This window comes from Thermodesulfatator autotrophicus, from assembly GCF_001642325.1.
GTDB classification, from domain to species: Bacteria; Desulfobacterota; Thermodesulfobacteria; order Thermodesulfobacteriales; family Thermodesulfatatoraceae; genus Thermodesulfatator; species Thermodesulfatator autotrophicus.
This window is the reverse complement of sequence record NZ_LSFI01000018.1, coordinates 1-48,732: the sequence shown is the minus strand read 5'-3', so window position 1 is coordinate 48,732 and position 48,732 is coordinate 1. Positions and strand designations below refer to the sequence as shown.

Sequence of the window (48,732 nt, the reverse complement as noted above, 5' to 3'; positions counted from 1 at the left end):
TTATCAACGTAATAGTAGTTTTCTGTGCGTATGACTTCAAAACTCTGGATACCAACCGGAAGCTTCTTTTTCATAAAAGTATTATAACAGGACTTTTCATAAATTATCCAGAAATTGCTTCACCCGAGATTGCTTGCCATTTCGTGGCCCGCAATGACGAGGTGGGGAACGTGGTTCGCAATAACTCCTTTCCCTGTCACTGCGAAGAGCCGGAGGCGACGAAGCAGCCTCTGTCCCGAGCGGTAGCGAAGGGATCTGGATTGCTTCGCTCCGCTCGCAATGACAGTGAAAGGACTCGTAAGATACTGAACCGCCCCGGGTTTGCTGGAGGCGACGAAGCAGTCTCTGAGATTGCTTCGTCCCTAACGGGGCCCGCAATGACATTGTAGGCGAAGGTTTGCAATGACAAGCCCAAAATTGTATAGGTTTTGTGCTCCCATTAATGTTTATCTGGTGATAGCTTGAAACAATTAATATTTGAAAGTGAAGCCTATCAAGGAATTACATCGGTGTAGCGGGCCAGAAATCCAGAATGGTCGTAAAGGTCTTGATAAGATATAGACAACCTTTCTAAGTGTCTTTTTATTTCAGGAAGACGTTCAATCACCATGCCCACGTGGAGGCGCAATAGCTGACAATAGGCAAGAGTCCTTTCAACAGAGCCTGTAAGGGCCTGTACGGGGCATCTCCCACCGCAATAGGGTTCAATGCCACAGATGTCACAACTTAGATAGTTTTTATAAGCCACCAGAGAAGGAAGACTTTCAAGAGATAAGGACACCTGACCATCTGGTGTTATTTGACCTAAAGCCAACTCAGGAGGTAAATCGGCACAGGCGAGAATTTTTCCTCCTACCAGGTCAAAATTAGTTGCTAGCTCTACGCCACAGGCCGTGTGGCCTCTTTTGTGCCCGCTTAAAAGAAAGGCTATAAGTTCGTTTAAATGTGTAATGGGAAGAACAATATTCTTTTTTAGATAGTCTAAGTAAGTGTCTAATAGGTAATTAAAGTCTTTTTCATATTGCTTGATATAAGCATTAAAATTTTTAAAAGGCTCTTCGGTTTCGGCAAAGTGGTAAAAGAAAAAGTCAACAAGTTTTTCCTGATAAAGATAGAGAAATTCTAAAAAGCAATCTTTTAAAGATTGCTCTTCTCTTAAGGTGGACCACATTAAAATCTTGCTTCTAGTACTTTTACGTAAAATAGATAGATTCTGCTGAATCTTTTCAAGAGATGTCCCTATTCTTATCGATTCATGTTGTTCTTTTTGCCCATCAATAGAAATGGAAAATAGCCAAACATCTTGAATAATTTCGGGGAAATTTTTATATACTCGGTCAATTAGCATGCCATTTGTTATAACCATAAAACGTATTTCTTTATGAGGGAGTTCTTTCCTTAAAATAGTTTGTATTTTCCTAATTTTTTGAGGCGCTAAGAGTGGCTCTCCACCATAAAAAACTACAGTTACCTTTTTATTAGGAAATTCATCTGACAGGCGTTTTATGCCTAAAACTTCTCGTTTAGGTTCAGCTTCAAATATGGTTAAAAGTTCTTCTCTCTGGCCACAGGTTATTGAAACATTAATACATCCTTTGCAGCGCGCATTACAGCGGCCGGTTACCGTAACATGAATGATAAGAGAATCGTCTATTAATAATTTCCTTTTGGGAAAGGGACTCTTTATGGATACAGAACTTGGTGAGGATAGGTCTCTAAATTTAGGATGTGTAAAACCATTTGAGACTCTGTAATGATAAAATTCTTTTTCAAAGCGATTTAGAAGCTTTTCTATATATTGATTCATTAGAAATATTTTGATTAACTTCATCTGCTAATTCAATAAGATGGTATCTAATTCTTTTTGTTTTAACTGAGGTGTTACATATCTTTTATTTTAGCTAAAAGTGTATATACTTTTGCTGTTAATAGTATATTTTTGCATTACAGAGCCTTATCGCCAGGCAAACTAATCGCCGAGAGAACTAGCTTCTTTTTTTATTATTACGGGAAGGCCCGCAGGGCGCCGACTAAGTGACCCAACGGGTCATACGAGGAGCATGAAGTGCGACGAGGTAATCCTTGTCCCGAGTGGTAGCGAAGGGATCTGAATTGCTTCGCTCCTCCCGCTGTGACAAAAAGAGAACTTACAATGACATCTCCAAAATTGTCATCTATTAATAAAATGGTCCAACTGGCTAGTGACCTTTTACAGGAGGATTTTTATGAAGAAGTTTTGGTTTTTTTTGTGTCTTTTTATCTTTTGGTCGCCTATTGGGTGTGATGCTTATAAAGAGGTTCATTATGTTCGCTGGGTAATTGATGGGGATACAATCATTTTAGAAAACGGCCAAAAGGTAAGATACGCCGGGATAAATGCCCCTGAAATTGCTCATGAAGATAGTCCTGGAGAACCTTTTGGACGGGAAGCCTTAAGGTTTAATATCAAACTGGTAAAGGGCAAAAAGGTTGTCCTTGAACTGGCTGAAGAGGAACGAGATCGTTTTGGCCGGCTTTTAGCCTATGTTTTTTTGCTTGATGGTACTTTTGTCCAGGAAGCCCTGGTGCGCGAAGGGCTTGCTTTTTCCTGTTATATGCCACCTAACGTGAAGTATTTTGAGAGGCTTTTGGCGGCACAACGCCAAGCTATGCACCAAAAAAGGGGTTTGTGGAGTGATGAAGCTCTTTTTAAGGGAGAACCTTATTACATTGGTAATAAGCGTTCACGACGATTCCATCGGCCCAGTTGTGGTTTTGGCCGCAAAACCAGTTTGCGTAATAAAGTCATCTTTCATTCTATGAAAGAGGCCTTTTATGAAGGCTTTTGTCCTTGCCGTAAATGCCAACCATGGCCAGGGAAAAGATAACCTTCTTTGCCTGGCTCTTTTTATTTTGGTAAGTTTATTTATTAATGAGAGCAACTTTTATATTACAAAATGTCATGGCGAGGCGACACAGTCGCCGTGGCGATTTATTAGATTGCTTTGTACTCGCAATGTCCCTCCCTGTTTGTCACTGCGAGGAGCTAGAGGCGACGAAGCAGTCCCTGTCCCGCACGCTAGCGAAGGGATCTAGATTGCTTCGCTCCGCTCGCAATGACGTAGGAGTGAGGGCTCGCAATGACGTAGTAGGGAGGGTTGCAATAACAGTCCTAAAATTCTCATCTGTCTTGTGCTCTCATTAATAAACCTTAAAATCAATTAAGAAAATAAAATCAATGGCGGACACTATGAAAAACAAAAAAGAAATAGAGGCACGTCTTAAGGATTTGCGCGAGGAGATAGATAAAATTGACCGCACTATTCTTGACTGTTTAAAACGCCGTTACGCCGTTGTTAAGGAAGTAGGCGAACTGAAAAGGGCTTTAGGAGTGAAAGTTCTTGACCTAAGCCGAGAGCGAGCGGTCATAAATAAAATCTTAGAGGAAAACCAGGGAGAGTTTCCTGAAAAATCTTTAAAAGCTATATTTTTAGAGATCGTACATACCTGCCGTACGGCCCAGGAGTTACAGAAAGTAGCCTATCTTGGGCCAGAGGCCACTTTTAGCCACATGGCGGCTTTAAAATTTTTCGGCCGGGCAGCTAACTTTCTTCCTCAAGAGTCTGTTCTTGATGTATTTGAAGAAACTGAAGCTGAAAGGGCTAAATTTGGTGTTGTCCCGGTGGAAAATTCTATAGAGGGAACAGTTTCCGCTACTCTTGATGCCTTTTCCGACTACAAAGTTAAAGTTTGCGGCGAAGTGTTTATCCCCATCACCCATGACCTCTTAAATCAATCTGGTCGCAAAGAAGATATAAAAAAGGTGCTTTCTCATCCTCATGCTCTGGCCCAGTGTCGTAAGTGGTTGAGGAAAAATTTACCCTCGGTGCCAGTAGAAGAAGTTTCCTCTACTGCCTTTGCTGCTAGATGGGCGGCCGTGGACCCTTCGGTAGCAGCCATTGCCAGCCCCCTTGCGGCGCGCACTTACCATCTTCAGGTAGTAGCCAGCCGCATAGAAGATTTTCACGGGAACGTTACCCGTTTTTGGGTTATAGGGAAAGAAAACCCTGGGCCTACAGGGAAAGACAAGACTTCTCTTTTCTTTAGTATTTCTGATCGTCCTGGAGCCCTTTTTGAAGTACTTAGCTCTTTTGCTAAGCGTCAAATTAATCTTTCAAAAATAGAAAGCCGCCCTGCTAAAAAAGAACCCTGGCGTTATCATTTCTTCCTGGATTGTGAAGGTCATATAGAAGACGGGAAGGTAAAAGAGTGTATTGATGAAATTTCAAGGATTTGCATGCATCTAGAATGGCTTGGTTCATACCCAGCTGGAGAAGAGGAATAAAAAAGCCAAAAGATAGGCTTGATAAAAATATCCTGGGCGAGGCTTCTTCTTTAGCCGAAGCCTTGGTAGGGGACTTCTTTAATCTTTCGGATAAAGACTGGCGCCGATTACAATATGAAGTCCTATTGAATGAGAATCATTCCCTTGGTTTGCCTCAAAATGCCCTTGCTGGCCTTTTCCTTTTAGAAACCTCAGATTGCCTGCCCAGGCGCAGACGAAGTTTCTACAAATTAGTTCTGGCTGAAGAACAAATCCTTTCTTTAGAGTTAGCAACCTCTTCTCTTAAAGCTCTTTTGCTTTATATTTTTACTCATGAGTTGGTACACATGATCAGGTTTGTAAAATTTATAGCCAGTTTTTGGATGCCTGAAGAAAAGCGCTGGGAAGAAGAAAAGAAAGTCCACCTGCTTAGCAAAAAAGTTTTAGCTTTATACAAAAACCAGGAAGTTGAAAATATTCTCAAACATTTTGACAAAACATATTTGAAAGAGGAGGTGTAAGAAATGCCTATTTATGAGTATGAGTGCGAGAACTGTGGCCGCCATTATGAAGTGTGGCAAAAAATTACCGATGACCCTCTCACCACCTGCGAAGCCTGTCAGGGTAAATTGCGCAAGCTTGTAAGCCAGAGCTCTTTCATATTAAAAGGTTCTGGCTGGTATGTAACCGACTATGCTCGTAAGGAAAAGAAAAGTAGCCAAAGCTTAAAGGAATCAAAAAAATCTGAAAGCTCTTCTAAATAATTATCAAAGAGCGGCCTTTAGGGCCGCTTTCTCTTTTTTATTAGTAGAATCAAACATATAACAATTTTGTGGTAGTCATTGCGAACCCCTTCTTTGTTATTTGCGAGCGAAGCGAAGCAATCCCGGAAATCGCCACGGTGACTATGTCGCCTCGCGATGACACGATGTAAGGTAAAAAAACGCTCCCATTAATGACCTTTCATTTCTCTAAGAGACACAACGAAAACATGAAAATGGTTATGACCTCCTCCTATAAGGGGGAAGCTTTCTCCCCTCGGAGGGGAGGGTTAGGGAGGGGTTATTTTCACAGGAAAAATCTAGCTTTTTGTTTAAAGTTCTTGAAGAGGTAAAGGGCCTGTGGTTTATCTTTAAAAGACTAACTAAAGAGAGGTAAAAAATGTTAGCCCGCATAGAAGTTGCCTTAAAACCTGAACTAAAAGACGCCCTGGGAGAAAAACTTGCTCGGCGCATGCGTGAAGACTTGAGCCTTTCTGTAGAGGCCTGCCGCACGGTGAGAATCTATCTCGTTGAAGCCAATATTTCCCGGGAAGACCTTTTGGCCTTTGCTTCAGGCCCCCTTTGCGACCCGGTAACTGAAATCTATTCCGTGGAAAAGCCCCTTGCGCCGAGGTTTGGTTTTGACTGGCTAATCCAGGTGGGTTTTCGCCCTGGCGTCACGGATAACGAAGGAAAAGTGGCGAAAGAGGCTTTAGAGCTTCTTCTCGGCCGCTCCCTTGCTACTGACGAAAACGTTTATTCTCTAACCCAGTATTTGATAAAGGGCAATCTAACTCAAGAAGACGCCGAACGTATTGCCAGGGAGCTTCTCGCCAATGTCCTTATAGAACGTTTCTGGGTGGTTTCTGAAAAAGACTTTAACCCTGAGAAGGGGCTTATAATAACTCCTCCCAAAGTTACAGAAACCCACGAGATAAAAGTAGAATTCTTTGACTTATCAAGGCTCTCCGATGATGAACTTTTGAAGCTCTCTAAAGAAAGACTTCTCGCTTTAAACCTTAGAGAAATGAAAACCATAAAAGAGTTTTTCACTTCTAATAAGGATTTTTTGAGCCTTCGCCAAAAATATGGCCTTGATCATCGTATAACTGATGTGGAGCTTGAAAGCCTGGCTCAAACCTGGTCTGAGCACTGTAAGCATAAGATTTTTAACGCCAGGATTACTTATACGGACAAAGTTTCTGGGAAGACCGAAGTCATTGATAGCCTTTTTAAGACCTACATTCGGCGTTCTACCGAGGAAATACGTAAGGCCAAGGGGGAAAGAGACTTTTGCCTTTCGGTGTTTGTGGATAATGCCGGTGTCATCAAGCTTAATGATAAGTGGAACGTGGCCATGAAGGTTGAAACTCACAACAGCCCTTCAGCCCTTGATCCTTACGGTGGTGCTTTAACCGGCATTGTGGGAGTAAACCGCGATCCTTTTGGCACGGGTAAAGGAGCCCTCTTGGTATTTAATACCGATGTGTTTTGTTTTGCTCCCCCTGATTGGGACAGGCCCCTTCCGCCAAGGCTCCTTCATCCCAAGCGTATCTTTGAGGGAGTGAGAGAAGGGGTAGAGCATGGTGGAAATAAAAGTGGTATCCCTACGGTTAACGGTTCCATTGTTTTTGACCCTAGATACCTGGGTAAGCCTTTGGTGTATTGTGGTACCGGAGGCATAATGCCCGCCGAGGTTTGTGGTGAGCCGAGCTGGAAAAAGGGTGCCCGTCCGGGAGATCTGGTGGTCATGGTAGGTGGCCGTATCGGTAAAGACGGCATTCACGGGGCAACCTTTTCTTCAGAGGAACTTCATGAAGGAAGTCCGGCCACTGCGGTGCAAATAGGTGACCCCATTACCCAGAAAAAGATGTTTGATTTCCTTTTAAAGGCCCGTGATGAATGCCTTTATACTTCTATTACTGACAACGGAGCCGGTGGCCTTTCTTCTTCTGTAGGCGAGATGGCCAGGGAGTCCGGTGGAGCTGAACTTGACCTGGAAAAGGCTCCCCTTAAGTATCATGGTTTACAGCCCTGGGAAATTTTGGTTTCAGAAAGCCAGGAACGCATGACCGTAGCGGTGCCCCCTGAGCATATTGACCGCTTTCTTGAGCTTGCCCAAAAGATGGATGTTGAAGCCACTGTCCTTGGTAAGTTTACTGACTCGGGGTTTTTCCATATCCTCTACCAGGGGAAAACAGTAGGGCTCCTGCCCCTTGAATTTTTGCATGAAGGAGTGCCTCAGCTTGAACTTGAGGCGGTATGGGTTCCTCCCCGGCTTGAGGAGCCAGTTTTAGCTGAGCCTGAAGACTGCGGGGGTATCCTTAAAGAACTCCTTTCTTCTTATAACATTTGTTCCAAGGAATACGTGGTGCGGCAGTATGACCATGAAGTCCAAGGAGGAAGCGTAATAAAACCCCTGACCGGCGTAAAAGATGACGGCCCAAGTGACGCGGCGGTGTTAAGGCCTGAATTAAAAGAAAATGATGGCCTGGTGGTGGCTCACGGTATTTGTCCTAAATACTCTGACATAGATACGTACTGGATGGTAGCCAACGCCATTGACGAGGCTATTCGCAATGCGGTTTGCGTAGGGGCTGACATTGAACACATGGCCGGCCTTGACAACTTCTGCTGGTGTGACCCTATTCAAAGCGAAAAAACACCTGATGGCCATTACAAACTGGCTCAACTGGTAAGGGCCAACCAGGCCCTTTACGACTTTACCACCGCCTATGGTGTGCCCTGTATTTCCGGCAAAGATTCCATGAAAAACGACTATCTGGCCTCTGGCCTGGGGCTTGCTCCTGAAAACAATCCTTTTGGCGTAGGGGTGGTACTGCCTGACGGAAGCCTTAAAATTTCCGTTCCGCCAACCCTTCTCTTTTCAGTGCTGGCGAGGATACCAGATGTCAACAGGGCCATGACTCTTGACGCTAAAAAGCCAGGGGAGCTGGTTTATATCCTGGGGCTTACTCGTGATGAACTGGGCGGCTCAGAGTACTTCAGGCTCAAGGGATTTGTTGGGAAAAATATGCCAAAAGTTAAAGCCTCTTCTGCTTATGACCGATATTTAAGGTTAAGAGATGCTATTTATTATGGCCTTATTTCTGCGGCTCATGACTGTTCTGACGGAGGGCTGGCGGTAGCTCTTGCGGAGATGGCTTTTTCCGGAGAAGTGGGTATGGTGGTGGATCTTACTGCCTTACCTTATGAAGGGGAAAAGCGGCCGGATTATATTCTTTTTTCAGAGTCAGCCAGCCGCATAGTGGTAACTGTGCCGCGAGAAAGACAGAAGGATTTTGAAAAACTTTTTTCTGGTACGGTTTACGCGCTGATTGGCGAGACAGTGGCCGAGCCTGTTTTGATCTGTCGCGACGAGAAGGGAAAGGCCGTTATTGAAGAAAACATTTTTGAACTTAAAAAGGCCTGGCAGGCACCCCTGAATTGGTAGAAAGATGTTTTTGTAGGGTGAGGCTTCACAGAAAATAGGATTTGAAGATTTGCAATCAAAAAATTCTGCGTAAGAGGTAAATTATAGCCGGTAAAAGAAGGACATCTGCTAAGAGGGCCAGGCCTATTACCAGGGCGCTCAGCATACCAAATTGAACTGTAGGAATAAACTTAGACACCCCGAGAACCAGAAAGGCCGCAATTAAAGATAACGAGGTAGTAAAAACAGCGTTTCCCTTTTCTCTTAAAGTATTTTTTACGGCCGAAATAGGTTCGCGGTTTTTTCTATTTCTCCTATAACGAATTAGAAAATGAATGGTGTCATCTACGGCTATACCGATGGCCACGGCTGAAATAGTAGCGGTAGAGGTGTTTAAAGGAATACCCATAATGCCCATAAAACCGAAATTCACTACCAGAGGAAAAGCGTTTGAAGGGATAGATAAGAGCCCGAGCTTAAGGGAACGCAGGACAAGAAACATTATACCAAAAATAAGAAAAGCGGCGGTTGCCAGGCTTTCAACCTGACTTTTTACGATATCATCAGCGGTCCTGTTAACCAGATAGGTTTTTCCGGTAACGTTAAATTTAACTCCTGTACCTTTAAAAACTTCTTCAAGTTTTTTATTCAATTCTCTGATAGCTTCATTGATTTTTTCCGAGCTGTGCTCAGGGGTGCGGGCAGAAATACGGGCCCAGTTTTGGTCTTCATTTAAAAAGTGGGCTAACTCATCTCCTCCGTAAAGGAGCAGGTATTGAGAAATCAATTCGCGGCTGTCTGGTATTTTGAAATATTTATCGTTTTCCTGGTGAAAAGCCCGGTTCATCAACTTAAAGAATTCAGCTGGTGATATAGCCTGGTAAAAAAGGGGATGCTTCTCAAGCCAGCGGGCTACTTCGTCTATTTTTTTTAGCAACTTGGGATCTAGAAAATCTCCCCGAGGATTCTCTAGAGAAATTTCTATAGTTTGAGCGCCACCAAGGTGTTTATCTACAAAAACTACATCTTGATATACCGGAGTTGAATGGTGGAAGAAATCAATGACATTGGTGTCAACTTTTATTTTGCTTATTTGGGATATGCTAATTCCTGCCACCAGGATAAAAAGAATTAAAGCTTTGTAAGACCACCAGGGATAACTCTTAGCCAGAGGCTCAACCAGGGTTTTATTAAAACCGATTTTAAATTTTCCCCTTCTTATCCAGGGTAAGAGAAAAGCAAAAAGGGTAAAGGTCAAAAAGTATTCAATAAACATAGCCAGAGCAGCTGCCCCGCCAAACTCGCGAATAGAAGGCACTCGTGAAATCATTAGAGAGCCAAAACCTATGGCCGTGGTAAGGCTGGTTAAAAAGCAGGGAGCCCAGGTAATAGCTACTGCCCTTGAGACAGCTCTCTCTTTAGGGGATAACTTGAAATAGGTCATAGTCAAATGAATCACATCCGCTAAGGCCAGGGCCATGGTTAGAGGAGCCAGTACCGAAGTCATGGGACTAAGAGCCCCGCCTACTAATTTAAGAGAAGCCATAGCCGCAACCAGAGAAAGGTTGATGATAATGGCTGCCCCCAAGACTGCCCGCCAGGAATGTAAAAAAACGTAAATCAAAAGACAGAGCAAAAAGAAACAGCCAGGAATAAAGACCATGAGGTCTTTGTTCATATAGGCGGCCATGTTTACGTTTACTACTGGCCAGCCAGCCAGGTGTATTTCTACTGAAGTAGGAGGGGGATTTTTTTGTAAAATATGTTTCACTTTGTGAACAAGACGGTTTTCAAAATCAAGATCTTCGCCGCGATAATTTGTCCTTAAAAGAAGAAGGGTGGTTTTAAAGTCTTCTGAGACCAGATTACGGAAAATAAGAGGATTACGACGGGCTCTCTCTTTCAAATAAGAAAGGCTTTTGGTGTCAGCAGGAATTTCTTCTCCTATCAGAGGTTCAACTTCAAAGATTTCTTCACCACCCCTAATGTCTTCTACGTTGGTGACAGAGAGTACACTTTCTACTTCTTCTATGTCTTCAAATATAGACGTTAACTTTTGGATATAGGCCAGTGTTTCAGGGGTAAAAATTCCAGAAGGACTATGGAGTACCACTGCTACGCCATCATCGGCACCGAACTGTTCCCGAAAGTTTTCATAATAATGCCAGAGGCTATCCCTGGGAATGATGGCGTCAGTAGAGGTAACTACTGGCAGGTGAGCCACCTGCCAGCCACAAAAAATAGTGAAAGCCAAGACCACCGCTAGCCAAAACTTTTGGTACTGCCAGACAAAGCGGCGATAAAATTCCTGAGAGTTCAATCTAGACTCCTTCTATGCGAAACTAAAAGAAACCTTTGCAAAATATTTTCCTGAGACTGCTTTGTCGCACTTACGCGCTCCTCGCAGTGACAAAATGGGGCTTCATTGCAAGCTACAGTTTCCACTCTGTCATTGTGAGCCACGAAGTGGCGAAGCAATTTCTGTCCACCACCCTGAAACTGCTCTGTCCGCCTTTCGTCCTCCTCGTCGTGACAAAGAGAAAGTCTCTAAAAATTTATCTCTAAACCTAGATATACCTGGTCATTGGCGTCATACACATCAAAAAAGCTCCCCTGAGGACCATCAATTAAATGAAGGCCAGCGAAAAATTCAACATCGTCGCTAATTTTATAAGCTATTTCAGGGTTTAAGAAATAACCCCTGGTAGTAATGCCGTAGGTTCCATCAAGACGAACTTCAAGATAGTCCTCAAGGAAACTTTTGGAAAGTCTCATGAAGATGTAAGAGTCAAGTTTGGGGTCAAAAAGTATATCTTCTGACCAGCCAAGTACCCTTTGTTGCAGAAACTGAAGGTTAAGATAAAAGCCATTTTCAAAGCGATAATCAAGCCCAATAACGTAACGCCAATAGGCTTTTCGGGTGGCTTCAAGGTTCTTTTTTAGGAATACCCGGTCTGTATGATAGGCAAACTCACCTCTTATGCCGATATCGTTGTAGGTAGTTTCAAAGGCAAAGCCCAAAATATTGTCACGTGGATAACTTATATAAGCTGTATCGCCAGTAATAGATAAGTTGGAGAACTGGGCCTTTAGGTCTTTGATGGGGTCTGAGGGGGTATTGAGGCGGAAACCTTTGATCGGGAAAGATTTAACATAATAGTAAAACGAGCGGTCGTGGGCATAGAGATAGGATACCTCCCAATCTATTTCACCTAACGTGCCGCTTATGCGAAAGCCCCACTCAGCGTTTCTTAAAGAAGGTGAAGGTTCACTCTTGTCCACTTTTAAGGAGAGGCTACTAAAGACAGGGTCAGCCGCAAGTTTTTTGCGCAAATGGTCAAAAACAGCCCAGTCTGAATCAAAGTCATCGCGTTTGGGCCAGAGAGGCCATAGGGTAAAAACTCCTTCTAAGTTTACATTTTCTCCAAAATACTGAATCCTAAACCAGGGCCAGGGGTGTTGTCTTTCTTCCAGGCGAAGGGTGAAGAGTTCCCGCAAGTCCTGCCAGGTGAGGTTATCAAGGATGGTAAGCTCATCTACTTTGCCCCAACGGATGAGCTGGTTACCTACGGTGATTTCCCAGGCGTCTTTTACCAGGCGCAAGTATGTTTCCCATAAAAACACACGGGTTTCTTCGCGGCCGTTGTCATTTCCATAATAGGCCAGGCGGTCAAGTTCTATTGAAGCTTTTAGGTCAAGGTATTCCCTGGGGCTAGCTTTAGCCTCAAGTCGTAGTTTTTCATGGTCTATGCGCTGGTCTTCAAAAGGGTTGTCATGGTGAAGGTCAATGGCTCCGCGGCCCCAAAAACGCCCATTTAATTCTATCTCGCTGGCGTAAGTTAGCCCACCAAAACAAAGCCAAGCTAAAAAAAGCAGGGCGAGTCTTTTTACCATCGTTCAAGTCTCCTTTTGGTAAAGATTTCGGGGGCAAGGCCCTGGTCATAAACAATTTTTTCAATTTTTATAATGGTTTCCCGTTTTTTCTTTAAATTTTCCATCTTAGACTCAAAAATAGTCCAGTACCCTTGAATTTTTTCCCACTTTTGAGCGGTAAATCTTTTAAAGAGTTTGCCTTTGCGGTCATAAATGTCTATTCGGATAGGTAAAAATCCATCTTTCGTTACCCACTGTATCCAATAACCATAAGAAGAATATTTTTTCTTTTTGGGTTTAGTTTTAACCACGTAACAGGGAGTGCCATTATAGATTTCTTCTTTTAGCAATTCGTGGTGATATTTTGGTGGGTAGCGCCTATCCAGGTCTTCGTAAAGAAACTCTGAGTTTACAAAACGGTGAAATTTAAAGGAGCCTGCAATGCGGCGGGTGCGTTTTAAAGCCGGAAGATAAAGAAACTGCTTTTCTTTGCCGTTATGGTAGGAGATAGAAAGAAAAGCCGTGCCAGCAATATCTTTAGGGGAAAGAAAGCGCATGAGGGTGTAACGGGCCTTTTTGTCTTCGCGGGTAAAGATTCTCATTTCGCGAACTTTTTCTTTCCCCCTGGCCTTTTTTAGAATCATTATGCTTTCAGCTTGCGAATCCTTTCCCTGCGGGCGGTTATATACTTTCCAGGCGATATCTTCACCGGTAAGTGCCAGGGCCTTGGTAGCAATAATTATTGAAAGCACCAAAAATATGATAATTTTGGGGCTGTCATTGCGAGCTTCTTTCCTGTCATTGCGAGCTTCTTTCCTGTCATTGCGAGCGGAGCGAAGCAATCCCATGAGATTAATTCGTCGCACGTAATAACCCGTTGGGTCACTTCGTCGGTCCTGCGGGCCTCCTCGTAATGATAAAAAAGTAATTGAGCTACGGCGACTACGTTGCCTGGCGATGAGGCTCTGTAATGTAAGATGTGCTTTTATTAAAAATAAGAGAAATGTTGTTTTCCGCATAAGGCCTCCTCTCTGTCTTATCGGAAATCTTCTTTTAAGGCAAAATTATGCCTGTAAAAGCGTCTTTAAAATATGAAGATAAGCCTGCTAAGTGTCTCCACCCTCCTATGTGAACCAAAGGCCTTCTTTTAGCGAGTATTTTAATTTTTTGGGCCATATAAGCTTCGCGTTTCCTATCGTAAAAATTTATTGATGGCTGGTAAAGCTTTTTCAAAAATAAACGGGCTAGGGCCTTTTCTTTCTGAGGACTTAACGGCATAGTTGCTAATTTTTTTAAGTTTTCAGGGTTAAGGGCGCTTTCAAGCTCTTTTAGATATTTCTTAGCCGGCTTGTTCAAGTCTATCGGTATCACCGGAGCTATATTTAAATCCCGGGCTATTTTGTATTCATAAGGCATTGCAAGGGCCATCTTTAGGCTTTCCAGAGCCGGTGTTAGTGGCAATTTTTCTTGAATCAAGGTTTCTTCAAACTTATTAAGCCAAAGTTTTTCCCTTTTTCGGCGCCATGAAAGCGAATAAGGGCTAATCTCAACAGTAATAACGGCGGGATTTGTCAAAAGTAAAAAATCTTTCAATATATCTTGAGCTTCTTTTAGACGGTGGATGGTCCCCAGGAGAAAAATATCTTTTCTAGAAATCAATTGCTTTAATTGGTAATCGCTGTCAAAATTAGCGTTAATTTCAACGATATCCATCAAGATTGTATTATATAGGAGGCCTTGTGGAAGTAAAACGGCGCTTAATTTTTCCTCTTGATGTTTCCTCTTTAAAGGAAGCCCAAAAATGGGTTAGCCAGCTAAAAGACGCAGTAGGAGTTTTTAAAATAGGCCTTGAACTTTTTGTAGCTCATGGTCCTCAGGCCATTGAAAAAGTGAGAGAAGCCGGTGCTGAAGATATCTTTTTAGATTTAAAATTACATGACATTCCCGCTACTATGGAGCAGGCGGCGCGAGCAGCCAGCCGCCACGGAGTAGATATTCTAACGGTGCATATGCTAGCCGGGCGTCAGGCGGTGCGCCGTACCGTGGAAGCCGTTGAAGGTGGTACTAAAGTATTTGGGGTAACTGTTCTTACTTCACATACGCGAGCAGAACTTATGGAAATAGGCTATGCTCCAGAGCTTTCACGGGATATAAAAGAGGCGGTTTTAAGGCTTGCCAACCTGGCCTACCGGGCTGGTTGCCACGGTATTGTTTGTTCTGGTAAAGAGGTTTCAGTGGTAAAAGAAGCCTATAGGCATTTAAGAACCATTGTTCCAGGGGTAAGGCCTGAGTGGGCGGCTGACCCGCAGGACCAGGCCCGGGTGGTTACTCCTTATGAAGCCATTCTTGGTGGTGCTGATTATCTGGTTATTGGAAGGCCTATCAGGCAGGCTGACAATCCTCGTGAAGCCGCGCTAAAAGTTTTGGCTGAGATGGAAAAAGCTTTTGAAGAAAGAGGGTTTTAATGGCCAGAAGAACTGGCTTAGCAGAGCTACCTCTTCATGGAGGTCACGCGCCACGCTGGCTTTTCAGCCGCATGGTCAGGCTTTCAAGGGCCCTGGTAGAAGTTATAGTCTATGAGTTTGGAGCAGAAGAGTTTTTGCGTCGCCTGGCAGACCCTCACTGGTTTCAGGCCTTTGGTTGTGTCCTAGGTTTTGACTGGCATTCTTCAGGTCTAACTACTACGGTATGTGGGGCCTTAAAAGAAGCCTTGACCCCTTTGGCCGCTGATATGGGTATTTTTGTGTGTGGAGGAAAGGCCAAAGCTTCGCGGCGAACCCCTGTGGAAATAGAGACCTGGCTTGAACGTCAGGGGCTTCCTTCTTCATATGGCGTTTTAATAGATTACAGTCGGCTGGTGGCCAAGGTTGATAATACAGCTTTGCAAGATGGTTACCAGCTTTACCACCATACTTTCTTTTTTACCAAGAAAGGGGCCTGGGCGGTGGTGCAACAGGGTATGAATCAGGAAAATGCCTATGCCAGGCGCTATCACTGGCTGGGAGAAGAAGTAGAAAGCTTTGTTAATGAGCCTCATAGCGGGATTGCGGCTCAACACCGTGAAAAAGAAGTTTTGAATCTGGTGGCCCAAAAAAGCGCCGAGGTTAGAAAGGTTCTGGTTGATTTGTTGAAAGGACCTCCGGAAAAAATCTTAAAAGAAATAGATTCAGCCAAAAAGCTGGTTTTATCGGCCCGGCACGGACTTTCAGAAAAGGATTTATCACCCAAGGGTCTTAATAAAATTTTACTAAAAGCCTACGAAAAAAAACTATCTTCTTTTGAAGACTTATTAAAAATTGAGGGCCTGGGCCCGAAGAACTTAAGGGCTTTAACCCTGGTTTCAGAGTTGATTTATGATGTTTCGGCCTCTCGTGAAGATCCAGCCAAGTATTCTTTTGCCCACGGTGGAAAAGATGGCATCCCTTATCCCGTTGATACAAAAATTTATGATAAGACCATAAGTTATATTGAAGAACTGTTAAAAAATGCTCGTGTTGAGTATTCAGAAAAAGCTAAAGCCTTTAAACGCCTAAGAAAATTTATAAATTAATTTTTTTTCATAAAAATGTCCGTTTTTCGAAAAATATATTCGTTTTTTAGAACATGAACTTTTATATCTCCTTATTTTTAGCTCTTGACCGAATGACAAAAATTTTTTAAAAGCACAAAACAGTCTGGCAATCTGGCAAAGAGAGAAAAGATGGAAAAAATTAAAGAACTCATTAATGAAAATAGGGCTGATATAGAGGAAAGATGGTATGAATTAATACTTGAGACTTATCCACCTGAAGCTGCCGCTTTCTTCCGCAAAAATAAAGATCAGTTTGAGAATCCAGTCGGTGCCAAAATAAGCACAGGCGTTATTGGTATTCTTGAAGAGCTTGTGGGGAAAGTTGATGAACAAAAGATAGCAGAATATATTGACGAAATAATAAGGATTAGGGCTGTTCAGGAGTTCACTCCATCTCAGGCGGTAAAAGTTTTCCCTCTTCTTAAAAGAGCTATCAGAGAAGTACTTGAAAAGGAATTAGAAGATAAAGGCCTTTTACAAGAGTTTTTGCAACTGGAAGACCAAATAGACGAGATAACCCTGAAAGGTTTTGAAATATATCAGCAATGTCGGGAAAGATTGTATCATTTGAAGGTTGAAGAGTGGAAAAGCCGCATGTATATGCTCCTAAGAAGGGCGAAGATGGTTTACGACGAAAGGGAAGGAAGTTTGCCTCCGCAACAAATATGATGAGCTAAGAGAGGTATATATATGGGTGCCGTATTCGCATTACTTATTGCTTTGGGGTTGGTTATTTTCGTTTATATTGGGGCAGGGGTTATTGGTTTTAAGGCCTTGTTTGCGGTAGTATTCCCTTATGCGGCCTTTTTTATTTTTCTTGGAGGGATTATTTATCGCATCATTGAATGGGCCAAGGTGCCTGTGCCATTCAGGATTGTTACTACCTGTGGCCAGCAAAAGTCTCTCAAATGGGTAAAGCGCAGCCGCCTTGAGTCTCCTTTTAATAACTTTGAAGTCGCTTTAAGAATGGCTCTTGAAGTCTTAGCCTTTCGTTCTCTTTTTAGGAATCTCAGGGCTGAGCTTAAGGGGCCGAATTTACTTTATGGTTCTAGTAAGTGGCTCTGGTTAGGGGCTATAGCCTTCCATTACTGTTTTCTTATTATTTTAATTCGTCATTTGCGTTTCTTTACTTATCCTGTCCCTGAATTTTTAGGAATTATTGAACAGGTTGATGGTTTTCTCCATGTAGGTATACCACACTTTTATATAACCGATGGCGTTATTTTGGCGGCCCTTTCTTATCTCCTTTTGAGGCGTTTAGCTGATGCTAAACTTCGCTATATTTCTCTGGCTTCTGACTTCTTGCCCCTTTTCTTGATTTTCGGCCTTGTGCTTTCTGGTATCCTTATGCGCAACTTTTTCAAGGTAGATATTGTGCAGGTTAAAGAGTTTACCATGGGCCTTGTCCATTTTAGCCCGAAAGTACCAGATGTAGGGGTGATTTTTTACATACACCTTACTTTCTTATGTGCTTTAATGGCTTATTTTCCGTTTAGTAAACTAGTTCACATGGCTGGAGTTTTCTTTAGTCCTACACGTAATCTGGCTAACAATAGCCGGGCCAAGCGTCATGAACCAGCTCCTTGGTGGCAGAAGCCTAAGTTTAAGACTTACTGTGAATGGCAAGAGGAATTTAAAGAAGTGCTTGAACAGTCTGGTCAACCTATAGACGAAGATTGTTATAAAAAAGAAGCGAAATAATATACGGAGAGGTTAGCCATGGCCAAGATGCCTAAACCAGATGAACTGCTTAAATCTATAGATTGGACACCACCAGAGAAAGACTGGATGGATGATGTTCCTCCCGAAATCAAACCCGGGCGTTTTTGTTATCCAGCTAAAAAGAACATCTTAGAGGAAATAGGCTTCCCTAATCCGCGGGAATGGTCTCCCCTGGATGACGACTGGAAGCTTCCTTCTAACAGTCGGGAAATAATAGTTGAAGGTATTATTGATCGCCTTAAAAAATATCGCTCCTTCAAGCTTTTTATGGATATTTGTGTGCGTTGTGGTGCCTGTGCTGATAAGTGCCATTACTTTTTGGGTTCTGGTGATCCTAAAAACATGCCTGTTTTGAGAGCTGAGCTCCTTCGTTCAGTAATAAAAGGGGAGCTTACCTGGCAGGGCAAATTTTTTGGGAAACTTGCTGGAGCTAGAAAACTTAACGAAGATATCATTAAAGAGTGGTTCTACTATTTCTATCAGTGTAGTGAATGTCGTCGCTGTTCTGTCTTTTGTCCCTATGGTATTGACACTTGTGAAGTTACTATGATGGGGCGTGAGCTTCTCCATCTGGTGGGCTGTAATATTAACTGGATTCTTGAGCCAGTTCGCAACTGTTTTAAGATTGGTAACCACCTTGGTCTTCAGCCACACACAGTTAAAGAGAACATCGAATTCCTTTGCTGGGATATTGAAGAAGTAACAGGCCTTAAGATGGAAGTGCCCTTTAATAAAAAGGGAGCGGAAGTCCTTTTTGTAACTCCATCTGGTGACTACTTTGCCGATCCTGGTATCTACACCATGATGGGTTACATCATGCTCTTTAATTACCTTGATATTGATTGGACCATGAGTACCTACGCTTCAGAGGGTGGTAACTTTGGTCTATTCACCTCTCATGAAGCTATGGCTAAGATTAATGCTAAGATTTATCACGAAGCTGAGCGTTTAGGCGTCAAATTCATCATTGGTGGTGAGTGCGGCCACATGTGGCGAGTGAAACATCAGTACATGGATACAGCCACTGGCCCTGCACCTAAGAACCTAGAAACTCCTCGCAGCCCCATTACGGGAACTGTTTTTGAGCACGCCAAATCTACCAAGATGATTCATATCTGTGAGTTTACCGCTGACCTTATTGCCCACGGCAAGCTTGATTTAGATCCTTCTCGTAATGACAAATATGTAGTTACTTATCACGATTCTTGTAACCCCTCTCGTGGTATGGGCTTTTTTGAAGAACCTCGTTTTATTCTTAAGAATGTTTGCAATAATTTCTACGATATGCCTGAAAATACTATTCGTGAGAAGACCTTCTGTTGTGGAAGTGGTTCAGGTCTTAATACGGATGAGTTTATGGATATGCGTATGCGCGGAGGGTTACCCAGGGCTAATGCCGTGAAGTATGTTCATGAAAAGCACGGTGTTAATATGTTGGCCTGTATTTGTGCCATTGACCGCGCCGCTCTTTCTACTCTTATGGATTACTGGGTGCCTGAAGTCCAGGTTTGTGGGGTCCATGAGTTAGTGGCAAACGCTTTAGTTTTCCCGCATGAGAAGAAAGGGGAACGTAAGCGAGAGCTTAATTTACGTCAAGAACCTTTGAAGCCGGAGGGCGAAGAAAATGCATGATGCCGGCAAAGTTATCCCAGGAATTATAATTTTTGTGGTGTTTGTGACGTTGCCGTTTTGGTGGAACGTGGGAAAGGCTGTTCCCAAAGTGGAAGTAGAACTACCTAAGGAGTACACCAGTTGTGTTGAAGACAAAAGTTTTATGATTCGCGAACACATGAAGTTGCTTGACAATTGGCGTAATGAGGTAGTTAGAAACGGCTATGGAGTTTATGTGAACTCTAAGGGGCAGACTTTTCACATGAAGTTCCAGGAAGGTTGTATGAAGTGTCATTCCAGTAAGGAACGCTTTTGTGATCGTTGTCACAATTTTGTGGCTGTAAAACCTTATTGTTGGAATTGTCATATTTCGCCGGAGGAGAAGAAAGGATGGGCAACAAAAAAATCAAACGTAGAAACTTTCTCAAAGCAGCCGGCTTCGCATCACTAGCTGGAGCCTGGGCTGCGGCAACAGCTGGATTTTTATCCGGTCAAAGGGTAAAGGCTCAGGCTGTTAAACCGACTCCTAATTCTTTAGTGGCCGGTCGTTGGGCCTTGGTTATTGATACCAGGATATGTGCCGAACATCCTGAATGTAGGGATTGTATAGAGGCCTGTCATAAATGGCATAATGTACCACGGTTTCCTGATAAACAGCACGAAATAAAATGGATATGGAAAACTCATTTTCATAATGCCTTTCCATATCAGTCTCATGAATATGACAATGAAGATGTTAAAAAGAGAGAAGTTATAGTTTTATGTAATCACTGCGAACATCCTCCTTGCGTAAGGGTTTGTCCCACGCAGGCAACTTTTAAACGTGAAGATGGTATTGTGATGATGGATATGCATCGTTGTATTGGTTGCCGTTTCTGTATGGGAGCCTGTCCTTATGGAGCACGTAGTTTTAACTGGTTGGATCCTCGTCCTTATATAAAAGAGCCTAATATGGCTTATCCTACTCGCATGAAAGGTGTAGTAGAAAAATGTATTTTCTGCTTTGATAAGTTACACGAGGGGAAATTGCCAGTATGTGTTAGAGCCTGTAAATATGGAGCGCTTACTTTTGGAGACCTGGCCGATCCTCATTCTAAAGTTAATGAGCTTCTTAGAAAGCACTTTAATATTCGCCGAAAGGTAAATCTGGGTACTGGTCCTAGTGTATTTTATATTATTTAAGTGAGGTGGACCTATGTTTGAGAAGGCTTTAGTCGGCAGTAAAAAGTATTATGCGCTGGTATTTTTCTTAGCGTCATTATTTCTCATTGGATTAATCTGTTTTATTTATCAGATGAAAGTTGGTTTAGGTATAACTGGAATGAGTCGCGATGTTTCGTGGGGTTTTTATATTGCTCAATTTACTTATCTGGTTGGTATTGCGGCTTCTGGTGTGATGGTTGTTTTACCTTATTATCTTCATAATTATAAAGAATATGCTCGGTTAGTCATATTTGGCGAGTTCATGGCCATTGCTGCTGTTATAATGTGTATTCTTTTTATCCTTGTTGATATAGGTCAAACTCACCGTGTTATGAATGTGGCTTTACACCCTACTCCAAACTCAGTGATGTTTTATGACATGATAGTTTTATGCGGCTACTTAATGCTAAATATTATATGCGGATGGACAGCTCTTTCTGCTATGTATAAAGGCACGAAGTACCCTAAATGGGTTAAGCCTTTTATTTATCTTTCTATTCCCTGGGCTTTTAGCATTCACACTGTTACGGCTTTTCTCTACGCCGGTATGCCCGACCGCCATCTCTGGTTAACAGCGGTTATGGCTCCTCGCTTTTTGGCTTCGGCTTTTTGCTCAGGGCCAGCTCTCCTTTTAATATTGCTTTACATAGTTAAAACTTTTACTAAGTTTGATCCGGGAGAAAAAGCCATTAAAGCCTTGGCAAAAACTATAACTTATGCCTTAATTGCTAACCTGTTCCTCTTTGGTTGTGAATTGTTTACCGCTTTTTATAGTGGTATCCCTGCTCACCAACATTCTTTAATTTATCTTTTTGCTGGTCTGGAAGGACATAATAAGCTTGTTCCCTGGATGTGGACGGCTTATGCTTGTATGGTGATTGCGGCCATTCTCCTGGTTATCCCTCAGGTTAGAAATAACCTGCAACTACTTCCGTTCCTTTGTCTGCTGGTAGTTATTGGCACCTGGATTGATAAAGGTATGGGCTTGGTAATAGGTGGGTTTATCCCCAACCCGTTACATGAGATAACCGAATATATGCCCACTCTTCCTGAAGTTATGATTTCAGTTGGTATCTGGGCATTAGGTTTCCTTATAGTAACGGTCCTTTATAAGATGGTCATTTCTGTGATGGAAAGCCGACGTTTGATCTAGCTAGAATACCACTTAGAATATAAAGCCGGGCGTTGTCCCGGCTTTATTTTTTAGACGAGGTTTTAACTTTATGTCTTGTGAAATTGTTTTCCCTCGCCTTTTGATTTCTGCTCAAAAAGGAGGGGCTGGAAAGACTTTATTTTCTTTGGGATTAGTTTCAGCTTTATCTTCCCTGGGGAAAAAGGTTATCCCTTTCAAAAAAGGTCCTGATTATATTGACGCTGGTTGGTTAGCCTTTGCCGCTCGTAACCCCTGTTATAATCTTGATCCTTTTTTTATGTCTTCAGATATTATTATCTCTTCTTTTTTATCTCGCGCTTCTTCTGATGCCATAGCTGTTATTGAGGGTAACCGAGGCCTTCTTGACGGAGTTGATGTTGAGGGAAGTTGTAGTAGTGCCCAATTAGCAAAAATTCTTAAAACACCAGTAATCCTTGTATTAGATTGCACAAAAGTAACTAGGACTTTGGCCGCCTTTGTAAAAGGATGTCAGATCTTAGAACCGGATTTGATTTTTGGTGGAGTTATTTTGAATCAAATTGTTCGTGCCAGACACGAAAAGATCATTACACGTTCTATTGAAACTTATACCGACTTGAAAGTTTTAGGAGTACTTCCCAGGTTAAGAAAGTTTTCTTTTCCAATGAGGCATTTGGGCCTTCTTCCCTGGCAGGAGCATGGAGAAGGTGATGCTATTACTAAAACTTTGGCCGAAAAAGTAATTGAAAATGTTGACTTAGAAAAGATTATAGAAATTTCTCAGAAAGCGCCAGCTTTTTCGTCAGGTGTGCCTTTGTTTTGGCCTTCTAGAGAGAAAGAAGTAAAAATAGGGGTTTTTAAGGACAAGGCTTTCCAATTTTATTATCAGGAAAATTTTGAAGCCCTAAAAGCTTTAGGAGCGGAACTTATTTTTTTAGATGCTTTGAAAGATTCTTCCCTCCCTGATATTGATGCTCTTTATATTGGAGGAGGTTTTCCTGAAACTCAGGCCGAGGCCTTAGAAGCTAATTTTTCATTAAGAAAAGATATCAGGCAAGCGGCTATGGCAGGGCTACCTATTTATGCTGAATGTGGTGGCCTTATGTATCTTGGGCGCCGTATAATTTGGAAAGACAAAGCTTTTGACATGGTCGGAGCCTTACCTATAGACTTTGAAGTCAATGAAAAGCCTCAGGGGCACGGTTATGTAAAAGCTAAAGTTGTAGCTGAAAATCCTTTTTATTCTTTAGGAACAAAACTTCTTGGACACGAATTCCATTATTCAAAGCCAATAAACTGGTCAAAGGATGATGTTGTTCTAGCCATGAAGCTTTCAAAAGGGCACGGCTTTTCACGTGGTTATGATGGCGTGGTATATAAAAATATCTTAGGGGCCTATACCCATGTACATGTCTTGGGTCTGCCAGTATGGGCGGTAGGGTTAATAGAAGCGGCTAAAAAATGGAAACAAGGTTTTACTTTTGACTTCAGAAATATTTGTCAGGATCAGACTTTGGTGTTAAATGAAATTAACCATTTTATTAAATTCTAAAATTAAGGAGGCGCGTATGTTTGAAATTACCATCGATTATGACAAATGCTCTGCGGACCAGGAATGCATTGATTCTTGCCCTGCTCAGGTTTTTGATGAAGGCGAAGATGGAAAGCCTGTGGTCGCTCGCCCTGAAGACTGTCTTGGCTGTGAAACCTGTGTAGAGGTTTGTCCTGAAGGTGCTATCACTGTAACTGAAATTTAACTCAAATTCTGGGAAGGGGGCTTGGCCCCCTTCTTTTTTAGTTCTTGTTGAATCTTTTTTAGCTCTTTTTCAAACTCTTCAAACTTTTCATATTTTATCAATTCTTGAAGAAGTTTTAGACGAGGTTTCCATTTAAGATCCCTTTGAATTTCAGGATGAAGAGCGAGAAGCTTTTTAAGTTTATTTTCGGCTTCTTTTCTTTGTTTTTTCTTTGTTTCTAGGGCTTCTTTTTGGGCTTTTTGGGCCCATTCTAGAGATTTCTGCAAATAAAATTTGGCATAACTATAATTTTTTTCTTCCATAAATTTTTGCGCTTTTTTGAAGTATTCCTGAGCTTTTTCCCAGGAATCAGGGGCAAACTGGGGAGCACCTTGCCAGAAGGCATCGTTTAGCGATTTTTCGGTTTTTTTTAAAAGTTCGTAAGGTGGTTTATCTTTTTCTAGAAGTTTATTGAGGTAGGGTATTCGTTCCAATATATTTTCAAATTTTTCTGATATTTTAAAACCAGTGGTAAAAGTGAAGACCAAAAAGATTAAAATATAAAAGAGGGTCTTTGAAGATTGTTTAAAATTTACTATATGAGATAAGAACTTAAGCATAAAAGAATTATAAAAATAAGGTGGGAAAAGTGAAGAAGATTTTGTCGGTTCTTCTGTTAATTTTGCTGGTTGGTGTGGTGGGGCTTTTATCTTTTCTTTTTTTCTTTAAATTTGAAGGAAAAAGCCCGGTAGTTGAAAGTCTTTCTCTGCCTCAGGCTTTGGGTAAAGAAGCCAAACTGGCTGTAAAAATAGCTGATAATCGCTCTGGCCTGCGAGAAGTATCTTTATTTCTGGAACAAAATAAAAAAATAGAAAAGGTCTTTGAAAAAAAATATGAAGTTGATCCTCTTTGGGGTTCACCGGTAAAAGAAGATAGCTTTGAAATAACCTTCTCGCCATTCAAACTCGGTTTTAAAGATGGTGAAGCCACTTTGATAATACGAGTAGTAGATGCCTCCTGGCGTAACAAACTCAAAGGAAATATAGCCACTTATCAGAAAAAAATACTTTTGGATCTTACTTCTCCACATATTACGGTTAAGTCTTCTATGCACTATTTTGTTCCTGGTGGGAGCAATATGGTGGTTTACTCTCTTTCAGAGCCTGTGGTGCGCCAGGGGGTAGTGGTGGATGACTTGTTTTTTAAAGGCTATCCTGACCCTCAAAATCCTAACCTTTACTACTGCCTGGTAGCCGTTCCTGTGCAAAAGAAACAGGTAACGCGCATGTATATAGAGGCCCAAGACTTTGCCGGTAATAAAGCTACTTTTCCAGTGGCTTTTTATTTGAAGCCCAAAAAATATCGTCGTGATGTTATAAATATTTCTGATAGATTCTTAGAGCGCAAAATACCAGAATTTTGGAATCGTTATCCTGAAGTTCCTAGAGATAATATGTTAAACGCCTTTATTTATATTAATACTGAGCTCAGAAAGAAAAACAACAAAACAATAGCAGAAATTGCTAAGTCTTCTCAGATAAAAGAGTTTTACGGTTACAAATTCTTTTTGCGTTTACCTAAGTCTGCTACCAGAGCTTTATTTGGTGATTATCGCACCTACTATTATAAAGGCAAAAAAATCGGTAATGCCTATCACTTGGGAATTGACCTGGCTTCGGTGGCCGGTGCTCCTGTACCAGCTGCAGCTACAGGAAAAGTTATTTATGCCGACTATTTGGGCATTTACGGAAATAGCATCATTATTGACCACGGCTACGGTCTATTTAGTCTTTATGCCCATCTTTCAGGTTTTACCGTGGCTAAAGGAGACACTGTAAAACGTGGACAACTGATTGGCTATACGGATACTACTGGACTGGCCGGGGGAGACCATCTTCATTTTTCAGTTTTGGTGCAGGGTGTTTTTGTGGAGCCACTTGAGTGGTTTGACCCCAACTGGGTAAAAACTCGCATAGCCCAAAAGTTAGAAAGTATTCAGTAGTTATTACTGGGATCACAAAACAGATAACAATTTTGGAGCTGTCATTGCGAGCCACGAAGTGCGAAGCAATCTCTTCTTTCCGCTACCGTCAGGACAAGGATTACTTCGCCACGGCGACGTTGTGACCTCGTGATGACATTTTAATAAGCTGGAAACTAGCGTAATAAATAAGGTCTGGCTGGATAGGACTTAATTTTTTCTTTTTCTAATATCTTTTTAATTAAAGCTAGCTTTTTGTTAGGGTCTTTTTCTTTTTTTATTTCCCGGAAATAGTGGAGTCCAAAGGCAAAATTTTGTAAATACCAAAATAACCACAGCTCAAAGCGCTTTATCTGGATGTTTTCTGGCAAAAAATTTTTTATCAAATCCCAGTGTTTTAAAGGGGCTTCCCAGGGAGAAGGGGAAGGGGGTATCTGATTATCCTCTAAAAAGCTTTTAACGTCACGAAATATCCAGGGGCGCAGGAGAGCTGCCCGGCCAATCATCACTCCCTGACATCCTGTAACTTCAAGCATTTTCCTGGCTGCTTCAGGGGAGAAAATATCACCATTTCCGCAAACGGGTACAGGGATATTTTGGGCTAAGATCTTGATTTCTTCCCACCGGGCAGGTCTTTTAAATCCTTCCTGTGCGGTTCTGGGGTGAAGGGTGATGAGTTCAACCCCTGCTTCAACAATGGTCTGGGCAAAATGTAACAGCTTCTCTGGATTATGTTCAAAACCACTTCTTATTTTGGCGGAAACAGGCTTTAAAGTGGCTTCTTTTACGGCTTTTACTATTTCAGCACACAGGCTGGGTTCCCTCATCAAAGATACTCCCCAGCCGTAGCGCTGAATAGCCCCTCTGGCACAACCAAAGTTTAAGTCATATCCATCAAAGTTTTTTATTTCTTCTAGCCGTTTTACAGCCAGGTAAAACAAGTCTGGATCTTTTCCTGTCAGTTGGGCTATTAAGGGACTTTCTTTTTCAGTGGTTATTAAATATGAGTCTTTTTCTGGATTTTGATAAACAATGGCCCTTACATTAAGCATTTCTGTAAAAAAGAAATCAGGCCTGCCATAAAAAGATACCAGTTCCCTGAAAGCAAGGTGGGTTAGGCCTGCCATGGGAGCTAGAGCTAAAAATTTGCCTACAGTTTTTTTATAGATTGACATAGTTGAATTTTTACTTTAAACTTCTTCTAAAATAGAAATTAATATAAAAAGGAGTTACTTATGAAAATTTTATCATCTGTTTTGGCATTTAGCTTATTTATTGCAGTAGCAGCTTGTTCAGCCAATAGTGACTTTGAAAAAAAGGCCACCAGCATTATTAATGCCAAGTGTGTAGAGTGTCACTCTACTGACAGAACATATGCCAAGAAGGGAATGTCCCCTGAGTGGTGGAAAGAAACTATTAAGCGGATGCGTTCTTATGGTGCTCCTTTAACAGACCAGGAAGCCAAAACTATTTTGGAATATCTCAGTAAATAATATTAGGAGGTTATTTATTATGAAAAAATTTTTAATTTTGTTTTTAGGTCTTGTTTTCTCAGCTACCGCTACAGTAGCCATGGAAAAGCAGCAAGATAAAACCTGCCCCCACGCAGACTGTTCGTACCGTAAATGTATTAGCCAGGAAGAGTGGGAAAAGCACCATAAAGGTATTCCCATGCCTGAAGAAATGCGTAAATGCTGTGAGAAAATTAAGGAACACCATAAAGAGGGTTATTAATCTTTAAGAGAGGCCGATCAGGCCTCTCCTTTATTTTTTTGTGGTAAGTAAATAGTAAATTCGCTCCCCTGACCTATAAGGCTTTCTACTTTAATTTTTCCTTTATGTGCTTGAATAACATGTTTTACAATGGCGAGACCAAGGCCTGTTCCTGCTGCTTTTACGTCTTTTCCACGGTAAAAACGTTCAAAAATGCGCTCTTTTTCTGAGTCTTTAATTCCAGGGCCTTCATCTTTTATTTTTACCAGCCAAAAGCTATCTTTTTTTTCTAATGTAACCCAGATATTTTTCCCTGCAGGGCTAAACTTAATGGCGTTATCAAGTAAGTTAATAAAAGCCCTTAAAAGGTCGTCAAAACTTCCCCAGACGTAACAAGGCTTTTCAGGAAAATTCCAGTGCAATGTTATATTTTTATTTTTAGCCCTGATAGAGACGGTTTCTATGGCGGTCTGGATGACTTCTTTTAAGTCAATTACCTCAAAGTCTTCATCTGGGATGCCCTGTAATTCGAGCCTTGATAAAACTTGTAGTTCTTTTAGCAGGCGAGACAGTCTTTTCGTGTTTTTAAGAATTATACTTACATCTTGGCGAAGGTTTTCTGGAACTTCTTCTAACAGGGCCTCAGCATACCCTTCAATGGCGGTTAAAGGTGTACGGAACTCATGGGCCAGGTGAGCCACAAAATCTCGCCTTACATGAGAGAGTTTTCTAAAAGGGGTTAAATCCTTGAAGACCAAACCCCTTAAGTGATTGTCCAGGGTTATAGTGGATATTTTAAATACCCTGTAGGCAGGCCAGAAAAGTTCTTTTTCAAAGGAGCGTTGTTCACCTTTTTCAACTGCTTCCTGAATTTTTGGGTTTCTCAAAATGTCAAAAAGATTGGGAAGTTTTCCCGGACGGCCTAGGCCTAAGAAGTTATAGGCCTTGGGGTTAAGGGTTAAAATAGAGCCGTCTTTATGGCATATTACTATTCCTTCATCTAGGAGTTCAAATATTTTGGGCCAGGGAATTTCTTTTTTTGACTCGGGTTTACTTTCTTTTGGGGGTGATAAATCCTGATTTCCAGGCCTTTTACGCCATTTTAAGGCAAAAAATAACCAGCTAACCAGCAAAAGCAAAAATAAAACAAGGCTAATCTTTAAATCGATACCCAATACCCCAGACCGTTTCTATCATTTCGGCACAAGGGCCAAGTTTCTTACGAAGGCGTCTTACATGAGTATCCACCGTACGGGCGTAGCCTTCAAAGGTGTAGCCCCAGACCTTTTCAAGGAGTATTTCTCTTGTCAAAACTTTTCCACGGGCCTTAATAAGGGTCAGAAGTAAATTAAATTCTGTCCTGGTAAGGCGAACATCTTTTCCTTCTACTTTTACTTTCATGGAGTTTGGGTCAATGTTAAGAGGTCCTATGTTTATGGCCGATGAGGGAGGCTCAATTTGTTTTACTCTTTTAAGAATGGCTTTAACTCTCAAAGCCAGCTCTTTGGGGCTAAATGGTTTTACAATGTAATCATCAGCCCCCATTTCAAAGCCTAGGATGCGGTCAATCTCTTCACCCTTGGCCGTCAATATCATTACCGGTATTTCTGTTTGTTCTTTAAAACGAATATATTTGCAAAGTTCAAGGCCGTCTCCGTCAGGAAGCATCAGATCAAGAACCACAAGCTCAGGGGTTTCTTGTTCTATAAGCTCTTGAGCTTTGGCTAGAGTCGGGGCTATACGGGTTTTATGCCCGTTCTTTTCTAAAGTGCGGGCCACTAATCTTGCAATATCTTCTTCGTCTTCTACGATAAGTATATAAGACATAGGAGGTCTCTCATGTTTACGGGTATTGTAGAAGGCTTAGGTAAGATTGTAAAGATAGTTCCTCTGGCTAAAGGGCGAAGATTTTTCATTCTAGTCCCATTTGATATTTCTGATACTAAACTAGGAGACAGTATCGCGGTAAACGGCGCCTGCCTTACCGTGACCACTCTTGAGGGGGATGTTTTTTCAGTTGATGTGTCACCAGAAACTCTTAAGCGGACTACCCTCGGAAGTTTTTTAGTGGGAGAAAAAGTAAACCTTGAAAGGGCTTTGCGAGTGGGAGATCGCCTGGGCGGGCATTTAGTTACAGGCCACGTTGATGGGGTAGGGCAGGTGATTGATCGGCGTGAGCAGGGAGATTTCATTTTTTACAAAATAGAAGTTCCCCGGGAGCTTAGTCGCTACCTGGTAGAAAAGGGCTCTATTGCTGTTGATGGCATAAGCCTTACGGTAAACCAGGTGAAAGACAACGTGGTAGAGCTTGCCATCATCCCTCATACCGCTAAACTTACTACTATTGGTTTTAGAAAGCCCGGAGACACGGTAAACATTGAGGTGGATATTATAGGCAAATACGTAGAAAGGCTTTTAAAGCCTTACAGCCAGGGCACTGTTACCCAAGAATTCCTCAAATTACACGGTTTTGACCTGGATGGATAAAGGGGACCTGGAAAAAGCGTTAGAAGCTATTTTTTTTGCTGCTGGGCGAGCAGTTACCTTAAAAGAGCTTTTAAAAATTTTTCCTGATACTGAAACCCAACAACTGAAAGAAGCTATTTTTTCTTTAAAAAAGTTCTACCAGGACCGGGGTTTTATTTTAAGAGAGGTGGCAGGGGGGTTCCGTTTTGAAACCAAAACAGAATATACACCTTTTTTGAGGCGTCTGGTCTTTGGAGCGCCTCCCAGGCTTTCGCGCGCTGCCCTTGAAACCCTGGCTATTATCGCCTACAAGCAGCCGATAACAAAAGCAGAGATAGAAAATATTAGAGGTGTTGATAGCAGTGGAGCTATCAGAAACCTTATGGAAAAAGGCCTGGTGAAGATTTGTGGCCGAAAAGACATGCCAGGAAGACCATTGCTTTATGGCACTACGAACAAATTTCTTGAAATTTTTGGGCTGAAAGACCTTTCAGAACTTCCAAAAATAAAAGAGATAGAAAAAATATTGGGCAATGAGTGATTTAAGAGAAGAAGTAATTGAAGAAGCAGAAATTATAAAACACGCCGGGGAGATTCCAGAAGTTGCCCTTTGGAATAGTCTTCATTACCTTACGGAAGATCCTGAGGGCCCAAAAATAGAGCTAACCCCTCAAGAAAAATCCTTTCTTAAAGGGGCAGTAATAGAGCGTTATCTAATTATCATAAAGCGTGACCTTACTTATGAAAATCGTGATAAATCTTACTACCGCGGTTTAGAAAGAGCGCTTATCAACTGGCAAAGGCTTAAAACATTTGTCCAAAAAGAAGGCTTCTCCCTAGATACCCTCCAGAAAGAAGTAAAATTTTGGCTTGAGGACTACCTGCGAAAATTAACCCCAGAAGAAAAGAGAAAAGAAGCTTCCAAAATTGAGGAGTTTTTAAAACTTTTAAAGGAGAAGGATTAATGGATGAAAAGTGGATAAAATCACTTTTGCCTGAAGAACGGGTGCAGGAATTTTTTGAAGCTTTTTATTTCGGTGAAGAACCAGCCTATTACCTTGACCTGGGATTGCGGGAGTGGAGGCCAGAAAAAGGAAGGGTGGTTCTTGAGTTAAGACTTACGGCCAGGCCTGATAAATGTTTGGCCTGCAATTTAACTTCCGGGCTTCCTCCAGTGCTTAAAAAACATCCCATTTTAAATCTGGCCGGAATAGTTAGTGAGATTGCCCAGAAACTTGAGCCAGGATACAAAGTAGACTCCTGGGACCTCGGCTGGACAGAAGAAGTAAACCATGACTTGCACGTTATCCCTTTAGTTATAAAAGTTTCTAAGAGTTAGGGCCTTTTGTAAGAATTCAGAGATAGATTGAGATCGCCACGGCGATTGCGTTGCCTTGCGATAAGGATTGCTTCAACGAGACTGCTTCGCCCCTGGCGGGACTCGCAATGACCGGGAAGGTTCGCTCGCAATAACTGGCTTACTTTGTCACTGTGAGGAGATCCCTCGCTCCGCTCGGGACAAGCGAAGCAGTCTCAGGAAATATTTTGCAAAGTTTTTTTTCAAGAATTACTCTGTTTTCTCAAGTACTACAGATTTTATTTTTTCGTATTCATAAACTGTTGTTTTAGTGCACCAGTATTCACCTTTAAGTGATTTGAAACAGAGCTTTACTTTTGTTGAAGGGTAATTTGAAATATCTACCTCTACTTTTAAGTGGTCACGAGGCATGATGCTTCTCCCCTCCGGGAAGCTTATATCTACTTTTCAGGGTTTTTTAATGTCAGCCAGCCAGAGCCTTTTATCAGTAGGGTTTTCTATTTTGAGGGTTACTACTTCTGCCAGAGCCGGTGTGGCCAAAAATAAAGTAAGTAAAAGAAAGGCCAGTTTTTTCATGATTGTCTCCTATAACAAGGCATTTTTAGCTACAAATTCTTTAACTTTTTCTACCTCAGCGGGAAGCACTTTAACCCGCCGGGGTTTATCTTCAAGGCCTCTTAAGGCTTCAGGCCTTTCAGGCTCACGTCCAATGGCCTTTTTCACTGCCTCAGGAAATTTGGCCGGATGAGCTGTTGCTAAAGCTATCATCGGCCGCTCGTCTTTAAACTTTAATCCAGCGGCCACTCCTACGGCTGTATGCGGGTCAAGGATATAGCCAGTTTCTTTGTAAAAAGAGGCAATGGTGGCAAGGGTTTCCTTTTGATTGATAGAGGCTGAAAGGAAATCTTTTTGTACCCGGGCGATTTTTTCTTGAGAGAAACTAAGGCTTCCGGTCTGGGCGAATTGTTCCATGGCCTCACGGACGCGAGAAGGTTCTTGGTTGTAAAGGTAATAGAGATAGCGTTCAAAGTTGCTGGCCACCTGGATATCCATAGAAGGGCTGATGGTAGAGGTTACCCGACCAAGGGAGTAATCTCCCTCGTTGACAAAGCGGGTCAAAATGTCGTTTTCATTGGTGGCGAGTACCAGGCGTTCTATCCCCTGGCCTAATATTTGTTTGGCAAGATAGCCAGCAAAAATATCTCCAAAATTTCCGGTTGGCACAGAAAACCTTACTTTTTCCTTTCCTTCAGCCTCGCTAACTTTGAAGTAGGCCCAAATGTAATAGACCACCTGGGCTAAAACTCTCGCCCAATTAATGGAATTTACTGCGCCCAGGAAGTATTTCTTTTTGAAATCAAGGTCACTGAAAATTTTTTTGACAATATACTGGCAGTCATCAAAAGTTCCTTCAATGGCCAGACAAAAGACGTTTTCGTCAGCAACGGTGGTCATCTGGAGCTCTTGAACAGGAGAAACCCGCCCTTTAGGAAACAGAATAAAAATGTTTATATTTTTTCGTCCTTTTACTCCGTAAATGGCCGCTGAACCGGTGTCTCCTGAGGTGGCTCCCAAGATATTTAACTTTTGCCCGCGCTCAAGCAATAAATATTCAAAAAGATGGCCTAAAAACTGTAAGGCTATGTCTTTAAAGGCAAGGGTAGGCCCATGAAAAAGTTCAAGAATCCATATATTGCCCTTTTTGATTACCGGGCAGATTTCAGGATGGGAAAAAGACGAATAGGCCTTTTCAACCAGTTTTTTCAAGTCTTCAGTGGGGATATCGTCAGCAAAAAGACGTAATACTTCAAAAGCAAGTTCAGGGTATGAGAGTTTGCGCCATAAGGCCAGAGTTTCACCTGATACCCGAGGTGTTTTTTCTGGTAAAATGAGGCCCCCATCTTCGGCCAGCCCCATTAAGACCGTTTCTTTAAAAGATATTGGTTTTATACCGCCACGTGTGCTTATGTATCGCATAAACAAAGCTTACCAAAAAGAAGAAAACTTGGCCAGGTAGGCTCTATATAGAAAACAGCGCTTGTTTAAACTTCAAAAGAATCTTAGATTTAAAAGCAAAGCATAAAGGAGGCGTGTATGTTTGGTGGCCTTTTGGTAAGTCTTATTCCTCAGGAGCTTTTAGCCGTGTTAGCCTGCCCAAAATGCAAAGGAGACCTTACTGTTGATGAAGAGAGGGGTGGTCTTGTTTGTTTTAAATGTGCTTTGCTTTATGAGGTTAGAGATGGTATCCCTATCATGCTTGAAGAGGAGGCTCAGAAAATAGAGCTTAAGGTCAAATCTGAAAGAGATGAGTAGCCCTCAAAAGCCTGCTCTGGCTCAATTGTTTTTCAGTATATTTGCGCGGGATGAAGTCCTTATAGATGAAGTGAGTCAAAAACTGGCTGATATTCTTGGTCCCATAGATTTTAAGAGTCCTTTATTGCCTTTTGACTGGACTGACTATTACGAAAAAGAGTTTGGAAAAGGCCTGGTTAGGCGTTTCATCTTTTTTAAAGAACTCATTCCTCAAGAGAGGATAGTGCCTATAAAGCATCTGGCCTGGAAGCTTGAAAAGTCTTTTAGTAAAAATGGTAATCGTCTGGTAAATATTGACCCAGGCTATCTTTTGCTAGAGAAATTGGTATTGGTAACATTTAAAAATTTTTCTCATCGCCTTTACCTTGGTGATTATGTTTATGGTGAAGTGACCATGATTTATACTAAGGGTGACTTTGTTTCTCTCCCCTGGACTTATCCTGATTATGCGTCTGAAAACGTTAAGGCCTTGTTTCGTGAAGCCAGAAAACGCTATAGGGAAAAACTTAAGTTATGCTTATAGATTCCCACGGCCGCAAGATTACCTATCTACGTGTTTCCATCACGGATCGCTGTAATCTGCGCTGTTTTTATTGTTCTAGTAAAGACTCTTTTGCCAAACTTCCTGCTGAAGAGATTCTTTCTTATGAAGAGCTTTACCGGGTTATCCAGGCGGCCGTATCTGTAGGGATTAAACGTATTCGCTTAACCGGCGGCGAACCCTTGGTACGGAAAGACTTTGTTTCTTTTATAGCTAATTTGGCAAAGATTCCAGGTCTTGAAGACCTGGCTTTAACCACCAATGGCCTTCTTCTGGCTTCCCTGGCGGAAAGTCTTAAAAAAGCGGGGCTAAGGAGAGTTAACATAAGTTTGGATACCCTTGACCGGGAGAGATATAAAGAAATTTGTGGCGTAGATGCCTTGGATGAGGTTCTCTCAGGTATAAAAAAGGCTTTAGAAGTGGGTTTTTCTCCGGTAAAAATCAACATGGTGATTATGCGAGGCATAAATGACGATGAAGTAGTTGAAATGGCAAGGTTGACACTGGAAGAACCTCTTGAAGTAAGGTTTATAGAATTTATGCCCATTGGGACTGGAGCATCCTGGGAAGAGAACCTTTTTATCCCCATCGCGGAAACAGAAAAGAAACTAAAAGAAGCTTTTGGCAAATTATTACCTGCTCCTAAAATAGGGGCAGGCCCAGCTAAAGTTTTTTCCCTTCCTGGAGCTAAAGGAAGTATAGGCTTTATTTCAGCCATAAGTAATCATTTCTGTAATAAATGTAATCGCCTGCGCTTAACCCCTGAGGGGCGTTTGCGCTTATGCCTTTTCTCTGACGAAGAGATTGACTTGAAACCATCATTAAGAGAAGATTCCTCAGAAAAGGCTTTAAAGGAAGCTTTTATAAAAGCCGTTGCCAAAAAACCATCTCAGAGATCTCTTGACTTGTTCCCCAGAAGGCTTATGCGAAGTATTGGAGGTTAAGTTTTAAAAAACTCTTGTCAAAACCGATTTAATCCGATAATCGGTGATAGCTAGTGATAGGGAGGTGACTTTATGGAAATCCCTCAGGACAGGCTTTATTCAGAAAATCATCTTTGGGTAAAAAAGAAGGGGCGAGGTTCAGTTCTTATTGGTTTGACAGATTTTGGCCAGCTCAAGCTTGGCGAAATAATTGACCTTGAGCTCCCTGACGAAGGCGACGAATTAATTAAAGATGAGGTTTTTGGTAGCATTGAGTCGGCTCAGGGAGTATTTGACCTGGTGGCCCCTGTAAGTGGAGATGTAGTGGAGATTAACGAGGATCTTCTTGATTCACCTGATTTGATTAATGAGGACCCTTATGAAGAAGGCTGGATTCTTAAAGTAAAACTATCAGACCCTGATGAACTTGAAGAGCTTCTTACAGCTGATGAATACGAAGAGGTTACGGCTGGAGAAGAGCTTCTAATTGAAGAAGAACCTTTTGATTTTGAAGAAGAGGAGTAATTATGCGGGTTTTTATGTTTCCAGGCCAGGGTTCTCAGTATGTAGGTATGGGAAAAGCTGCTTATGAAAGCTCTGCTGAAGCCAAGCGGGTCTTTGAAATAGCTGAAAAAATAACCGGGCTTCCTATCAGAAAGCTATGCTTTGAAGGCCCGCTGGAAGAGCTTACGCGCACCCTAAACCTCCAGCCTGCGCTCACTGCGGTTAACCTGGCTATTTATGAGGCCTTACAGGAGAAAAATTTTTTTCCGGACATAGTTTGTGGCCATAGCCTTGGTGAATATAGCGCTCTTTACGCCGCAGGGATCGTTTCTTTGGAGGATGTCTTTCGTCTGGTTTTGAAACGCGGTGAATTAATGGAACGGGAGGCTGAAAGAAATCCTGGTGAGATGTATGCGGTGATTGGGCTTTCTCGCGAAAAACTTGAAGAGCTTCTCTTAAAGGCACAAACAAAAGGGACGGTCACTTTGGCCAACCATAATACTCCGGTCCAGATTGTGATTACCGGCGAGAAAGAAGCGGCCTCTTATGCCGCTTTTCTGGCTAAAGAGGCCGGGGCGCGGGTAGTTAAACTAAAGGTAAGTGGGGCATATCATAGCCCTCTTATGGCTCAAGCGGCGCGTGACTTCAAAGCCTTTTTACGAGAGATCCCTTTTAACCCACCTCAAAGAATATTTTTCTCCAATGTTTCAGCTAAAAGGGAAGATGATCCAAAAAAAATTAAAGAGTTAATGGGTGAACAAATAGAAAGTCCGGTTCGCTGGGTGGAGGAAATAGAAAATATTTTCGCAGCAGGCGGGCGAGAATTTGTAGAAGTTGGGCCTAAAACCGTCTTAACCGGCCTGGTAAAAAAGATTCTTCCTTTGCAAGAAGTCTCCCTGCGCAACATTGAAAATCCTGCAGAGATTTAAGTTAAAGCTTGCTTTTCTTAAGACCGAAAAGTGGTTATATGGACAGTGCAAAAGCCCTGCAGTTTTTAGCTGATATCCCAGAATTGTTTTTTCTTCTTTCTCCAGACCTTGAGATTTTATGGGGAAATAATTCCTTACAAAAGATATTCCCTGAATATGAGAAACTGCCCTGTTATAAAATAATCCACCAAAGTGAAGAGCCTCCTAAAAATTGTCCGGCTCTAAAGGCCCTTACCACTAAAAAGACCAGCTGGGCCATTATGCAAACTGAAGCTCTTCAAAAAGAATTTATGGTAATTGTGAGTCCAGTGATAAGAAATAATGAAGTGGTGGCCCTCTGGCACCTGGCTATAGAAAGCCCTAAAGGCTCATCTCTTACCACAGAAGACCTGAACCTTTATTTTGAGACCATGGGGCAATTAGCGGTGGGGTTAAGCCATGATATTAAAAATATGCTTACAGCTGCTCTGGGAGAGCTTGAGCTGTTAACTATGTATGTCAAGGATAATCCTAATCTGCGGAGAAAATGCCAAAAAGTAAAAACTATTCTTGATAATGTAGCTCAAATTGCCCAAAAAATTTCTAGTATATCTTCTAATGCTAATAGCTCTGATACCGCCTTCATTAATGTTAATCAGATTTTTCAGGAAATGAGACCTCTTCTTAAAGCCCTGGTACCACCAGAAATAAACTTAAAAATTATTTTAAACCCTTATGCTGGTAATATTTTTTTCAATAAAGGGAGGTTAGAACAAATTATCTTGAACCTGGTTTTTAATGCCATGCAGGCTATTTCTGGGCCAGGAGAGATAATCCTTTCCTGTTCCGAAGAAGATGACTGCGTTGTTATTTCTGTGGAAGATAACGGAAGGGGAATAAAAAAAGAATTACTTCATAAATTATTTGAGCCTCATTTTAGCACCAAGAGAAAAGGAGCAGGTTTGGGCTTAGCAATGGTTAAAGAATGGGTAGAGGAAGCCAGCGGGAAAGTAAAGATTAGCAGTGTAGAAGGGGAAGGGACAAAAGTGGAAATATGGCTTCCCAGAATTTTATGATTTTGGAGCCTTTGCCAAATTCTAAAACATTAGATTGAGGTCCTCACGGCGACTGGCCCCTTGCGACAGGGATTGCTTCGCTTCGCTTGCAATGACGAGGAGGGGAACGTGGCTCGCAATGACATCTTTGCCTGTCACTGCGAGGAACCTTTTCCACATTGTCACTGCGAGGAGCGCGCAAGCGCGACGAAGCAGTCTCAGGGATTATCAGATTGCTTCGCTTGCAATGACAGCTCATTTGTCACAGAGAGGAGATCCCCGCTTCGCTCGGGACAAGCGAAGCAGTCCCAAGAATAAATGAAACGCGCAATTAAAATATTTTGCAGAGGTCTCATTTTGGTATTTTTCAGTTAAATTATTTTTCAAGGGAGCGGAGAAAGTCCTTTACAGCTTTAAAAAACAATTCGTTGAAAGAGTTTCCTAATAGGCGCCTTCCAAAAACATAATTTATTTCATTTAAAACAGTCCCTTTTTGGGAGTGAATTAAAAAATCAATGGCGGCAAGGTTAATGCCCGTTTTTTGGCAAAGTTCGTGGGTAAGAGAAAGGGCCTGGGTTTCAAGGGGCTTTTCTGGACAGGAAATAGGTTTTCCTCCCTGGGCAAGGTTGGTTTTAAAATCAGGCCCCAGGGCTCGCCAGAATGGCAAAAATTCCTTACCTATTACCACCACGCGTAAGTCGTAAGGGGCTTGTAAAAACTCCTGTATTAAAAAACCAAAATGGCCTTCTCTTTCTCTTTTCTTTATATGGCTTAGAGCCGTTTGCCAGGTCTTTTCGTCTTTAACAAGGAAAACACCCTGGCCTTCGTGTTCGTCATCGGTCTTGAGTACAAAAGGAAAAGGAGGGAAGTTAACGCTAATAGCATCTGGATGTTCTCCAAGGGCGGCTAGTTTTGGGAAAAAAATGGTTTCAGGATAGGGTAAACCAAGGGATTTAAAAAGGAGCATCTGTCCACTTTTGCCTGGGAACTTAAACCGTGCTTCGTAATTTGGGAAAGAGTGTAAGCCCATTTGGCAGGCGTAAAAATAAAACTGAGAGGGAAAAACCTGAGGCCAGATAACGATTCTTGCCCGGGAAAAACAAGAAAGTAGCTCGTCATTTATCGCTGAAAAAGCCCAGAAGTTAAAGTCAGCCTTTACTAAAGGATGTAGAGAAATTATTGGTCCAGCGGTAAGAGTGCTTATATTTAATTCGTCAACCATGGCGAGGAGGTTACTTATGGAAGCGGTGATTCTTGCGGCAGGTTTGGGAACACGCCTGCGCCCTTATACTGAGAATTATCCTAAACCGCTTCTTAAAGTGGCTGGCCGGGAACTCCTTTATCGCCATCTCTTTCTCCTTCAAAAGCACGGTATTAAAAAATTTGTCCTGGTAATAAATCCTTCTCACCGGACATTTTACCAGAATTTTGTAAAAGAAAATCCTCAATTCAAGATAGTGTTAGTGGAAAATCCCTTTCCTGAAAGAGGGAATGGTTATTCTTTTTCCCTGGCCAAAGATTATGTTTTCGGGCCTTTTGTGTTGACCATGGGAGACCATGTTTATGAGCCTGCATTTGTGGCTAGGGCTTTGACTAAAAGGGGGCTATTCTTGACGAAAAGGGCTTATATATTGACCACCAGGAGGCCACCAAGGCCATTTGCCAAGAAGGACGTATTGTTCGTTTGGCCAAAGACCTTGAAGAATATACGGGCTTTGATACGGGCTTTTTCGTGCTTGAGCCTTGCGTTTTTGAAGATGTAGAGAAACTTCTGGCTGATAAAGAAGAACTTTCGCTCTCAGAGTGTCTCTCGCGGGCCAAAATCCCCTGTAGTTTTGTGTCAGGCTATTTCTGGATGGATATAGATACTCCTGAGGACCTGGCAAGGGCCACCAGGCTTCTGGTAAAAATGGCAGTTAAAGGTAAAGGAGACGGGTTTATTTCACGGACTATCAACCGCCGTCTATCTACCTGGGTTAGCAGTAAAGTCATAAACTATTTGACCCCCAATAAAGCCACGGTTTTGACCACTTTCCTGGGAATACTGGCCAGTTTTTTGCTTTTTTTTAATCCGGTTTTAGGGGCTATTTTGTACCAGTTAAGCTCGGCTCTTGATGGCATAGATGGGGAAATAGCACGAGCAAGCCTAAGAGAAAGTCCCTTTGGGGGGTGGCTTGATTCGGTGCTTGATCGCCTGGTTGATTTTTCTTTCTTAGCCGGGCTTTTTCTTCTTTGGCAGCCTGAAAATCTTATAGACCAGGCCATGGCTCTAGCTGCTATCTTCGGAAGTTTTATGGTGAGCTATACGGCTGAAAGATACAAAGGGGCCTTTCAAAGGGATATTTATGAAGATATACCCCTTTTGCGAAAAATCCCCGGGAAAAGAGATGAGCGAGTATTTTTCATTATGATAATGGTGATTTTAGGGCTCTGGAAAGAACTTTTTTGGATTCTGGCTCTGGTTTGTAACGCTAGAGTCTTTTTGACCATTTATCTGGTTACTATAAAAAGAGAAAAAATTTTGCCTGACTCCAAATTTTAGCTATTTTAAAACTGATGGATATCAAACGAATTTCCAAAATTTTTATTCTCACCGGAGCAGGTATTTCCGCTGAGTCAGGTATTCAAACTTTTCGCGATAAAGGTGGCCTCTGGGAAAAATATAACCTTGAAGAAGTAGCTACTCCTCAGGGTTTTCGCCAGAATCCGCGGTTTGTGCACGAATTTTATAACCAGAGGCGTGAGGACCTGCTAAAGGTCATGCCCAATCCTGCTCACTATGCCCTGGCCCGCCTTGAGCGCGAGTTTCCCGGAGAAGTTCTTCTGGTAACCCAGAATGTTGATGATTTGCACGAAAGAGCTGGTAGTCGCAAAGTGCTTCACATGCACGGAGAGTTGCTAAAAGTTCGTTGTGAGGCCTGTGAAGCTATCTTTAAAGAAGAAGGAGAAATTTTTCCGGAAACAAGGTGCCCTAAATGTGGTCGGGAGGGGACCCTTCGTCCTCATGTGGTCTGGTTTGGTGAAACGCCTTTTTATCTGGATAAGATTTACAGGGCTTTGAAGGAATGTGACCTTTTCGTGGCCATTGGAACTTCAGGTACTGTTTATCCGGCGGCAGGCTTTGTGGTAATTGCCAGGGAAGCTGGAGCCTGGTGTGTGGAGCTAAACTTAGAACCTTCAGCTATGGCTGATTATTTCCACGAACATCATTACGGACCAGCCTCAAAAATTGTTCCCGCCTGGGTAAATGAAGTTTTAACCCGTGTGAGAAGTTAATTTTCAAAAATTAATTTAGAGATAAGACCCCCCTTGAGGACTTTAGGAAGATAGAAGAAGGCGGCGAAGCGAGCAGGAAGGTAAGTCCGCCTTTATGTTTCTCAGGGAGTTAGAACTTGTTTTTGTTCACTTTTTAACTTATACTGCACAAAATTCCAGAATTTTGTGCAGTATGAATGTCAAACAGATCATAATATCCCAGAAAGAAGAGCGAGATATTCTGTTAACCCGGGATTATATCCCACGAGAAAGCCTTACTTCTGCTCGGAATTCTTTAAAAAATGACCTAATCAAAGTGATAGTGGGCCCCAGAAGAGCTGGTAAGTCCGTTTTTGCCCTTCAGATGCTCAAAGATTTTAACTTTGCCTATTTAAACTTTGATGATGAGAGATTGCTTGCCATCAGGGATTACGATGAGATTCTTAAGGCTTTAAAAGAAGTTTACGGAGAAGCGCCCTATCTTTTACTTGACGAAATCCAGAATCTTGAGGCCTGGGAGCTCTGGGTCAGCCGCCTTCAGCGTCGGGGCTTTAAAGTAGTGATTACTGGTTCAAATTCCAGGCTTCTTAGCCGGGAGCTGGCCACCCATCTCACCGGCCGCTATCAATCCTTTAGCCTCTATCCTTTCTCTTTTCGCGAATTTCTTACGGCCCGCAATTTTAATTTTGATCTCTCCATGCATTCTCGCGAAACTCTGGGAACTCTTCTAAACTATCTTCACAACTATCTAGAGATTGGTGGATATCCAGAGGTGGTTTTAGGGAAGGTTGATCCCAGAGGTTATCTTCGGACCCTGGTGGATAGCGTGCTTTTCAAGGATATTGTGCGGCGTTACAACCTCCGCTTTGCCAAAAAACTTTCCGATCTTGCCCTTTATCTTTTGAGCAACGCCTCTGGCCGTTTTTCCTACACCAAACTCAAAAATATTCTTTCTTTTAGAAGCGTTCATACGGTGGAAAATTACGTAAAATACCTGGAAGAGGCCTTTGTGATTTTTGTGGTGGAGAGGTTTAGTCCAAAACTTAAAGAACGTTTCAAAAGCCCACGAAAAGTCTATGCCTATGATACAGGGGTAGTGGCCACCTTTAAGTCCCGTCTGGCCGCTGATTACAGAATTCTTATGGAAAATCTGGTGGCTATAGAACTTTTACGTCGTGGGAAGGAATTCTTTTACTTTCAGGCCAAAGACGGGCGAGAAGTTGATTTTGTGATGAAAGAGGGCCTTGACTCTTATCAGCTGATCCAGGTCTCTTATGATCTTTCCGACGAAATCACCCGCAAAAGAGAGTTCTCGGCCCTGATAAAAGCTTCTCGCGAGCTCGGTGTTAAAGATTTATGGATCCTTTCCTGGGAAGATGAAGGTAAAACTACTTATAAAGGATTACAAATTTTGGTTTATCCTTTGTGGAAGTGGCTTTTACAAGGCCCTATCTCTGAACTAATGCCATAATTTTATACTACCAGACCCTTAAACATCAAAGCTTTTTAATGCTAACCTAAAATCCCTATCTTTTGCGAGTAAAGCGAAGCCAAATCTAGCAAAATCTAATGTTCTAAGATTTTGCAAAAGTTCGTCGAATTTTTATTAAAAGTTTGCCTGTCCCTATTGTTCAAGTTTCTTGACACTTTCCTTCAATTTACGCTAGCCTCAATAGAAACTACTTCTCACCAGATAAGGAGGGCCTATGGAAATTGCCAAAATTAGAAACCTTGTTTTGCTCTCCCAGAGCGGAGCTGGAAAGACTTCTCTGGCTGAAGCTATGTTATTTATTTCAGGGAAGACTAAGAAACTCGGTAAAGTAGATGAAGGGAGTTCAATCCTTGATTTTGAACCAGAAGAACAAAAGCGAAAGATTACTATTTCTACCGCCTGTCATCATTTTTCCTGGAAAAAGCACGAAGTCTTTTTTCTGGATCCTCCAGGCGATGACAATTTTAACGCTGAAGCCAAATTGGCTGCCTGGGCAGCAGATAATGCCCTTTTAGTGATAGACGCTACTGCCCCGGTCAAAGTGCAGACGGAAAAGGTCTTTGCCTTTGTAAAGGAATTTGGTTTGCCGTGTGCGGCCTTTATAAATAAGCTTGATCGGGAGCATACTGATTTTGATAAGGCCTGTGCCACTTTAGAAGAGCGCCTGGGCATAAGGGCGGTACCTGTGGCCTATCCTATTGGCCGTGAAGATGGCCTGCGAGGAGTAGTAGATCTCCTTACCATGAAGGCTTATGAATTTTCAGAGGGCAAACTCAAAATTGTGGATATGCCTTCTGAACTGGAAGAAAAAATAGAAGAGCTGCGGGCCAATTTAATTGAATATGCGGCTGAGAGTGACGACGATTTACTGGAGAAGTTTCTAGAAGAAGGGGAATTAACCGCAGAAGAAATAGTAAGAGGCTTAAAACGCGGGATTCTTGAGGGCCGTTTTGTGCCGGTTTCCTGTGGCTCGGTGGAAAGATTAATAGGTATCCAGCCTCTTCTTGACTTAATTGTAGAATTTTTACCCTCTCCTTTAGAAAGAGGCCCTAGGGAGGGGAAAAACCCTGAAGGTGAGCCAGACCGCCGTGAGCCGCACCCAGAAGTACCGGTATCTCTTATTGTGTTCAAGACCTTTATGGACCCTTATGCGGGAAGGCTCTCCTTTGCCAGGGTTGTTTCTGGCACGCTTGAGTCTGAAGGGGTTCTTCTGAATCCTGTGCGTAATATAAAAGAAAAGTACGCCAATCTGGCTATCCCTGAAGGCAAAGAAATGGCTTCCTGCGAAAAGGCCATTCCCGGGATGATTTGTGTAATCCCTAAGCTTGCTGAAACCAGAACAGGAGATACCCTTTGTGACCCTGAAGCCCCCATTATTTATCCCATGCCCACTCTCCCACACGCAGTTTTGACCTATGCTTTGCATCCTGAGAGCCGAAGTGATGAAGAAAAGATTGGAGCGGCGCTGGTTAAACTTCAAGAAGAAGACCCGAGTCTGGTTATCAGCCGGGATGAAGAAAGTCGTGAGATACTTCTTTCTGGCCTTGGGCAGATTCACATTGAAGCCACTATTGAAAAGCTAGCCCGCAAATACGGAGTAAACGTAAAGCTTTCTCTCCCCAAAATTCCTTATCGTGAGACCATCAAAAAACCCAAAGAGGGGGTCATCTATCGCCATAAAAAGCAAACCGGTGGCAGGGGCCAGTTTGCCGAAGTACATTTCCACATCTATCCATTGCCGCGGGGTCAGGGCTTTGAATTTGTGGAAACCCTGGTAGGTATGAACGTGCCGCGCAATTTTGTGCCAGCCGTAGAAAAAGGTGTGCGCCAGGCCCTGGAAAAAGGGCCACTGGCAGGCTACCCGGTAGTGGACGTAAAAGTCCAGTTCTACGACGGTAAGAGCCATGAAGTAGATTCTTCGGATATGGCTTTTATGATAGCGGCTTCTCAGTGTTTCAAAAAAGGGATTCAAGAATGCCAGCCTATTTTGCTTGAGCCCATTATGGAGCTTGAAATAGAAGTGCCAGATGACGTTATGGGAGATGTAATTGGCGATATTAACGCTCGCAGGGGGCGTGTCCTTGGTATGGAGCCCAAAGGCGGTAAACAGGTTATTAAAGCCCAGGTGCCGCTGGCAGAAGTCCAGCGCTATGCCCTTGACTTAAACGCTATTACTGGTGGACGAGGGACTTTTCGCATGAAATTTTCTCACTATGAAGAAGTGCCGCCTCAAATTGCTGAAAAGATAATAGCCGCGGCTAAAGAGGAGGAGGGCTAATGGTTTTCACCGCGGGAGTGCTAACTCTTTCTGATAAAGGGGCCCTTGGTGAGAGAGAAGATACCGCTGGCCCTTTGATTAAAGAAGCTTTGCAAAAAGAAGGTTTTGATGTAGTGGCCTATCGTATTTTGCCTGATGATTACGAAGAAATTCTTGTGGTTCTGGTGGACTGGGTGGACAGAAAGGGAATTGATCTTATTGTTACTACGGGGGGCACGGGGCTTTCACCCCGTGATGTTACTCCTGAAGCTACTAAGGCGGCTATAGAGAAAGAAGTTCCTGGAATAGCCGAGGCCATAAGGATGGAAGGCATGAAGCATACACCTTATGCCATGTTAACCAGAGGAATAGCCGGCATAAGAAGGCAAAGCCTTATTATCAATTTGCCAGGAAGTCCTAAAGCGGTGGAAGAGTCTCTTGGGGTGATTCTTCCGGTATTAAATCATGCCCTGGAGAAAATTAAAGGAAGTCCTAAAGAATGTGCTAGAAATTAGTCTTAGGAGGAAATTATGAGCGTAGAAATAAAAAAAATAGCAGTCGGTCTTGATGGTTCAGAAAAAAGTTTTAAAGCCCTTAAAGAGACACTTGCTTTAGCCAAAAAACTAGGGGCTGAAGTAGTTGCCCTTCATGTCTTGCCGGTGCCTGCTGAGTTTGCAGATTTTGGTGGAATGTTAGTGGAAATTGAGGCAGAGCTTCGCAAAGAAGGCGAAGCCATCCTGGCCCGCGGGGCTGAAGAGGCCAAAAAAGAAGACGTGCCCTATACCGGGGTTATCCTTCAGGGAGATATTGCTGAGAGTATGGCTAATTATGCGGCTGAACAAGGGGTGGACCTTCTGGTTGTAGGCTATCAGGGTAAGTCCAAGCTTTCTGAATTGATTATGGGAAGTGTTACCTCTAAACTTTTGGGGATTTCAAGTGTTCCTGTGTTGGTAATTAAGTAAAATATTCGGGCAGGCCAGCGGCCTGCCATTATTTTTATAAAAAAACAGAAAATAAGCGCTAAAGGAGTTCGTATGGAAGAGAAAGAAAGGCGCGAGGAGCTGCCCCCAGTCAACTTTAGTATGTTCGTTCTCTCTTTAAATACTTCAGCTTTAGTGCATTTAGGAGAGCTTCCTGATCCTCATACCCAGGAAAAGAAGAAAAATCTTCCTCTTGCCAAGCAAACAATAGATATTCTGGACATGTTGAAGGAAAAGACCCGCGGCAACCTTACCAGAGAAGAAGAAAAACTTCTTGATAGTATCCTTTATGAATTACGTATGATTTTCTTGAGGGTAAGTGGCCAGTAAATTTTCTCTTTTCGCTCCAGCCAAGATAAATTTAGTCTTAAAAATCATTGACCGTCGTGAAGACGGCTATCACGAACTTTATACGATTTTTCAAAAAATAACTTTTGGGGACAGGCTAACTCTTTCCTTTAAAGAAAAGGGCCTTTCTCTTGAGGTAAAAGGAGAAAGTGTACCCTCAGGGCCGGAAAATCTTTGCCTAAAAGCCATCCAACTTTTTGTCCAAAAAACAGGCCTTTCTTTCGGGCTGCATATTGAACTGCAAAAAAATGTCCCGCCTGGCACCGGGCTTGGAGGAGGAAGTAGTGACGCCGCGGTGGTTTTAAGGTGGCTTAACGAAAAGTTTAAGGCCTTAAGTGAGCGAGAGCTTCTTGTTTTAGCCAAAAAACTAGGGGCTGATGTGCCCTTTTTTGTTTCGTCTTTTAGTACCGCTCTTGCCCGCGGTATTGGGGAAAAGCTTTCTCCCTGGCCGACTTTTCCCGCCTGGTATGTTATTTTGATTCCTGAGATAAAAGTTTCTACCAAATGGGCTTATGAAAATTTAAGGTTGACAATTCCGCAACTTCCTCCTAATTATGACGCGAGCCGCCCTTTATGGGAGCAGGGGCTGGTTAATGATTTTGAAAAGCTAGTTTTTAAGCATTATCCTGAGCTTAAAAAATTAAAAGAAAGGCTTTTAGACCTGGGAGCCGAAGCCGCTCTTTTAAGCGGGAGCGGAGGGGCTCTTTTTGGTGTTTTTAAAGAGGAAGCTCAAGCGGTGGAAGCGGCTGGGGCTTTTTCAGATGATACCTTAAAAAAAGTAGAGGTAGCTACTAATTATTACGAAAAGACCTCTTATAAGGAGGGATAAAGATATGTTTCTTAATCACTTAAAAATTTTTACAGGAAATGCCAATCCGGATCTGGCTAAAAAGATTTCGGCCTATTTGAGTATTCCTTTAGGGCAAGCAGTGGTTAAAACTTTTAGCGACGGTGAAATCTACGTTGAGATTAAAGAAAACGTCCGCGGTTCTGATGCCTTTGTTATTCAGCCAACCTGTCCCCCGGTAAATGACAATCTTATGGAACTGCTTATAATGGTTGATGCCTTAAGGCGGGCTTCTGCCCGAAGAATAACCGCGGTTATTCCTTATTACGGCTATGCCCGGCAGGACCGCAAGGTTATCCCCAGAACCCCTATTACCGCAAAATTAGTGGCCAATCTTATCACCGTAGCCGGGGCACGCCGTGTTTTAACCATTGACCTTCACGCTGGCCAGATTCAGGGCTTTTTTGATATACCGGTTGACCATCTTTACGCAGCCCCTGTGCTTATCCGCTACATAAAAGAGGAATTCAGGGGGAAGGATTTGGTTATTGTTTCTCCTGACGCTGGTGGGGTGGAAAGGGCCCGTGCCTATGCCAAACGCCTTGAGGCTGGCCTGGCTATTATTGACAAGCGTCGTTTACGCCCCAATGAAAGCGAAGTTATGAACGTGGTAGGCGATGTTAAAGGAAAAATCGCCATTATCCTTGATGACATGATCGATACCGCCGGGACTATGTGTAAAGCGGCTGAGGCCCTTACTGAACGAGGAGCCAAAGAGGTTCACGGTATGGCTACTCATCCGGTCCTTTCTGGCCCTGCTCTTGAAAGAATTAAGAAGTCACCTATGAAGTCAGTGGTGGTGACAGATACCATTCCTCTCAGGGAAGAGGCCAAAAAACTTAAAAAAATAAAAGTCCTTTCAGTGGCAGAGCTTTTAGGCGAAGCCATAAGGAGAATACACCACGATGATTCCGTAAGCTCACTTTTTGTGTAAAATTTTTGAAAAAGCTAGGAGGAAAGTAACATGAAAACTATTGAACTAACTGCCATGGTAAGACCTAAAACTGGCAAAGAAATAGCCCGCAAACTGCGTGCTCAAGGGCTGGTGCCAGGGATTATTTATGGTCCTGAGACAGAGCCCGTTCCTCTGGCGGTGAAACTTAACGAGTTAAAAAGATACCTTTACCGCTATCGGGACGAACAGCTTATCTTTAACCTTACTCTTGAAAACAACGGCTCCACCATAAAGAAAATAGCCCTGGTCAAGGAACTTCAATATCATCCCGTTACAGACGAAATTCTTCATGTAGATTTTTATGAAATTTCCATGGAACGTGAAGTTGAAGTGGAAGTACCTATTGAGCTGGTTGGTAAGGCCAAAGGGGTTGAAGCTGGAGGTCACTTACAGCAGTTGCTTCAGACCATGACGGTTGCCTGCTTACCTGGCCTTATTCCTGACAAGATAGAAGTAGATGTTTCTGAGCTTGACCTGGGTGACGTTATTCACGTAAAAGATCTTACTCCACCCGAAGGTGTGCGTTATCTGGACAGTCCTGATGAGCCGGTGGTAACAGTGCTCGCCCCTGAGGAAGAAAAAGAGGCTGAAGCCGCTCCTGAGGAAGAAGCTGCTGAGACAGAGACCGAATCCAGCGAATAGCCGTGAGCAGATATTCCTGGCTCTGGGTGGGCCTCGGCAATCCGGGGCCCCAATATCGCTTCACCAGGCATAACTTCGGTTTTCTTGTTTTAGAAGAATTTGCCCGCCTTAAAGGCCTTAAATTTTCTAAAGGGCCTTATCAGTCATTAGTTTCAGCTTATAAAGACGCCTTTCTTTTGATGCCTCAGACTTTTATGAATCTTTCAGGAGAGGCCGTGGCCCCCTTAAGCCGTAAACTTAGAATTCCACCTGAACGTATTCTGGTCATTCACGATGATTTAGACTTACCTTTAGGTCGGATTAAGTTTGCACCCAAGGGTGGGGCAGGGGGGCATAGGGGAGTAAAGTCAATCATAGAGGCCCTTGGCACTAAAGATTTTCCCAGACTTAAACTGGGGATAGGCCGCCCACCTCAGGGGATAGCGGTAAGAGACTATGTCCTTTCTCCTTTTTCTGAAGAGGAAAAACCTCTTGTTAGGAAAGTGCTTGAAACCGCCTGCGAAGCCCTTGATTATCTACTGGAACACGACCTTGCCAAAACTATGAGCCTTTTCAATCGGTAGTGACAATCGGTAGGACGGGCCAAACCCGCCGGGAGAAAAATTTTTCCACTAAAAGCCCTGTAATGGAAAATTTTTTCCCATATTTACCGGCGAATAAGCTTTGAGAGAGAAAAATTTTTCTTTTCCTGACAGTGCGATTTCGGGAAAGCCTTGATTTTCTTGATTTTTAAATTTGGCATCTTTTTTGCTTATTAATGATGTAAAAACTTTAAGGGGGGGTTGGGTTATGAGAAAGGTTTTTGGGATACTTTTAGGGGCATTTATTTTGGTATTTGTTTTGGCCTTTAAGACGTACGCCATAGTGTTTCGTCAACTGTGTCCGCAGG

The 48,732-nt window shown here is 42.5% G+C and carries 53 protein-coding genes; 40 read left to right on the top strand and 13 right to left on the bottom strand.

Going from position 1 to position 48,732, the window contains the following annotated elements:
- Positions 1-493: 493 nt before the first annotated feature.
- Positions 494-1,807: a radical SAM protein gene (locus TH606_RS04870; RefSeq protein ID WP_068541805.1), complete on the bottom strand. Its 1,314-nt coding sequence runs from the start codon at positions 1,805-1,807 to the stop codon at positions 494-496.
- Between the two features lie 418 nt (positions 1,808-2,225).
- On the opposite strand from TH606_RS04870, the gene TH606_RS04865 reads away from it, so the two are divergent.
- From TH606_RS04865 to TH606_RS04845, 5 genes are all read left to right on the top strand, one after another.
- Complete coding sequence (locus TH606_RS04865) at positions 2,226-2,867, top strand: thermonuclease family protein (RefSeq protein ID WP_068541804.1); 642 nt, start codon at positions 2,226-2,228, stop codon at positions 2,865-2,867.
- 362 nt (positions 2,868-3,229) lie between these two features.
- Positions 3,230-4,324, top strand: a complete 1,095-nt coding sequence (gene pheA, locus TH606_RS04860; RefSeq protein ID WP_068541803.1) for a prephenate dehydratase — start codon at positions 3,230-3,232, stop codon at positions 4,322-4,324.
- Positions 4,288-4,824 (top strand): hypothetical protein, encoded by a 537-nt coding sequence (locus tag TH606_RS04855; RefSeq protein WP_068541802.1) that lies wholly within the window; start codon positions 4,288-4,290, stop codon positions 4,822-4,824. Before pheA ends, TH606_RS04855 begins: the two co-directional genes overlap by 37 nt.
- Before the next feature lie 3 nt (positions 4,825-4,827).
- Complete coding sequence (locus TH606_RS04850; protein WP_068541801.1) at positions 4,828-5,067, top strand: FmdB family zinc ribbon protein; 240 nt, start codon at positions 4,828-4,830, stop codon at positions 5,065-5,067.
- Positions 5,068-5,464: 397 nt separating this feature from the next.
- The gene (locus tag TH606_RS04845) at positions 5,465-8,518 is read left to right on the top strand and encodes an AIR synthase-related protein (protein WP_068541800.1); all 3,054 of its coding nucleotides are present in this window, start codon (positions 5,465-5,467) and stop codon (positions 8,516-8,518) included.
- A gap of 55 nt (positions 8,519-8,573) precedes the next feature.
- On the opposite strand, the gene TH606_RS04840 is transcribed toward TH606_RS04845, so the two are convergent.
- From TH606_RS04840 to TH606_RS04825, 4 genes are all read right to left on the bottom strand, one after another.
- The gene (locus tag TH606_RS04840) at positions 8,574-10,817 is read right to left on the bottom strand and encodes an efflux RND transporter permease subunit (protein ID WP_068541799.1); all 2,244 of its coding nucleotides are present in this window, start codon (positions 10,815-10,817) and stop codon (positions 8,574-8,576) included.
- 227 nt (positions 10,818-11,044) lie between these two features.
- Positions 11,045-12,391, bottom strand: a complete 1,347-nt coding sequence (locus tag TH606_RS04835) for a DUF1302 family protein (RefSeq protein WP_068541798.1) — start codon at positions 12,389-12,391, stop codon at positions 11,045-11,047.
- Positions 12,385-13,389, bottom strand: coding sequence for an outer membrane lipoprotein-sorting protein (locus tag TH606_RS04830; protein WP_082863520.1), 1,005 nt, complete (start codon positions 13,387-13,389; stop codon positions 12,385-12,387). The genes TH606_RS04835 and TH606_RS04830 overlap by 7 nt, the downstream gene beginning before the upstream one ends.
- A 34-nt stretch (positions 13,390-13,423) precedes the next feature.
- Positions 13,424-14,083 carry a hypothetical protein gene (locus TH606_RS04825; protein ID WP_068541796.1) on the bottom strand — a complete coding sequence of 220 codons (660 nt, stop codon included), beginning with the start codon at positions 14,081-14,083 and terminating at the stop codon, positions 13,424-13,426.
- 26 nt (positions 14,084-14,109) lie between these two features.
- On the opposite strand from TH606_RS04825, the gene pyrF reads away from it, so the two are divergent.
- The 10 genes from pyrF (at position 14,110) to TH606_RS04775 (ending at position 23,366) form a co-directional block, all read left to right on the top strand.
- A complete protein-coding gene (gene pyrF / locus TH606_RS04820) occupies positions 14,110-14,835 on the top strand; it encodes an orotidine-5'-phosphate decarboxylase (protein ID WP_082863519.1) in 726 nt (241 codons plus the stop codon).
- Positions 14,835-15,920 carry a DUF763 domain-containing protein gene (locus tag TH606_RS04815; RefSeq protein ID WP_068541795.1) on the top strand — a complete coding sequence of 362 codons (1,086 nt, stop codon included), beginning with the start codon at positions 14,835-14,837 and terminating at the stop codon, positions 15,918-15,920. Before pyrF ends, TH606_RS04815 begins: the two co-directional genes overlap by 1 nt.
- Before the next feature lie 150 nt (positions 15,921-16,070).
- Positions 16,071-16,610, top strand: coding sequence for an RsbRD N-terminal domain-containing protein (locus tag TH606_RS04810; protein ID WP_068541794.1), 540 nt, complete (start codon positions 16,071-16,073; stop codon positions 16,608-16,610).
- 21 nt (positions 16,611-16,631) lie between these two features.
- Complete coding sequence (dsrM, locus tag TH606_RS04805; protein WP_068541793.1) at positions 16,632-17,642, top strand: sulfate reduction electron transfer complex DsrMKJOP subunit DsrM; 1,011 nt, start codon at positions 16,632-16,634, stop codon at positions 17,640-17,642.
- An 18-nt stretch (positions 17,643-17,660) separates the two neighbouring features.
- Positions 17,661-19,295 carry a sulfate reduction electron transfer complex DsrMKJOP subunit DsrK gene (gene dsrK / locus TH606_RS04800; protein WP_068541792.1) on the top strand — a complete coding sequence of 545 codons (1,635 nt, stop codon included), beginning with the start codon at positions 17,661-17,663 and terminating at the stop codon, positions 19,293-19,295.
- On the top strand, positions 19,288-19,725 hold the full coding sequence (gene dsrJ, locus TH606_RS04795) for a sulfate reduction electron transfer complex DsrMKJOP subunit DsrJ (protein WP_068541791.1): 438 nt from the start codon (positions 19,288-19,290) through the stop codon (positions 19,723-19,725). The genes dsrK and dsrJ overlap by 8 nt, the downstream gene beginning before the upstream one ends.
- Positions 19,665-20,456 carry a sulfate reduction electron transfer complex DsrMKJOP subunit DsrO gene (gene dsrO / locus TH606_RS04790; protein ID WP_068541790.1) on the top strand — a complete coding sequence of 264 codons (792 nt, stop codon included), beginning with the start codon at positions 19,665-19,667 and terminating at the stop codon, positions 20,454-20,456. Before dsrJ ends, dsrO begins: the two co-directional genes overlap by 61 nt.
- Positions 20,457-20,469: 13 nt before the next feature.
- Positions 20,470-21,630, top strand: coding sequence for a sulfate reduction electron transfer complex DsrMKJOP subunit DsrP (dsrP, locus tag TH606_RS04785; protein WP_068541788.1), 1,161 nt, complete (start codon positions 20,470-20,472; stop codon positions 21,628-21,630).
- 70 nt (positions 21,631-21,700) lie between these two features.
- Positions 21,701-23,161, top strand: coding sequence for a cobyrinate a,c-diamide synthase (locus TH606_RS04780; protein ID WP_068541787.1), 1,461 nt, complete (start codon positions 21,701-21,703; stop codon positions 23,159-23,161).
- A gap of 16 nt (positions 23,162-23,177) precedes the next feature.
- Complete coding sequence (locus TH606_RS04775) at positions 23,178-23,366, top strand: 4Fe-4S dicluster domain-containing protein (protein WP_068541785.1); 189 nt, start codon at positions 23,178-23,180, stop codon at positions 23,364-23,366.
- On the opposite strand, the gene TH606_RS04770 is transcribed toward TH606_RS04775, so the two are convergent.
- Positions 23,363-23,965, bottom strand: a complete 603-nt coding sequence (locus tag TH606_RS04770; RefSeq protein ID WP_068541783.1) for a DUF4398 domain-containing protein — start codon at positions 23,963-23,965, stop codon at positions 23,363-23,365. The two genes, TH606_RS04775 and TH606_RS04770, sit on opposite strands and share 4 nt — an antisense overlap.
- 29 nt (positions 23,966-23,994) lie before the next feature.
- Between TH606_RS04770 and TH606_RS04765 the strand changes: the two genes are divergently transcribed.
- Positions 23,995-25,347 carry a M23 family metallopeptidase gene (locus TH606_RS04765; protein WP_068541781.1) on the top strand — a complete coding sequence of 451 codons (1,353 nt, stop codon included), beginning with the start codon at positions 23,995-23,997 and terminating at the stop codon, positions 25,345-25,347.
- 155 nt (positions 25,348-25,502) lie between these two features.
- Here TH606_RS04765 and TH606_RS04760 read toward each other — a convergent pair whose 3' ends face one another.
- A complete protein-coding gene (locus TH606_RS04760) occupies positions 25,503-26,501 on the bottom strand; it encodes a tRNA dihydrouridine synthase (RefSeq protein ID WP_068541779.1) in 999 nt (332 codons plus the stop codon).
- A 60-nt stretch (positions 26,502-26,561) separates the two neighbouring features.
- On the opposite strand from TH606_RS04760, the gene TH606_RS04755 reads away from it, so the two are divergent.
- Together TH606_RS04755 and TH606_RS04750 are read left to right on the top strand one after the other, a co-directional pair.
- The gene (locus TH606_RS04755) at positions 26,562-26,819 is read left to right on the top strand and encodes a hypothetical protein (protein ID WP_068541777.1); all 258 of its coding nucleotides are present in this window, start codon (positions 26,562-26,564) and stop codon (positions 26,817-26,819) included.
- A 19-nt stretch (positions 26,820-26,838) separates the two neighbouring features.
- Positions 26,839-27,060: a hypothetical protein gene (locus tag TH606_RS04750; protein ID WP_068541775.1), complete on the top strand. Its 222-nt coding sequence runs from the start codon at positions 26,839-26,841 to the stop codon at positions 27,058-27,060.
- Positions 27,061-27,077: 17 nt separating this feature from the next.
- Here TH606_RS04750 and TH606_RS04745 read toward each other — a convergent pair whose 3' ends face one another.
- Together TH606_RS04745 and TH606_RS04740 are read right to left on the bottom strand one after the other, a co-directional pair.
- Positions 27,078-28,214 carry a PAS domain-containing sensor histidine kinase gene (locus TH606_RS04745; RefSeq protein WP_068541774.1) on the bottom strand — a complete coding sequence of 379 codons (1,137 nt, stop codon included), beginning with the start codon at positions 28,212-28,214 and terminating at the stop codon, positions 27,078-27,080.
- Entirely contained in the window at positions 28,192-28,866 is a 675-nt protein-coding gene (locus tag TH606_RS04740; RefSeq protein WP_068541772.1) for a response regulator transcription factor, read from the bottom strand. Before TH606_RS04740 ends, TH606_RS04745 begins: the two co-directional genes overlap by 23 nt.
- Positions 28,867-28,878: 12 nt before the next feature.
- On the opposite strand from TH606_RS04740, the gene TH606_RS04735 reads away from it, so the two are divergent.
- The 4 genes from TH606_RS04735 to TH606_RS04720 are packed head-to-tail and all read left to right on the top strand — an operon-like array spanning position 28,879 to position 30,844.
- Positions 28,879-29,526, top strand: a complete 648-nt coding sequence (locus tag TH606_RS04735; RefSeq protein WP_068541771.1) for a riboflavin synthase — start codon at positions 28,879-28,881, stop codon at positions 29,524-29,526.
- On the top strand, positions 29,519-30,046 hold the full coding sequence (gene scpB, locus TH606_RS04730) for an SMC-Scp complex subunit ScpB (protein ID WP_068541768.1): 528 nt from the start codon (positions 29,519-29,521) through the stop codon (positions 30,044-30,046). The genes TH606_RS04735 and scpB overlap by 8 nt, the downstream gene beginning before the upstream one ends.
- Positions 30,039-30,470 (top strand): hypothetical protein, encoded by a 432-nt coding sequence (locus TH606_RS04725; RefSeq protein ID WP_068541767.1) that lies wholly within the window; start codon positions 30,039-30,041, stop codon positions 30,468-30,470. Before scpB ends, TH606_RS04725 begins: the two co-directional genes overlap by 8 nt.
- The gene (locus TH606_RS04720; protein ID WP_068541765.1) at positions 30,470-30,844 is read left to right on the top strand and encodes a hypothetical protein; all 375 of its coding nucleotides are present in this window, start codon (positions 30,470-30,472) and stop codon (positions 30,842-30,844) included. The genes TH606_RS04725 and TH606_RS04720 overlap by 1 nt, the downstream gene beginning before the upstream one ends.
- 228 nt (positions 30,845-31,072) lie before the next feature.
- On the opposite strand, the gene TH606_RS11485 is transcribed toward TH606_RS04720, so the two are convergent.
- From TH606_RS11485 to thrC, 3 genes are read right to left on the bottom strand one after another with little or no spacing between them, the layout of a single operon-like run.
- The gene (locus tag TH606_RS11485) at positions 31,073-31,234 is read right to left on the bottom strand and encodes a hypothetical protein (RefSeq protein WP_157627861.1); all 162 of its coding nucleotides are present in this window, start codon (positions 31,232-31,234) and stop codon (positions 31,073-31,075) included.
- Positions 31,235-31,270: 36 nt separating this feature from the next.
- Positions 31,271-31,399 carry a hypothetical protein gene (locus TH606_RS11985; protein WP_269451043.1) on the bottom strand — a complete coding sequence of 43 codons (129 nt, stop codon included), beginning with the start codon at positions 31,397-31,399 and terminating at the stop codon, positions 31,271-31,273.
- 9 nt (positions 31,400-31,408) lie between these two features.
- On the bottom strand, positions 31,409-32,800 hold the full coding sequence (gene thrC, locus TH606_RS04715) for a threonine synthase (RefSeq protein ID WP_068541763.1): 1,392 nt from the start codon (positions 32,798-32,800) through the stop codon (positions 31,409-31,411).
- A 117-nt stretch (positions 32,801-32,917) separates the two neighbouring features.
- Here thrC and TH606_RS04710 point away from each other — a divergent pair, with 117 nt between their 5' ends.
- The 6 genes from TH606_RS04710 to TH606_RS04685 all read left to right on the top strand — a co-directional run bounded on the left by TH606_RS04710 (position 32,918) and on the right by TH606_RS04685 (position 37,088).
- Positions 32,918-33,136, top strand: a complete 219-nt coding sequence (locus tag TH606_RS04710) for a Trm112 family protein (protein ID WP_068541761.1) — start codon at positions 32,918-32,920, stop codon at positions 33,134-33,136.
- On the top strand, positions 33,129-33,659 hold the full coding sequence (locus TH606_RS04705) for a DUF4416 family protein (protein WP_068541759.1): 531 nt from the start codon (positions 33,129-33,131) through the stop codon (positions 33,657-33,659). The genes TH606_RS04710 and TH606_RS04705 overlap by 8 nt, the downstream gene beginning before the upstream one ends.
- Positions 33,650-34,621, top strand: a complete 972-nt coding sequence (gene moaA, locus TH606_RS04700; protein WP_068541757.1) for a GTP 3',8-cyclase MoaA — start codon at positions 33,650-33,652, stop codon at positions 34,619-34,621. The genes TH606_RS04705 and moaA overlap by 10 nt, the downstream gene beginning before the upstream one ends.
- A gap of 72 nt (positions 34,622-34,693) precedes the next feature.
- On the top strand, positions 34,694-35,125 hold the full coding sequence (gene gcvH, locus TH606_RS04695; protein ID WP_068541755.1) for a glycine cleavage system protein GcvH: 432 nt from the start codon (positions 34,694-34,696) through the stop codon (positions 35,123-35,125).
- Between the two features lie 2 nt (positions 35,126-35,127).
- Positions 35,128-36,033 (top strand): ACP S-malonyltransferase, encoded by a 906-nt coding sequence (fabD, locus tag TH606_RS04690; RefSeq protein ID WP_068541753.1) that lies wholly within the window; start codon positions 35,128-35,130, stop codon positions 36,031-36,033.
- A 38-nt stretch (positions 36,034-36,071) separates the two neighbouring features.
- Positions 36,072-37,088: a sensor histidine kinase gene (locus TH606_RS04685; RefSeq protein ID WP_068541751.1), complete on the top strand. Its 1,017-nt coding sequence runs from the start codon at positions 36,072-36,074 to the stop codon at positions 37,086-37,088.
- Positions 37,089-37,443: 355 nt separating this feature from the next.
- Here TH606_RS04685 and TH606_RS04680 read toward each other — a convergent pair whose 3' ends face one another.
- Positions 37,444-38,289 carry an ATP-grasp domain-containing protein gene (locus tag TH606_RS04680; RefSeq protein ID WP_068541749.1) on the bottom strand — a complete coding sequence of 282 codons (846 nt, stop codon included), beginning with the start codon at positions 38,287-38,289 and terminating at the stop codon, positions 37,444-37,446.
- Positions 38,290-38,305: 16 nt separating this feature from the next.
- On the opposite strand from TH606_RS04680, the gene TH606_RS11665 reads away from it, so the two are divergent.
- The 12 genes from TH606_RS11665 (at position 38,306) to pth (ending at position 48,406) form a co-directional block, all read left to right on the top strand.
- Positions 38,306-38,830, top strand: coding sequence for a sugar phosphate nucleotidyltransferase (locus TH606_RS11665; protein ID WP_197460510.1), 525 nt, complete (start codon positions 38,306-38,308; stop codon positions 38,828-38,830).
- Positions 38,752-39,609, top strand: a complete 858-nt coding sequence (locus TH606_RS04675; protein WP_197460509.1) for a CDP-alcohol phosphatidyltransferase family protein — start codon at positions 38,752-38,754, stop codon at positions 39,607-39,609. The genes TH606_RS11665 and TH606_RS04675 overlap by 79 nt, the downstream gene beginning before the upstream one ends.
- A 14-nt stretch (positions 39,610-39,623) precedes the next feature.
- Entirely contained in the window at positions 39,624-40,343 is a 720-nt protein-coding gene (gene cobB, locus TH606_RS04670) for a Sir2 family NAD+-dependent deacetylase (protein WP_068541747.1), read from the top strand.
- Between the two features lie 172 nt (positions 40,344-40,515).
- Complete coding sequence (locus TH606_RS04665; protein ID WP_068541806.1) at positions 40,516-41,793, top strand: ATP-binding protein; 1,278 nt, start codon at positions 40,516-40,518, stop codon at positions 41,791-41,793.
- A gap of 235 nt (positions 41,794-42,028) precedes the next feature.
- Positions 42,029-44,092: an elongation factor G gene (gene fusA / locus TH606_RS04660; protein ID WP_068541745.1), complete on the top strand. Its 2,064-nt coding sequence runs from the start codon at positions 42,029-42,031 to the stop codon at positions 44,090-44,092.
- A complete protein-coding gene (locus TH606_RS04655; protein ID WP_068541743.1) occupies positions 44,092-44,586 on the top strand; it encodes a MogA/MoaB family molybdenum cofactor biosynthesis protein in 495 nt (164 codons plus the stop codon). Before fusA ends, TH606_RS04655 begins: the two co-directional genes overlap by 1 nt.
- Before the next feature lie 15 nt (positions 44,587-44,601).
- The gene (locus TH606_RS04650; RefSeq protein WP_068541741.1) at positions 44,602-45,033 is read left to right on the top strand and encodes a universal stress protein; all 432 of its coding nucleotides are present in this window, start codon (positions 44,602-44,604) and stop codon (positions 45,031-45,033) included.
- A gap of 72 nt (positions 45,034-45,105) precedes the next feature.
- Complete coding sequence (locus TH606_RS04645) at positions 45,106-45,381, top strand: DUF1844 domain-containing protein (RefSeq protein ID WP_068541740.1); 276 nt, start codon at positions 45,106-45,108, stop codon at positions 45,379-45,381.
- A complete protein-coding gene (gene ispE, locus TH606_RS04640) occupies positions 45,371-46,228 on the top strand; it encodes a 4-(cytidine 5'-diphospho)-2-C-methyl-D-erythritol kinase (RefSeq protein WP_068541738.1) in 858 nt (285 codons plus the stop codon). Before TH606_RS04645 ends, ispE begins: the two co-directional genes overlap by 11 nt.
- Before the next feature lie 4 nt (positions 46,229-46,232).
- Positions 46,233-47,180, top strand: coding sequence for a ribose-phosphate pyrophosphokinase (locus TH606_RS04635; RefSeq protein WP_068541736.1), 948 nt, complete (start codon positions 46,233-46,235; stop codon positions 47,178-47,180).
- A gap of 30 nt (positions 47,181-47,210) precedes the next feature.
- Positions 47,211-47,843, top strand: a complete 633-nt coding sequence (locus tag TH606_RS04630) for a 50S ribosomal protein L25/general stress protein Ctc (protein WP_068541734.1) — start codon at positions 47,211-47,213, stop codon at positions 47,841-47,843.
- Positions 47,844-47,845: 2 nt separating this feature from the next.
- Positions 47,846-48,406 carry an aminoacyl-tRNA hydrolase gene (gene pth, locus TH606_RS04625; RefSeq protein ID WP_068541732.1) on the top strand — a complete coding sequence of 187 codons (561 nt, stop codon included), beginning with the start codon at positions 47,846-47,848 and terminating at the stop codon, positions 48,404-48,406.
- Positions 48,407-48,732 lie beyond the last annotated feature (326 nt).

Excerpts from the sequence above, each read along its gene's own strand:
- TH606_RS04760 (WP_068541779.1), bottom strand. The coding sequence starts at position 26,501 with ATGTCAATCTATAAAAAAACTGTAGGCAAATTTTTAGCTCTAGCTCCC.
- dsrP (WP_068541788.1), top strand. The coding sequence starts at position 20,470 with ATGTTTGAGAAGGCTTTAGTCGGCAGTAAAAAGTATTATGCGCTGGTA.
- TH606_RS04845 (WP_068541800.1), top strand. The coding sequence starts at position 5,465 with ATGTTAGCCCGCATAGAAGTTGCCTTAAAACCTGAACTAAAAGACGCC.
- scpB (WP_068541768.1), top strand. The coding sequence starts at position 29,519 with ATGGATAAAGGGGACCTGGAAAAAGCGTTAGAAGCTATTTTTTTTGCT.
- dsrM (WP_068541793.1), top strand. The coding sequence starts at position 16,632 with ATGGGTGCCGTATTCGCATTACTTATTGCTTTGGGGTTGGTTATTTTC.
- TH606_RS04710 (WP_068541761.1), top strand. The coding sequence starts at position 32,918 with ATGTTTGGTGGCCTTTTGGTAAGTCTTATTCCTCAGGAGCTTTTAGCC.
- TH606_RS04735 (WP_068541771.1), top strand. The coding sequence starts at position 28,879 with ATGTTTACGGGTATTGTAGAAGGCTTAGGTAAGATTGTAAAGATAGTT.
- TH606_RS04835 (WP_068541798.1), bottom strand. The coding sequence starts at position 12,391 with ATGGTAAAAAGACTCGCCCTGCTTTTTTTAGCTTGGCTTTGTTTTGGT.
- fabD (WP_068541753.1), top strand. The coding sequence starts at position 35,128 with ATGCGGGTTTTTATGTTTCCAGGCCAGGGTTCTCAGTATGTAGGTATG.
- dsrJ (WP_068541791.1), top strand. The coding sequence starts at position 19,288 with ATGCATGATGCCGGCAAAGTTATCCCAGGAATTATAATTTTTGTGGTG.
- TH606_RS04775 (WP_068541785.1), top strand. The coding sequence starts at position 23,178 with ATGTTTGAAATTACCATCGATTATGACAAATGCTCTGCGGACCAGGAA.
- TH606_RS04720 (WP_068541765.1), top strand. The coding sequence starts at position 30,470 with ATGGATGAAAAGTGGATAAAATCACTTTTGCCTGAAGAACGGGTGCAG.
- gcvH (WP_068541755.1), top strand. The coding sequence starts at position 34,694 with ATGGAAATCCCTCAGGACAGGCTTTATTCAGAAAATCATCTTTGGGTA.
- TH606_RS04635 (WP_068541736.1), top strand. The coding sequence starts at position 46,233 with ATGTTTCTTAATCACTTAAAAATTTTTACAGGAAATGCCAATCCGGAT.
- cobB (WP_068541747.1), top strand. The coding sequence starts at position 39,624 with ATGGATATCAAACGAATTTCCAAAATTTTTATTCTCACCGGAGCAGGT.
- TH606_RS04755 (WP_068541777.1), top strand. The coding sequence starts at position 26,562 with ATGAAAATTTTATCATCTGTTTTGGCATTTAGCTTATTTATTGCAGTA.
- TH606_RS04685 (WP_068541751.1), top strand. The coding sequence starts at position 36,072 with ATGGACAGTGCAAAAGCCCTGCAGTTTTTAGCTGATATCCCAGAATTG.
- moaA (WP_068541757.1), top strand. The coding sequence starts at position 33,650 with ATGCTTATAGATTCCCACGGCCGCAAGATTACCTATCTACGTGTTTCC.
- TH606_RS04855 (WP_068541802.1), top strand. The coding sequence starts at position 4,288 with ATGGCTTGGTTCATACCCAGCTGGAGAAGAGGAATAAAAAAGCCAAAA.
- TH606_RS04740 (WP_068541772.1), bottom strand. The coding sequence starts at position 28,866 with ATGTCTTATATACTTATCGTAGAAGACGAAGAAGATATTGCAAGATTA.
- TH606_RS04750 (WP_068541775.1), top strand. The coding sequence starts at position 26,839 with ATGAAAAAATTTTTAATTTTGTTTTTAGGTCTTGTTTTCTCAGCTACC.
- TH606_RS04705 (WP_068541759.1), top strand. The coding sequence starts at position 33,129 with ATGAGTAGCCCTCAAAAGCCTGCTCTGGCTCAATTGTTTTTCAGTATA.
- TH606_RS11985 (WP_269451043.1), bottom strand. The coding sequence starts at position 31,399 with ATGAAAAAACTGGCCTTTCTTTTACTTACTTTATTTTTGGCCACACCG.
- TH606_RS04810 (WP_068541794.1), top strand. The coding sequence starts at position 16,071 with ATGGAAAAAATTAAAGAACTCATTAATGAAAATAGGGCTGATATAGAG.
- dsrK (WP_068541792.1), top strand. The coding sequence starts at position 17,661 with ATGGCCAAGATGCCTAAACCAGATGAACTGCTTAAATCTATAGATTGG.
- TH606_RS04850 (WP_068541801.1), top strand. The coding sequence starts at position 4,828 with ATGCCTATTTATGAGTATGAGTGCGAGAACTGTGGCCGCCATTATGAA.
- TH606_RS11485 (WP_157627861.1), bottom strand. The coding sequence starts at position 31,234 with ATGCCTCGTGACCACTTAAAAGTAGAGGTAGATATTTCAAATTACCCT.
- fusA (WP_068541745.1), top strand. The coding sequence starts at position 42,029 with ATGGAAATTGCCAAAATTAGAAACCTTGTTTTGCTCTCCCAGAGCGGA.
- TH606_RS04650 (WP_068541741.1), top strand. The coding sequence starts at position 44,602 with ATGAGCGTAGAAATAAAAAAAATAGCAGTCGGTCTTGATGGTTCAGAA.
- TH606_RS04645 (WP_068541740.1), top strand. The coding sequence starts at position 45,106 with ATGGAAGAGAAAGAAAGGCGCGAGGAGCTGCCCCCAGTCAACTTTAGT.
- TH606_RS04770 (WP_068541783.1), bottom strand. The coding sequence starts at position 23,965 with ATGCTTAAGTTCTTATCTCATATAGTAAATTTTAAACAATCTTCAAAG.
- TH606_RS04630 (WP_068541734.1), top strand. The coding sequence starts at position 47,211 with ATGAAAACTATTGAACTAACTGCCATGGTAAGACCTAAAACTGGCAAA.
- TH606_RS11665 (WP_197460510.1), top strand. The coding sequence starts at position 38,306 with ATGGAAGCGGTGATTCTTGCGGCAGGTTTGGGAACACGCCTGCGCCCT.
- TH606_RS04655 (WP_068541743.1), top strand. The coding sequence starts at position 44,092 with ATGGTTTTCACCGCGGGAGTGCTAACTCTTTCTGATAAAGGGGCCCTT.
- TH606_RS04725 (WP_068541767.1), top strand. The coding sequence starts at position 30,039 with ATGAGTGATTTAAGAGAAGAAGTAATTGAAGAAGCAGAAATTATAAAA.
- TH606_RS04865 (WP_068541804.1), top strand. The coding sequence starts at position 2,226 with ATGAAGAAGTTTTGGTTTTTTTTGTGTCTTTTTATCTTTTGGTCGCCT.
- TH606_RS04815 (WP_068541795.1), top strand. The coding sequence starts at position 14,835 with ATGGCCAGAAGAACTGGCTTAGCAGAGCTACCTCTTCATGGAGGTCAC.
- TH606_RS04830 (WP_082863520.1), bottom strand. The coding sequence starts at position 13,389 with ATGCGGAAAACAACATTTCTCTTATTTTTAATAAAAGCACATCTTACA.
- thrC (WP_068541763.1), bottom strand. The coding sequence starts at position 32,800 with ATGCGATACATAAGCACACGTGGCGGTATAAAACCAATATCTTTTAAA.
- TH606_RS04780 (WP_068541787.1), top strand. The coding sequence starts at position 21,701 with ATGTCTTGTGAAATTGTTTTCCCTCGCCTTTTGATTTCTGCTCAAAAA.
- TH606_RS04825 (WP_068541796.1), bottom strand. The coding sequence starts at position 14,083 with ATGGATATCGTTGAAATTAACGCTAATTTTGACAGCGATTACCAATTA.
- TH606_RS04870 (WP_068541805.1), bottom strand. The coding sequence starts at position 1,807 with ATGAATCAATATATAGAAAAGCTTCTAAATCGCTTTGAAAAAGAATTT.
- TH606_RS04680 (WP_068541749.1), bottom strand. The coding sequence starts at position 38,289 with ATGGTTGACGAATTAAATATAAGCACTCTTACCGCTGGACCAATAATT.
- pheA (WP_068541803.1), top strand. The coding sequence starts at position 3,230 with ATGAAAAACAAAAAAGAAATAGAGGCACGTCTTAAGGATTTGCGCGAG.
- TH606_RS04665 (WP_068541806.1), top strand. The coding sequence starts at position 40,516 with ATGAATGTCAAACAGATCATAATATCCCAGAAAGAAGAGCGAGATATT.
- dsrO (WP_068541790.1), top strand. The coding sequence starts at position 19,665 with ATGGGCAACAAAAAAATCAAACGTAGAAACTTTCTCAAAGCAGCCGGC.